Source organism: Sphingomonas sp., assembly GCF_019749955.1.
Lineage (GTDB): Bacteria > Pseudomonadota > Alphaproteobacteria > Sphingomonadales > Sphingomonadaceae > Sphingomonas.
The window spans coordinates 1-56601 of the sequence record NZ_JAIEPC010000031.1; the positions used below are offsets into that span (position 1 = coordinate 1).

At 64.6% G+C, this 56601-nt stretch carries 56 protein-coding genes, 2 tRNA genes and 1 pseudogene (1 of these 59 only partly in view); 12 read left to right on the plus strand and 47 right to left on the minus strand.

Annotated features, from left to right (window positions below; translation table 11 throughout):
- On the plus strand, positions 1-770 hold a 770-nt coding region (locus tag K2W81_RS08605), incomplete at its 5' end, for a class I SAM-dependent methyltransferase (protein ID WP_294103366.1).
- A gap of 6 nt (positions 771-776) precedes the next feature.
- Here K2W81_RS08605 and K2W81_RS08610 read toward each other — a convergent pair.
- From K2W81_RS08610 to K2W81_RS08670, 13 genes are all read right to left on the minus strand, one after another.
- Entirely contained in the window at positions 777-1358 is a 582-nt protein-coding gene (locus tag K2W81_RS08610) for a GNAT family N-acetyltransferase (RefSeq protein ID WP_294103368.1), read from the minus strand.
- Positions 1355-1804, minus strand: coding sequence for a GNAT family N-acetyltransferase (locus K2W81_RS08615; RefSeq protein WP_294103370.1), 450 nt, complete (start codon positions 1802-1804; stop codon positions 1355-1357). The genes K2W81_RS08610 and K2W81_RS08615 overlap by 4 nt, the downstream gene beginning before the upstream one ends.
- Positions 1805-1822: 18 nt before the next feature.
- A complete protein-coding gene (gene clpX / locus K2W81_RS08620; protein ID WP_294103372.1) occupies positions 1823-3088 on the minus strand; it encodes an ATP-dependent Clp protease ATP-binding subunit ClpX in 1266 nt (421 codons plus the stop codon).
- A 107-nt stretch (positions 3089-3195) separates the two neighbouring features.
- Positions 3196-3858 carry an ATP-dependent Clp endopeptidase proteolytic subunit ClpP gene (clpP, locus tag K2W81_RS08625; protein ID WP_294103374.1) on the minus strand — a complete coding sequence of 221 codons (663 nt, stop codon included), beginning with the start codon at positions 3856-3858 and terminating at the stop codon, positions 3196-3198.
- 50 nt (positions 3859-3908) lie between these two features.
- Positions 3909-4847 (minus strand): glycosyltransferase family 2 protein, encoded by a 939-nt coding sequence (locus K2W81_RS08630; protein ID WP_294103375.1) that lies wholly within the window; start codon positions 4845-4847, stop codon positions 3909-3911.
- A gap of 33 nt (positions 4848-4880) precedes the next feature.
- Positions 4881-6482: a trigger factor gene (gene tig / locus K2W81_RS08635; protein ID WP_294103376.1), complete on the minus strand. Its 1602-nt coding sequence runs from the start codon at positions 6480-6482 to the stop codon at positions 4881-4883.
- Between the two features lie 167 nt (positions 6483-6649).
- A tRNA-Leu gene (locus tag K2W81_RS08640) sits at positions 6650-6734 on the minus strand.
- A gap of 102 nt (positions 6735-6836) precedes the next feature.
- Entirely contained in the window at positions 6837-7421 is a 585-nt protein-coding gene (locus K2W81_RS08645; protein WP_294103379.1) for a hypothetical protein, read from the minus strand.
- A complete protein-coding gene (locus K2W81_RS08650; RefSeq protein ID WP_294103381.1) occupies positions 7422-8630 on the minus strand; it encodes a M48 family metallopeptidase in 1209 nt (402 codons plus the stop codon).
- Positions 8627-9352 carry a hypothetical protein gene (locus K2W81_RS08655; protein ID WP_294103383.1) on the minus strand — a complete coding sequence of 242 codons (726 nt, stop codon included), beginning with the start codon at positions 9350-9352 and terminating at the stop codon, positions 8627-8629. Before K2W81_RS08655 ends, K2W81_RS08650 begins: the two co-directional genes overlap by 4 nt.
- A 114-nt stretch (positions 9353-9466) precedes the next feature.
- Entirely contained in the window at positions 9467-12205 is a 2739-nt protein-coding gene (gene secA / locus K2W81_RS08660; protein WP_294103385.1) for a preprotein translocase subunit SecA, read from the minus strand.
- Between the two features lie 99 nt (positions 12206-12304).
- Entirely contained in the window at positions 12305-12559 is a 255-nt protein-coding gene (locus K2W81_RS08665) for a hypothetical protein (RefSeq protein ID WP_294103387.1), read from the minus strand.
- Between the two features lie 95 nt (positions 12560-12654).
- Entirely contained in the window at positions 12655-13167 is a 513-nt protein-coding gene (locus tag K2W81_RS08670; protein WP_294103390.1) for an energy transducer TonB, read from the minus strand.
- 56 nt (positions 13168-13223) lie between these two features.
- Between K2W81_RS08670 and argJ the strand changes: the two genes are divergently transcribed.
- Positions 13224-14450, plus strand: coding sequence for a bifunctional glutamate N-acetyltransferase/amino-acid acetyltransferase ArgJ (gene argJ, locus K2W81_RS08675; protein ID WP_294103392.1), 1227 nt, complete (start codon positions 13224-13226; stop codon positions 14448-14450).
- Here argJ and K2W81_RS08680 read toward each other — a convergent pair.
- On the minus strand, positions 14438-14962 hold the full coding sequence (locus K2W81_RS08680; protein WP_294103393.1) for an MGMT family protein: 525 nt from the start codon (positions 14960-14962) through the stop codon (positions 14438-14440). The genes argJ and K2W81_RS08680 overlap by 13 nt on opposite strands.
- An 85-nt stretch (positions 14963-15047) precedes the next feature.
- Between K2W81_RS08680 and K2W81_RS08685 the strand changes: the two are divergent.
- Positions 15048-15125 (plus strand): annotated as a pseudogene (locus tag K2W81_RS08685) (bifunctional ornithine acetyltransferase/N-acetylglutamate synthase); the annotation flags it as partial.
- Here the strand turns inward: K2W81_RS08685 and trxA are convergent.
- From trxA to K2W81_RS08730, 9 genes are all read right to left on the minus strand, one after another.
- Positions 15122-15469, minus strand: coding sequence for a thioredoxin (trxA, locus tag K2W81_RS08690; protein WP_294103394.1), 348 nt, complete (start codon positions 15467-15469; stop codon positions 15122-15124). The pseudogene K2W81_RS08685 and the gene trxA sit on opposite strands and share 4 nt — an antisense overlap.
- Positions 15470-15533: 64 nt before the next feature.
- Positions 15534-18968 carry a double-strand break repair helicase AddA gene (gene addA / locus K2W81_RS08695; RefSeq protein WP_294103396.1) on the minus strand — a complete coding sequence of 1145 codons (3435 nt, stop codon included), beginning with the start codon at positions 18966-18968 and terminating at the stop codon, positions 15534-15536.
- A complete protein-coding gene (gene addB / locus K2W81_RS08700) occupies positions 18955-21918 on the minus strand; it encodes a double-strand break repair protein AddB (protein WP_294103397.1) in 2964 nt (987 codons plus the stop codon). Before addB ends, addA begins: the two co-directional genes overlap by 14 nt.
- A gap of 6 nt (positions 21919-21924) precedes the next feature.
- Positions 21925-22686 (minus strand): nucleotidyltransferase family protein, encoded by a 762-nt coding sequence (locus tag K2W81_RS08705; RefSeq protein ID WP_294103399.1) that lies wholly within the window; start codon positions 22684-22686, stop codon positions 21925-21927.
- Positions 22683-23657: a phosphotransferase gene (locus K2W81_RS08710; RefSeq protein WP_294103401.1), complete on the minus strand. Its 975-nt coding sequence runs from the start codon at positions 23655-23657 to the stop codon at positions 22683-22685. The genes K2W81_RS08705 and K2W81_RS08710 overlap by 4 nt, the downstream gene beginning before the upstream one ends.
- Entirely contained in the window at positions 23642-24085 is a 444-nt protein-coding gene (gene tsaE / locus K2W81_RS08715; protein ID WP_294103404.1) for a tRNA (adenosine(37)-N6)-threonylcarbamoyltransferase complex ATPase subunit type 1 TsaE, read from the minus strand. The genes K2W81_RS08710 and tsaE overlap by 16 nt, the downstream gene beginning before the upstream one ends.
- Positions 24082-26454: a PAS domain-containing sensor histidine kinase gene (locus K2W81_RS08720; RefSeq protein WP_294103408.1), complete on the minus strand. Its 2373-nt coding sequence runs from the start codon at positions 26452-26454 to the stop codon at positions 24082-24084. The genes tsaE and K2W81_RS08720 overlap by 4 nt, the downstream gene beginning before the upstream one ends.
- Positions 26455-26608: 154 nt before the next feature.
- Positions 26609-28015, minus strand: a complete 1407-nt coding sequence (ahcY, locus tag K2W81_RS08725) for an adenosylhomocysteinase (RefSeq protein WP_294103410.1) — start codon at positions 28013-28015, stop codon at positions 26609-26611.
- A gap of 116 nt (positions 28016-28131) precedes the next feature.
- On the minus strand, positions 28132-28692 hold the full coding sequence (locus K2W81_RS08730) for a YqgE/AlgH family protein (protein ID WP_294103412.1): 561 nt from the start codon (positions 28690-28692) through the stop codon (positions 28132-28134).
- A gap of 24 nt (positions 28693-28716) precedes the next feature.
- On the opposite strand from K2W81_RS08730, the gene K2W81_RS08735 reads away from it, so the two are divergent.
- From K2W81_RS08735 to K2W81_RS08750, 4 genes are all read left to right on the plus strand, one after another.
- On the plus strand, positions 28717-29664 hold the full coding sequence (locus tag K2W81_RS08735; RefSeq protein ID WP_294103414.1) for a glycosyltransferase family A protein: 948 nt from the start codon (positions 28717-28719) through the stop codon (positions 29662-29664).
- 88 nt (positions 29665-29752) lie between these two features.
- Positions 29753-30235, plus strand: coding sequence for a peroxiredoxin (locus tag K2W81_RS08740; RefSeq protein ID WP_294103415.1), 483 nt, complete (start codon positions 29753-29755; stop codon positions 30233-30235).
- A gap of 66 nt (positions 30236-30301) precedes the next feature.
- Positions 30302-30610 carry a hypothetical protein gene (locus tag K2W81_RS08745; RefSeq protein ID WP_294103417.1) on the plus strand — a complete coding sequence of 103 codons (309 nt, stop codon included), beginning with the start codon at positions 30302-30304 and terminating at the stop codon, positions 30608-30610.
- A 104-nt stretch (positions 30611-30714) separates the two neighbouring features.
- Complete coding sequence (locus K2W81_RS08750; RefSeq protein WP_294103419.1) at positions 30715-32151, plus strand: AMP nucleosidase; 1437 nt, start codon at positions 30715-30717, stop codon at positions 32149-32151.
- 96 nt (positions 32152-32247) lie between these two features.
- Here the strand turns inward: K2W81_RS08750 and fabZ are convergent, their stop codons facing one another.
- From fabZ to rpsB, 11 genes are all read right to left on the minus strand, one after another.
- Positions 32248-32727, minus strand: a complete 480-nt coding sequence (gene fabZ / locus K2W81_RS08755; protein WP_294103421.1) for a 3-hydroxyacyl-ACP dehydratase FabZ — start codon at positions 32725-32727, stop codon at positions 32248-32250.
- A 4-nt stretch (positions 32728-32731) separates the two neighbouring features.
- Positions 32732-33364: an OmpH family outer membrane protein gene (locus tag K2W81_RS08760; RefSeq protein WP_294103423.1), complete on the minus strand. Its 633-nt coding sequence runs from the start codon at positions 33362-33364 to the stop codon at positions 32732-32734.
- Complete coding sequence (gene bamA, locus K2W81_RS08765) at positions 33364-36066, minus strand: outer membrane protein assembly factor BamA (RefSeq protein WP_294103466.1); 2703 nt, start codon at positions 36064-36066, stop codon at positions 33364-33366. Before bamA ends, K2W81_RS08760 begins: the two co-directional genes overlap by 1 nt.
- Positions 36067-36181: 115 nt before the next feature.
- Entirely contained in the window at positions 36182-37321 is a 1140-nt protein-coding gene (locus K2W81_RS08770; protein ID WP_294103424.1) for an RIP metalloprotease, read from the minus strand.
- Entirely contained in the window at positions 37318-38475 is a 1158-nt protein-coding gene (locus K2W81_RS08775) for a 1-deoxy-D-xylulose-5-phosphate reductoisomerase (RefSeq protein WP_294103426.1), read from the minus strand. Before K2W81_RS08775 ends, K2W81_RS08770 begins: the two co-directional genes overlap by 4 nt.
- The gene (locus K2W81_RS08780) at positions 38472-39272 is read right to left on the minus strand and encodes a phosphatidate cytidylyltransferase (protein WP_294103428.1); all 801 of its coding nucleotides are present in this window, start codon (positions 39270-39272) and stop codon (positions 38472-38474) included. Before K2W81_RS08780 ends, K2W81_RS08775 begins: the two co-directional genes overlap by 4 nt.
- Entirely contained in the window at positions 39269-39961 is a 693-nt protein-coding gene (locus tag K2W81_RS08785; RefSeq protein ID WP_294103467.1) for an isoprenyl transferase, read from the minus strand. Before K2W81_RS08785 ends, K2W81_RS08780 begins: the two co-directional genes overlap by 4 nt.
- 62 nt (positions 39962-40023) lie before the next feature.
- Positions 40024-40581 carry a ribosome recycling factor gene (gene frr, locus K2W81_RS08790; RefSeq protein WP_294103430.1) on the minus strand — a complete coding sequence of 186 codons (558 nt, stop codon included), beginning with the start codon at positions 40579-40581 and terminating at the stop codon, positions 40024-40026.
- Between the two features lies 1 nt (position 40582).
- Complete coding sequence (pyrH, locus tag K2W81_RS08795) at positions 40583-41311, minus strand: UMP kinase (protein ID WP_294103432.1); 729 nt, start codon at positions 41309-41311, stop codon at positions 40583-40585.
- A gap of 136 nt (positions 41312-41447) precedes the next feature.
- A complete protein-coding gene (gene tsf, locus K2W81_RS08800) occupies positions 41448-42383 on the minus strand; it encodes a translation elongation factor Ts (RefSeq protein WP_294103434.1) in 936 nt (311 codons plus the stop codon).
- 89 nt (positions 42384-42472) lie between these two features.
- Positions 42473-43312 (minus strand): 30S ribosomal protein S2, encoded by an 840-nt coding sequence (rpsB, locus tag K2W81_RS08805; protein ID WP_294103436.1) that lies wholly within the window; start codon positions 43310-43312, stop codon positions 42473-42475.
- A 253-nt stretch (positions 43313-43565) separates the two neighbouring features.
- Here rpsB and K2W81_RS08810 point away from each other — a divergent pair, with 253 nt between their 5' ends.
- A complete protein-coding gene (locus tag K2W81_RS08810) occupies positions 43566-43787 on the plus strand; it encodes a hypothetical protein (RefSeq protein ID WP_294103438.1) in 222 nt (73 codons plus the stop codon).
- 50 nt (positions 43788-43837) lie between these two features.
- Here the strand turns inward: K2W81_RS08810 and K2W81_RS08815 are convergent, their stop codons facing one another.
- A complete protein-coding gene (locus K2W81_RS08815) occupies positions 43838-44566 on the minus strand; it encodes a phosphatidylserine decarboxylase (RefSeq protein ID WP_294103440.1) in 729 nt (242 codons plus the stop codon).
- 171 nt (positions 44567-44737) lie between these two features.
- Between K2W81_RS08815 and K2W81_RS08820 the strand changes: the two genes are divergently transcribed.
- Positions 44738-45958, plus strand: coding sequence for an NADP-dependent isocitrate dehydrogenase (locus tag K2W81_RS08820; protein ID WP_294103442.1), 1221 nt, complete (start codon positions 44738-44740; stop codon positions 45956-45958).
- Between the two features lie 20 nt (positions 45959-45978).
- Here the strand turns inward: K2W81_RS08820 and K2W81_RS08825 are convergent, their stop codons facing one another.
- A complete protein-coding gene (locus tag K2W81_RS08825) occupies positions 45979-46206 on the minus strand; it encodes a hypothetical protein (RefSeq protein WP_294103444.1) in 228 nt (75 codons plus the stop codon).
- A gap of 59 nt (positions 46207-46265) precedes the next feature.
- Positions 46266-47222, minus strand: coding sequence for an NYN domain-containing protein (locus tag K2W81_RS08830; RefSeq protein WP_294103446.1), 957 nt, complete (start codon positions 47220-47222; stop codon positions 46266-46268).
- 142 nt (positions 47223-47364) lie between these two features.
- Between K2W81_RS08830 and K2W81_RS08835 the strand changes: the two genes are divergently transcribed.
- Positions 47365-49134: a cation:proton antiporter gene (locus tag K2W81_RS08835; RefSeq protein WP_294103448.1), complete on the plus strand. Its 1770-nt coding sequence runs from the start codon at positions 47365-47367 to the stop codon at positions 49132-49134.
- Here the strand turns inward: K2W81_RS08835 and K2W81_RS08840 are convergent.
- From K2W81_RS08840 to K2W81_RS08850, 3 genes are all read right to left on the minus strand, one after another.
- Positions 49131-49826, minus strand: coding sequence for a class I SAM-dependent methyltransferase (locus K2W81_RS08840; RefSeq protein WP_294103450.1), 696 nt, complete (start codon positions 49824-49826; stop codon positions 49131-49133). The two genes, K2W81_RS08835 and K2W81_RS08840, sit on opposite strands and share 4 nt — an antisense overlap.
- 48 nt (positions 49827-49874) lie before the next feature.
- Positions 49875-49949: transfer RNA gene (locus K2W81_RS08845), tRNA-Gln, on the minus strand.
- 64 nt (positions 49950-50013) lie between these two features.
- Entirely contained in the window at positions 50014-51135 is a 1122-nt protein-coding gene (locus tag K2W81_RS08850) for a branched-chain amino acid aminotransferase (RefSeq protein WP_294103469.1), read from the minus strand.
- Positions 51136-51202: 67 nt separating this feature from the next.
- Between K2W81_RS08850 and K2W81_RS08855 the strand changes: the two genes are divergently transcribed.
- Positions 51203-51682, plus strand: a complete 480-nt coding sequence (locus K2W81_RS08855) for a helix-turn-helix domain-containing protein (protein ID WP_294103452.1) — start codon at positions 51203-51205, stop codon at positions 51680-51682.
- A 156-nt stretch (positions 51683-51838) separates the two neighbouring features.
- On the opposite strand, the gene K2W81_RS08860 is transcribed toward K2W81_RS08855, so the two are convergent.
- From K2W81_RS08860 to K2W81_RS08890, 7 genes are all read right to left on the minus strand, one after another.
- Complete coding sequence (locus tag K2W81_RS08860) at positions 51839-52630, minus strand: pyrroline-5-carboxylate reductase dimerization domain-containing protein (RefSeq protein ID WP_294103471.1); 792 nt, start codon at positions 52628-52630, stop codon at positions 51839-51841.
- A gap of 13 nt (positions 52631-52643) precedes the next feature.
- Positions 52644-53147 carry a YbjN domain-containing protein gene (locus K2W81_RS08865; protein WP_294103454.1) on the minus strand — a complete coding sequence of 168 codons (504 nt, stop codon included), beginning with the start codon at positions 53145-53147 and terminating at the stop codon, positions 52644-52646.
- A gap of 106 nt (positions 53148-53253) precedes the next feature.
- Positions 53254-53505, minus strand: coding sequence for an accessory factor UbiK family protein (locus tag K2W81_RS08870; RefSeq protein ID WP_294103456.1), 252 nt, complete (start codon positions 53503-53505; stop codon positions 53254-53256).
- Between the two features lie 19 nt (positions 53506-53524).
- On the minus strand, positions 53525-54079 hold the full coding sequence (locus tag K2W81_RS08875) for a TspO/MBR family protein (protein WP_294103458.1): 555 nt from the start codon (positions 54077-54079) through the stop codon (positions 53525-53527).
- A 91-nt stretch (positions 54080-54170) separates the two neighbouring features.
- Positions 54171-54914, minus strand: a complete 744-nt coding sequence (locus K2W81_RS08880) for a TlyA family RNA methyltransferase (RefSeq protein WP_294103460.1) — start codon at positions 54912-54914, stop codon at positions 54171-54173.
- A gap of 53 nt (positions 54915-54967) precedes the next feature.
- Positions 54968-55426 (minus strand): transcriptional repressor, encoded by a 459-nt coding sequence (locus K2W81_RS08885; RefSeq protein WP_294103462.1) that lies wholly within the window; start codon positions 55424-55426, stop codon positions 54968-54970.
- Positions 55427-55479: 53 nt separating this feature from the next.
- On the minus strand, positions 55480-55869 hold the full coding sequence (locus tag K2W81_RS08890) for a MerC domain-containing protein (RefSeq protein WP_294103473.1): 390 nt from the start codon (positions 55867-55869) through the stop codon (positions 55480-55482).
- A 203-nt stretch (positions 55870-56072) separates the two neighbouring features.
- On the opposite strand from K2W81_RS08890, the gene K2W81_RS08895 reads away from it, so the two are divergent.
- On the plus strand, positions 56073-56601 hold the 5' portion of the coding sequence (locus tag K2W81_RS08895) for a COX15/CtaA family protein (RefSeq protein ID WP_294103475.1). 470 nt of this gene lie beyond the right edge of the window; only the first 529 of its 999 coding nucleotides appear in the window; the start codon lies at positions 56073-56075; its stop codon lies off the right edge, out of view.

A 56601-nucleotide genomic window follows, 5' to 3' on the forward strand; every position in this document is an offset into this window, starting at 1 on the left:
GTCCCAGCTATCAAGGTGCCGCCAATCCCATGTCGTCCAGCGTTTCGCCCTCGCTATCGTCGCGCGTGCGCCGTGCTTTTGCCGGACGCTCGGCAGATCAGATCGTAGCGGCCGCCTATAAGACGTTGGCGCAGAAGCTTCGCCGTATGGCCCCAGCCGCGCGCGCGGCAGCGCGCGCGGATGCGATGTTCGATCGTCAATGGGGCATCGACACCAGTCGCGAAGTGACCATGAGCGCGCTCGATTATCCAGCATGGCTGCGTCAATCGAGCCATCATTACCAAGCCAGCGGGACGCATCTGCTCGACCAAGCGATCGCGTGCGCAGGGATTGATCCGAGCGCGTTCAGCTTCGTCGATCTGGGGTGCGGCAAAGGCCGGGTCGTCCTGCTTGCAGCGGCGCGCGGCTTTGTCGCAACGATCGGCGTTGAATATTCGCCGCTGCTCAACCAGATCGCGCGCGCCAACGCCGAAACCTTCGTCGCGCGCGGTGGCGCGACCCAGACCCCGCACTTCTGGCAGGGCAATGCCGCCGATTACGTGCCGCCAGACGGCAACCTCTTCGTCTATCTCTACAACAGCTTCGGTCCCGATATCTTGAGCGGGTGCCTCGATCGGCTTGAAGCCGCCAAGCTTCAATCGCCGTCGCGGCGGATCGTCCTCGTCTATGTCAATGCGCAGCACGGCGATATGGTCGCCGCGCGCGCGGCGTGGCGCGAAGGCGGGAGCGGTGATGACATGCGCAGCTTCGAGTGCGTCAGCGCGGGCTGACTCGCGTCAGCCGTTGAGCATCGACCAGAACACCGGGCCATCGCGCCCGACGCGCCATTCCTCGATCACGCGAAAGCCGAGGCCCTGATAGAAACCGATGTTCCGCTCGGTCGCGGTTTCGAGGTAGAAGGGCAAGCCGCTGCCACCCATCCGGTCGATCCCGGCCTGCACCGCCGCCTTGCCCAGTCCCTTGCCCTGATGCGCCGGATCGCACCCCGCGATGTGGAGATACCAGAAGGGGTGCTTGGGGAAATGCGCGTCGATTGCATTGGCGACCGCAAACGCGCGCCCCAGCGCGAAGCCGAAGGTCGCGAACATGGGCAGCGCGGATCGTAGCATCGTCGACGGCGGCGTTTCGGCATGACCCGGCGATCGCCATAGCGTCGCTGCCTCGCCACCGGCGGTCATCAACCGCACCCCATGCGCCGCGTCTTCGTCGTAGAGCAGTCTGAACAGCGACGGCAGTTTGCGCGCGCGCGTCGCCGGGTTCGGGATGATCCACGACATGGCAGGATCATCGGCAAAGGCCCGCGACAGCATCGCCGCAACCGTGCGCCGATCCGTGACCGTGGCAAGCCGCGCGGTCATGCGGACAACGCAGGCATGGCAAAAGTCAAAATGCCATGGCCGTTGCGCGGATGTATGCCCGGGCCGACCAAGTTCATACCGCTGCGCCGGTAAAAGCTGGCTGCGTGCACATTATCAACATGCGTCCAGAGCCCAAACCCTCCCGGCATCGCCGCGTGCGCATGCGCGAGCAAGGCCGCACCGACGCCGCTGCTCTGACAGTCTGGGTCGACGAATATCTGTTCGAGTTGGTGCGCCTCGGGGTTGATCGCCACAAACCCGGCGACGTGGCCGTCGACCTCGGCAACGGTCACCACCCAACCGCCCGCAATCTCATCGGCGATTCTCGGGCGCAGCACCGCATAGGTCGGGGGGGATGCCAGAACGATACCGGTCGATAGCCAACCGTCGAGCCAGATACGGGCGACCGCGTCCAGATCAGCGGGGGCGGCAAGTCGCAGAAGCACTGCCAACCCCCTATCGGCTCAGGCCGCGTCGCCGGCCTTTTCCTTCTTGGCATAGACGCGCACCGGGTCTTTGCGACCGTCGGCGACGTCCTTGTCGATCACGACTTCGTCAACGCCGTCCATGCTCGGCAGGTCGAACATCGTGTCGAGCAGGATCGATTCGAGGATCGAACGAAGCCCGCGCGCGCCCGTCTTGCGATCGATCGCCTTCTTGGCGACCGTCACCATTGCGTCTTCGGTAAAGCTCAGCCCGACGCTCTCCATGTCGAACAGCTTTTGATACTGCTTGACGAGCGCGTTCTTCGGCTCGGTCAAAATCTTCACCAGCGCCGGCACGTCGAGGTCTTCGAGCGTCGCGATCACGGGCAGGCGACCGACGAATTCGGGGATCAGCCCGAACTTGAGCAAATCCTCGGGCTCGACCGACTTGAGCGTCTCGCCGGTGCGGCGCTCTTCGGGCGACGCGACATGCGCGCCAAAGCCGATCGACTTGCCCTGCAACCGGTCGCCGATGATCTTTTCAAGGCCACTGAACGCGCCGCCGCAGATGAACAGGATGTTGGTGGTGTCGACCTGCAAAAATTCCTGCTGCGGGTGCTTGCGGCCACCCTGCGGCGGGACGCTCGCGGTGGTGCCTTCCATCAGCTTCAGGAGCGCCTGCTGCACGCCTTCACCCGACACATCGCGCGTGATCGAGGGATTTTCGGCTTTCCGCGAAATCTTGTCGATTTCGTCGATGTAGACAATGCCGCGCTGCGCCCGCTCGACGTTATAGTCGGAGGCCTGCAGCAGCTTGAGGATGATATTCTCGACATCCTCGCCGACATAGCCGGCTTCGGTGAGCGTCGTTGCATCGGCCATCGTGAACGGCACGTCGAGGATGCGCGCGAGCGTCTGCGCCAGCAGCGTCTTGCCGCAACCCGTCGGGCCGACGAGCAGGATGTTCGACTTGGCAAGCTCGACATCGGCACCCTTGGCACCGTGGTTCAGCCGCTTGTAGTGATTGTGGACGGCCACCGACAGCACGCGCTTGGCGCGCTTCTGGCCAATGACATAATCGTCGAGCACGTCGCAGATTTCCTGCGGCGTTGGCACGCCGCCGTCCTTCTTGCTGACCAGCGCCGACTTGGTTTCCTCGCGGATGATGTCGTTGCACAGTTCGACGCATTCATCGCAGATGAACACCGTCGGCCCGGCGATGAGTTTCCTCACCTCGTGCTGCGATTTGCCGCAGAAAGAGCAATATAGCGTGCTCTTCGAATCGCCGCCGCTGAGCTTCGTCATTCAAAACCGTCCTTCGCGCTGAAACGAGCGCGCTCGTGGAGCGGACTAGTGTAGCCCGCTCTCCTTCCATCCGACAATCACGAAAATTGTGTGAAGGCGCCGACCGCTCAGGCCGCCGCCGACCCCGAATCTTCCGCCGGCATTGGCCGTTTGTCGAATACTTCGTCGATCAGGCCGAACGCCTTGGCTTCATCGGCCGACAGGAACTTGTCACGTTCCATCGCATTTTCAATCACATCGAGCGGCTGCCCGGTGTATTTGGCGTAAAGTTCGTTCATCCGGTGCCGGATGCGCAGAATTTCTTTCGCCTGAATCTCAATGTCGGTCGCCTGGCCCTGCGCGCCGCCCGAAGGCTGGTGGACCATGATCCGCGCGTTCGTCAGCGCGACTCGCATGCCGGGTTCGCCTGCGCAGAGCAGGAAGCTGCCCATCGACGCGGCCTGACCGATGCACACCGTGCCAACCTTCGGCCGGATGTATTCCATCGTATCATGGATCGCCATGCCCGCCGTCACGACGCCGCCCGGCGAGTTAATGTACATGAAAATGTCCTTCTTCGGATTTTCCGATTCGAGGAACAGCAACTGCGCGACGATCACAGATGCCATGTGATCCTCGACCTGACCGGTCACGAAGATGATGCGTTCGCGCAGCAGCCGGGAATAAATGTCGAAGCTGCGCTCGCCGCGGTTCGATTGCTCGACCACCATCGGGATCAGCCCGCTGCGAATGGGAGCCGCAAAGTCGCCGGTTTCAAACGGATTATGCATGTGATGTTCCTCGCTCTGAAATACGTACATCGCGCTTGCCCGAGCCGAGTTCAAGCCCCACGCGACGAGTCTCCCGGCGCGGGCAGCGCAAGATAGGCGAGCCGCCGCACTTCCTGCCGCCCGCGCACCACCGTATCGAGGATCAGCCCGGTGAAGAAACTGAGCGCGGCAAGAATCATCAGGCCAGTGACGAGCACCGCTGTCGGCAAGCGCGGTACGAGCCCGGTCTGCATGAAGGTCGCGGCAAGATCGACCGACAGCAGCAGCCCCGCCGCCGCGAGCAGCGCGCCGATGACGCCGAAGAACAGCAGCGGCCGTTCGATGCGATAGAGCCGAATGATCGTGCGCAAAATGCGCATCCCGTCGCGATAAGTGTTGAGCTTTGACGTCGAGCCTTCGGGCCGCGCGAAATAGGCCGTCTCGACTTCCCCAACCGGCATCCGCAGTTCGAGCGCGTGGACGCTCATCTCGGTCTCGATCTCGAACCCCGCCGACAACACCGGAAAGCTCTTCACAAAGCGGCGTGAAAAGACGCGATAGCCCGAGAAAATGTCGGTGAAGCTGCGCCCGAACAGTCGGGCGAGGAACCCGGTCATCAGCCGGTTGCCGAGCACATGCCCGCGTCGATAGGCCTCTGCCGCTTCGTGGACGCGCGCGCCGACGACCATGTCGAGTTGCTCGTCGATCAGCCGCGCGACCATCGCGGGGGCTGCGGACGCGTCATAGGTCGCGTCGCCATCAGCCATCACATAGATGTCGGCGTCGACGTCGGCGAACATGCGGCGCACGACATTGCCCTTGCCCTGCATCCGCTCGGACCGAACGATCGCGCCCGCGCCCCGCGCGACCTCGACGGTGCGGTCGCGCGAGTTGTTGTCGTAGACATAGATCGCCGCCCCGGGCAGCGCATCGCGAAAGCCAGCAATCGTCTGCGCGATCGCCGCTTCCTCATTATAGCACGGCAGGATGACAGCGATGCGGGGAGTCATAGGCTAGGCTTTAGACCCCTCGCGCGCCGAACCTCAAGCTTCGTCGGCAGCCTTCTTCTTGCGCGCCGCCGGCTTCTTGGCAGGTGCTTCCTCGGCGGGCGCCACTTCCACCGCTGCAACCTCGCCCTCATCGGCGGGCTTTGCCTTTTTCGCCGCGGCCTTTTTGGGATTTGGTGCCTCAGAAGCGGCCTCGGTCACTTCCTCGGCGGCAGGCTCAGCCGACTTCTTGGCGGCCTTCTTCTTGGGCTTGTGATCATGGTCATGATCATGGTCGTGATCATGGACATGCGTGCCGGTCGCAAAGCCGTCTTCGCTTTCGATGGCGGCTTCCAGCTCTTCGCGCGTCACGTCGCGATCGCTGATCTCGGCGCGTTCGAACAGCCAGTCGACGACCTTGTCCTCATAGAGCGGCGCGCGCAGCTGGGCGGCTGCCATCGGCTCCTGCTGGATGTACTGGATGAAGCGCTGGCGCTCTTCGGGGCTATACTGCTGCGCCGCTTGCGCGATCAGCCGGTTCATTTCCTGGCTCGTCACTTCGACGCCATTGGCCTGGCCGATTTCGGACAGCAACAGGCCAAGCCGCACACGGCGCTCGGCGATTTTGCGATAATCGTCGCGCTCGGATTCCATTTCGGCGAGCGCGGCGGCCGGATCGGCTTCGTGCGTCGCTTCATGTTCGAGCTGCTGCCAGATCTGGCTGAACTCGGCTTCGACCATCGACGGCGGCACCGCGAAGTCATGCCCCGCCGCAAGCTGATCGAGCAGCTTGCGCTTCATGTGCGTGCGCGTAAGCCCGTTGTGCTCCTGCTCGATCTGCCCCTTGAGCAGGCCGCGCAGTTGCTCAAGGCTCTCGAGCCCAAGCGAGGTTGCGAGTTCATCGTCGACCGTCGCTTCCTTGGCGAGGCGCACGTCCTTGATCGTCAGATCAAAGGTCGCGGCCTTTCCGGCCAGCGACTTTTCGGCATAATCTTCCGGGAAGGTGACGGCGATCTGCCGTTCCTCGCCCTTGACCGCGCCGATGACCTGATCCTCGAAGCCGGGGATCAAGCGGCCCGAACCGATTTCGACCGACATGTCTTCGCCGGTGCCACCGTCGAACGCGACGCCGTCGACCTTGCCGACAAAATCCATAACCACGAGATCGCCCGTTGCGGCCGCATGGCCTTCCGGTGCATCGTCATAGCGCTTCTGCTGCTCGGCAAAGCGCATCAGCTGGGCGTCGACGGCTTCGTCCGCGACCGGCACCGTCAGCCGCTCGAGCTTCAGCCCTTCGATCTGCGGGGTCGGGACATCGGGCAGCACTTCGAGTTCGACGGTCAGCTCGGCATCCTGGCCCAGCTCATAATCGGGCGCGAGGGCGATCGACGGCTGCATCGCGGGGCGCAAGCCATGCTCAGCGATCAGCGACTGGATGCCGTCCTGCACCGACGTGTTGAGCGCTTCCTGCATCATCGCCGGACCGTGCATCTTGCGCACCAGATTGGCGGGCACCTTGCCGGGACGGAAGCCGGGCATGCGAATCTGCGGCGCGACGCGCTTCAGTTCGGCATCGACGCGCGCTTCGATATCCTTGGCGGTGATGGTCAGGGTGTAGGCGCGCTTCAGGCCTTCGTTCAACGTCTCGACAGTCTGCATGTTCTCTTCTTCAATCTCGCTAAAGTCGGGCGTCCCTGCGCGTTGCTCGGGAAGCCGTCAAGTCGTGGCCATCGCCCGGACGCCGACGAGGCTGCCCGACCCCTTCGCTTTCCTTCGGGAGTCGTCAAGCCGTGGGCGTCCCCCGGACGCCCACGAGTCTTGACGACTGGTGCGGGCGAAGGGACTCGAACCCCCACATCTTGCGATGGCAGGACCTAAACCTGCTGCGTCTACCAGTTCCGCCACGCCCGCCCGAATGTCGTTGGGAAACCGCCGGTCGGCCCGCCCGTATAACAGCGAAACCGCGCGGGGCAAGCGATGCGACGGCAACGCTCGACGCCGCGCTCCGGCCAATCAGATTCGCGCGCTCTCCACTAGCGCGGCAAAATCGGCGCGGTTGCGGTCGAAGTAAAAGATCGCCGGCGCTTCATAGGTCATCAGATAGAGCTTGCCGTTGTTGATCGCGCCATAGGCCTCGCCCTTGCGCTTCACATTTTCGTTGATCAGCTCGAAGCTGTAGCGAAAATGAAAACCCTGCTTGCCCGCGAATGTGGCTGGCTCGACCGAATCGATGCTGAACTGCGACGTGCGCAGGGCAACACGATAGGTTCCCTCGAACAACTGGGCGATATCGGGCGGGAGCATCGACTTGCTGAAGCGCGGGAGCGGCGCCTCGCGCTTCTGCCGATCCTTGATGAGCGTTGTATTGTCGGGGATGCCGCCGAAGAACGTCACATCGTTGAGTGCAAGGCCATCGAGCGTCCAGCTTTCGGCGACCTTGCCACGCGCGAAGCCGATACGGTTCCAGTCGCGCCCCGGCGTCACCGTGACGGCCTTCCCCGCGACCACAGTCACGCTCTTGGCGATCAGCTTATAGGCGAGTGCAGGCCCAGCCAGCGATAGCGCGGCCACACCGATGATGATTCCCAGCTTACGCATTCATTGTCCCCCCATGATTTCGTCGGCCATTGCCGCAAGCATCTGTCGGTCGCTGGCGTCGGGCCGCAGTGCCAGATATTGGCGCAGCGCAGCCTTTCCTTCGGCAGTTTGCCCCCGGCGCAGCTCGGCCAGCCCGATGCCGCGATAGGCTTCGGCGGGCGCGGCGCCGGTGGCCACCGCCTGCTGATAGAAGCCGATCGCCGCGCCCATATCTTCCGTCCGACCACGCGTGCGATAAAGCTCACCCCGCGCATAAAGCAGATTTGCCGACCAATTTCCCTGAGCAAGATTGCCCAGCAAAAATTCGGTCGATCCGAAGTCGTTGCGCTTGATCTCGTCGTCGATCAGCATCGGCCAGAAATTGGTGAAGACGGTGCGATAGCGATCGCCCGCGGTTTCACCAGTGCCGCGATGGGGCGCCGCCAGCCGGGTCAGCGCCGCCAACCGATCGGCGGTCGGCGGGTGTGTGGCCCAGATGCTGCGATCCTTGTCCTTGCGGCTCTTGGTCTTGCGCGCGGCTGCGGTGGCATCGGCCTCGTCGCGAATCTGCTGCCAAATCTGCGCGGCGCGCGCCGGGTCATAACCGGCCCGGGTGAGCAGCGGTACCGATTCGGCATCGGCCTGCGCTTCCATATCGCGGGTATATTCAAAATATCCGCCGAGCGCCGCGAGCGTCCCGATCACCCCGATCGTCATCCCCAGCCACACGGCCAGTGTCGCCTTGCCACGGGCTTCGCGAAAGCCGAGCAACAGATGGCGATAGCGGTAATGCGCATATTCATGCCCGATCACCGCGGCCAGCTCGGCCTCATCCTGCAATCGCATCAGCAAGCCGGTGTTGATGATCATGACGCCATTGGCCGACATCGACGCATTGAAGTCGGCCACGCGCAGAACGTAAATCCGAATATCGGCGCATTCGACGTCGCCGACGAGGCGACACAGTACGCCGCGCACATAGGCGTTGATGGCAGGATCGCGCACCACGAACGATGATCGCTTGAGCTCCCGCTCATTCTCTTCCGCGATCAGCCACAAGCCGCGCTCGTCGCGGTCCTGCGGCTGATAGCCCGGGCCAATTGCCGTAATTGGCTTGCCGCGCAATTCAGCCGTCGGCGATTCGGCGACCGACTGGGCGACGGCGGGAACTGCCACGCTCTGGATCGCCATTGCGACGAGCCCGAGCAGCGCGCCGAGTCGTCTAGTCACTGCGCATCTGCCGCGAGCGCCGCACTCCCCGGGAATTTCGTCAGGATTTGCCGTACGCGCTTGGTCGCGCCGTCATCCTCGCGCGGATCGCCGCCCGACTCAGGATCGACATTGATCCAGACGACGTCGCCCGTCGCAAGATCGACCAGCGCGGCATAAGACACATGGATACCCGGGGCGATATAGACTCCGAGCAGAGCCGCCCCAAGCAATTGCGCAGCCTTTCGACCGGCGCTGCCATAGGAATCGTGCGTGTACAGGAAAAGCGCATAGTTGGCGCCCGTGATATCCTTGAGCTGGGCGGCGCCCGGCCCGAGCGTCCAGTCAAAGCTGCCCTTCTTGCTCGGCAATTGGCCACCGATAATCCCGTGCGTCGCAATCGCGTCGGTCACCGCGCGGAACAGCGCTTGATAATCGGTGACGATCGGATTGGCATCTTCCATCGCGCCGTCGATGAAGACGACGTCATGTCCCAACGCCTTTTGCTGTGCGGTCAACTGGGTAGCCAGCTTGGCACGCGCGGCGGCGGTCCATTCCGCATTGGGTTCTTCCACGCCGCCCGTCGTCATCTTGCCGACCAGGACGTCTGGGCGGAAGACCGCGATCTTAACCGGCTGGTCCTTCGGGAACGCGAACTCTTTGGCGACACGGACTTTGGCGTCGGCTGCGCTGCCCACGACCAGCGCCGCAGCAGCCAACGCAACCCACATCTTCGTAACCATCGTAACGCCCCCCGGACCAAATCTTCAAACACGATTGTTACCCAATGCCAACGACCTAGGCAAGTCGGCTTCCCGTGCCGGCCGGCGCGGTCAGCAGTACGCCACCGTCCCCGGTCAAAGCATCCCGTGGCAGTGCTTATACTTCTTGCCCGACCCGCACGGGCATGGCGCGTTGCGGCTCACCTGCCCTTCCCACGCCGCCGGATCGGCGCTCAGCCCATCGGCGGAAGCGGCCAGCGCGAGTGGCGCCGGGGCGAGCCGCGTCGTCACCAGTCCGAGCGATGCCGCGTCGAAATCGCGTGTATCATCCTCGCCGCTGAACGGGTCGAAATGCGTCGTCAGGAAATCGGGGAGTTCAGGCAGGTCGGTCGGCTGCTGGAACTGGAACTGCGCATGGCCGATCGTGCGCGTCACATCCTCGCGGATCAGCCCGAGCATGCGTTCGAACAGCTGGAAGGCTTCCTGCTTATACTCATTGAGCGGCGTCTTCTGCGCATAAGCGCGCAGATGGACGACCTGGCGCAGCGCGTCGAGCGTCGCCAGATGCTCCTTCCAGTGGTGGTCGAGATTCTGGAGCAGGATCGACTTTTCGACCTGCGTCCAGGTATCGGGTTCGAGCCCCGCAGACTTTTCGGCAACATGCGTATCGGCAAGCTCGCGCACGCGATTTTCAACGATTTCGGGATCGATCGCGTCTTCCTTGAGCCAATCGGTGACCGGCGGCTCGATACCGAGCAGGGTCTGGGCACGCTCGGCGAGCAGTTCGACATTCCATTGCTCGGGATAGCTGCCGACCGGGCACGCCTCGCCGACGATGGTGTTGACCGTTTCGGCGCGCATGTCGCTGACGACGTCGCTCACCGCGTCGGCATCCATGATGTCGTTGCGCTGTTCGTAGATGACCTTGCGCTGGTCATTCATGACGTCATCATATTCGACGACCTGCTTGCGGATGTCGTAGTTGCGCGCCTCGACCTTTTTCTGCGCGGTCTCGATCGCCTTCGACAGCCATTTCGATCCGATCGCTTCGCCGTCAGCGATGTTCGAGCGCATCATCCGCGCGAACATCGTGTCGGGGCCGAAAATGCGCAGCAGATCGTCGTCGAGACAGAGATAGAAGCGCGACAGGCCGGGATCGCCCTGACGCCCAGAACGGCCGCGCAACTGGTTATCGATGCGACGGCTTTCGTGGCGCTCGGTGCCGAGCACGAACAGGCCGCCGGCTGCCAGCACGGCCTGCTTTTCGGCCGCGACTTCGACCTTGATCGCTTCGATCGCGGCATCGCGTTCTGCGCCTTCGGGCATTTCAGAGAGTTCGTCGTTGACGCGGAACTCGACGTTGCCGCCGAGCTGAATGTCGGTGCCGCGCCCGGCCATGTTGGTGGCGATCGTCACGGCCGATTTGCGGCCCGCCTGGGCCACGATATGCGCCTCGCGCTCATGCTGGCGGGCATTGAGCACTTCGTGCGCGACGCCTTCCTTGACGAGGAATTCGCTCAGCAGCTCGGACTTTTCGATCGAGACGGTGCCGACCAGCACGGGCTGGCCGCGTTCGGCGTGGTGCTTGATCTTCTTGGCAATCGCCGCGAATTTATCCTGCGTGTTCTTGTAGAATTCGTCTTCCTCATCGACGCGCTGGACGCCGACATTGGTCGGAATCGTGACCACGTTCATCTTGTAGATGTCGAAAAATTCGGCCGCTTCGGTCGCCGCCGTGCCGGTCATGCCCGACAGCTTGGGATACATGCGGAAATAATTCTGGAAAGTGATCGAGGCCATCGTCTGGTTCTCGGGCTCGATATCGACGCCTTCCTTGGCTTCAACCGCCTGGTGTAGCCCTTCGGACCAGCGCCGCCCGTCCATCATGCGACCGGTGAATTCATCGATGATGATCACTTTGCCGTCCTTGACGATGTAATCAGTGTCGCGCTTGAACATGACATTGGCGCGCAGGGCCTGGTTCAGGTGATGAACGACCTGCGTGTTCTCGAAATCATAGAGGTTCGCGCCTTCGAGCAGCCCCGCATCCTCAAGCATCCGCTCGGCCTTTTCGGTGCCGTCTTCGGTCAGGATGATCGAACGCTGCTTTTCGTCAAACTCATAATCCTTGGGGACGAGCTGCTTCACGATGGCGTCGACGCGCAGATACAGGTCGGTCTTGTCGTCGGTCGGCCCCGAGATGATCAGCGGCGTGCGCGCTTCGTCGATCAGGATCGAATCGACTTCGTCGACAATCGCGAAGTTGAACCTGCGCTGGACCATGCTTTCACGATCGTACTTCATGTTATCGCGCAGATAATCGAAGCCAAATTCGTTGTTGGTGCCGTAGGTGATGTCTGAGTGGTATGCCGTGCGGCGCTCCTGCTCGTTCAGGTTCGGGATGATCGTCCCGACCGTCATGCCAAGGAAACGATAGACCTGCCCCATCCACTCGGCATCGCGCGCGGCGAGATAGTCGTTGACGGTCACGACATGAACGCCGGTGCCGGGCAGCGCATTGAGATAGGTCGCGAGTGTGGCGACGAGCGTCTTGCCTTCGCCGGTGCGCATTTCAGCGATTTCGCCGCGGTGGAGCACGATACCGCCGACAAGCTGAACGTCATAATGCCGCTGGCCGAGCACGCGCCGCGCGGCTTCGCGCACGGTGGCGAAAGCTTCGGGGAGGAGCGCGTCGAGCGTCTCGCCCTCAGCCAGCTGCGCGCGGAACTTGGCGGTCTGCGCGGCGAGATCGTCGTCGCTCAGCAGTTGAATTTCGGGCTCGAGCGCATTGATCTTGTTGACGATCGGGCGGAGCGATTTGACGTAACGGTCGTTCGACGAGCCGAACAAAGTGCGGGCGATGGTGCCAAGCATGAGGTGATCCTGAAATATGAATATGCGCGTCGCGCTTTGGCGCGGTGCGGGAAAAAGACGGGAGAGTTGGGCGGCGAAAGCCCGCCCGACGCGGAAACGCTATTCGCGGCGGCGGCGCGCGAAAATCGGTTCGACAGCGGCGAGGATGATCGCCGTGGCGCGGGGCGCGGTCGCGGTCTGCAGGCGCGTTGGCAGTGCCTGGACGGGGCGCAGGTGCTGGATGGGCGCTACCCGCGCGACCGCCACATCGCCGACGATCCGCGCCGCCAATGCTTGCGGCGCGACGGGTCGTACAGCGCCGCCCACGCCCGAAAGCGCAGAGAGCAACGCCGAAAGAAGCAGCAACAGGTTCATGACACGCCGATGACTAACACGCGTGCGACATAAGCATTGCCAACGCGAACGTCCAACCGAAATCCCATTTGTCAGCGCTCAAGCCTCGCGCAGGCTCACTCATCACCCGCCGCAGCGCCTTGGGCGAGCTTCCAGCGCATCGTTGAGCGCCATGACTTGGCGACCGGCTTGCCCGCCGCATCGCGCCCCGCCCGGAAGCGACCGTTGATGATGGCCTGCGTGCACGTTGCCGAATCGAGCAGATCAGAGCCGCTCCCCTCGATCACATGGCACTGCGTGATCCGGCCGAGCGCATCGATGTCGAGTGCGAAGACGACGCGCCCCTCGAGCCCGAGCGTGCGTGCTTGGGGTGGATAGGAATCGGCGGGGAACCAGTCGGCGATATTGCCGATCGGCTCGGGATCCGTGCCCGACGGTGCGGGCGCTGGCGGCGGCGCTGGTGCAGCGGTCGCTGTTGCAGGCTTTGGCGCGGGGGTCACTGGCGATTTAACGGCCGGTTTCGTGCGGGTCTTGCGCGGGGGTTCGGCATTTGCGGGATAGGATATTGCGAGCGCGGCCAGCCCCAGCGCGGCCGCGCTCAACATCGTCTTGCGTTCGACTGCTGCCACTCTAACAACCCCGTTCATTGCCACCCATTGATCCCTCTAACCCAGAGCCAACCCGCATGTCATCCTCCCCGTCCCCGCTGGCGCGTCCCTTCCCTGCACTGCCGCCCGTCTCAGGGGTCACGCTGCATGTCGCGCGGGCGCAGTACAAGACTTGGGATCGCTGCGACCTGACCTTTGTCGCGCTCGATGCCGGGACCAGTGTCGCAGGGGTGCTGACCCAGAGCCGCTGCCCTTCGCCTGAAGTCGACTGGTGCCGGAAAGCATTGGTACTGGGCGAAGCGCGCGCGCTGGTGGTCAACGCTGGCAATGCCAATGCCTTTACCGGGCATCGCGGGATCGCGGCGGTCGAGGCAATTGCCGGACGCGTGGCGCAGCATCTCGGTTGCCAGCTCTCTGACGTGTTTGTGGCGTCCACCGGGGTGATCGGCGTGCCGCTGCCGATCGACAAGGCCGAAGCTGGGCTCGACGCCGCCTTTGCCGCGCCGTCGTGCGATTGGGCCGAAGCAACGGCGGCGATCGGCACGACCGACACTTTTCCCAAGGCGGCGATGACGCAGGCCGTCGTCGATGGCCGCACGGTGGCGCTGGTGGGCATCATCAAGGGGTCCGGCATGGTCGCGCCCGACATGGCGACGATGCTCGGCTTCATCTTCACCGATGCGGCGATCGCGCCGGGCTATTTGCAGGCGGCGCTGTCGGCTGCCAATCGCACGAGCTTCTCATGCATCACCGTCGACAGCGACACCTCGACCAGCGACACGGTGCTGGCGTTTGCCACGGGCAAAGCCGGTAATGCAGCGCTCGCGAGCGACGATGATGCGGGCGCTGATGCCTTCCGCGCCGCGCTCAATGAGCTCTGCTTGAAGCTCGCGCATCTGGTGGTGCGCGACGGCGAAGGCGCGACCAAGTTCATCTGCATCGACGTGACCGGCGCCGAATCGGACCGCTCGGCGCATCGGATCGGGCTGTCGATCGCCAATTCGCCGCTGGTGAAGACCGCGATTGCGGGGCAGGACGCCAATTGGGGCCGCGTGGTGATGGCCGTGGGCAAGGCGGGCGAACCGGCAGACCGCGATAAGCTGGCGATTCGCTTCGGGGAGACCCAAGTCGCCGCGAACGGCCTCGCCGTTATCGGCTATGACGAAGCGCCGGTCGCCGCACATCTCAAGGGTGACGAGATCGAGATCGGCGTCGACCTAGGCCTCGGGTCAGGCCGAGCGACCCTTTGGACGTGCGACCTGACGCATGGCTATATCAGCATCAATGCCGATTACCGGAGCTGATCCGCCGCACCGTCTTCCGGCTCATCCGCCAGCGATTTTGGCGTACGCTGGGCATAATCGAACACCGCCAGCTGCTTGCGCAGCGGTGATGCGCGGACGCCATCGGCGGCGAGCAATTCTGCCTGCCGCGCCATGCCACCTGGATATTTCGGGTTGAGCAGACCACCTTTTTTGAGCACCCGCCACCACGGAGTCAGCGCGTCGGGCGGTACGCCCATGTCGCGCCGTTCCTCGGCAGCCCGCGCGCACATGTTGAGGAAGATCGCGGTCGAGACTGGACAGGCGACCGCCACCCGATGCCGCTGCGCAATCGCGCGCCGCAGATCGTTGAGCGTGGCCACCTCGCCGCAGGCTATGCGACGGACGAAATCGTCTACCTCCATCGGCGACGATACCACCATCGCGCCACCATCCGCCTCGCGGTAGCCCGGGGCGCCGGGCGGGATCATCTGGACAATATGCGGGACGCGCCCACCGTTCAGATGATCAAGCGCCGATTTGCGATTTGCCATAACGCCTCCCTGACTGACGGCCGCATTTATGCAACCGCCAGTCGATCAGGAGAATAAGGCTTGTTTGCGCTCGTTTCGTTCCGCCGGCTCAGGCCGCGCGACCCTTTGGACGTGCGACCTGACGCATGGCTATATCAGCATCAACGCCGATTACCGGAGTTAAGCCCGGTCAGCGATGGCCTTCGATCCAAGATTGCCCTCGATCCATGCCTTGATCTGGCTCTTCGGTGCCGCGCGGCTGAAGCGCGCAACTTCCTCGCCGCCGCGGAACAGCACGAGGTTGGGGATCGTGCGGATGCCGTACTTGGTCGCCGCGTCAGGCGCGTCGTCGAGATTGGCCTTGGTGATCGTCAGCTGATCGGCGAGCTCGTCCGAAATTTCTTCTAGGCTCGGGCCGATCACTTTGCACGGGCCGCACCATTCGGCCCAGAAATCGACGAGGACGGGCTTGTCGGCCTTGAGCACGTCGGCGTCGAAGCTGGTGTCGGTGATCGCGATGGTTGCCATTTCATATACTCCTGTTCGGGTGTGACACCCGTTACGCTCAATCTAGGAGCATGGTTACAGGCGCTCAAGCGTCCGGTTGCAAGCTTTGCTCAGGCGCACCCAAGCCGGGCTTGTGCACCGCCAGCAGCGCGTCGGGCAGCGCGAACAATATCGGTCCGGCGGTGTAAAGCAACGCGGCGCCCACCGCGCGATCGGGGAAGATAACGCGCAGTGCCGCGACATAGGCCGCCATCTGGCGCAAGTGATAGTCGGGCACATCGTCAAGCGTCGCGGGTGCGCGGCGACCCGTCTTGAAATCGATCACCCGCACGCGGTCGGGCAATACAAGCAGCCGATCGACCGTCCCCGATACGACCACACCTTCTTCGATCACGGCGGCGATCGGCGCTTCGGCGAGTGCATCGGCACCAAACAGATCGGCAAAGCGCGGATCGTCGAGCACACGCAGCACATCGCCAATGATTCCTGAGCGCGTCGACGCGTCGGCAACGCCACTTGCGTTTGCCAGCCAGCGATCCGCGGCAACGGCCCGCGCGGTGGGCTCAATCGCAGGCAGCCGCTCCAGCAAGGCATGGATCAGCCTGCCGCGCTCGGCGGCGGCCCTCAGCGCTGGCGTCGGCGGCGGATCGCTCACCGCATCGTCGCCCAGCGCTGAGGGCGCGAGCGGACGTGGCGGACGTGCCTCGACGGGAGCAGGCGCGCGCGCCCAGTCGGGCACGGGTTCGGGCGGAAGCGGATCACTGCGCGCAGCCTTTGACGGTGCGATCGGCTTGGACAGCGTCGTGCCGTGAAACTCGCGCTCCCCCTCACCGGCCACGCCAAGCGCGGTAAAGGCCTTGTCGGCAGCGGCATACCAGCTTGCGGCGGGCGGCACGCCTTGCGCGCGCGGGCCGAGCGCACCAGCGATCACCAGCCGCTCTTCGGCGCGCGTCGCGGCGACGTAGAACAATCGCCAATGTTCCTGCAATTCGCGCGCGGCTGCCTGTTCGAGCACTTCATCAAGCGGCCCGCCGCGTTCAGCGGCCTTGGGTCGGAAGATGGGCAGCGGATCGTCCTGCTCCTCGGGGGTCCAGCGTAGCAGCGAACGCGGCGCGCTGCCCGGATCGACGCAGGCATCGGCGAGCAGCACCAGCGGCGCCTGCAACCCCTTGGCACCGTGGACGGTCATCACCCGCACGGCATCGAGCGGCGCGGAAGGGTCGCGCACGATCTCGACTTCGCCGCGATCGAACCAGTCGAGGAAGGCCTGGAGCGACGGCGTCGCACGGCTTTCGAATTCGAGCGCGGCGCTCAGCAACTCCTCTATCGGGTCGCGCGCTTCGGCGCCAAGGCGGCGGATCAGCTTGCGGCGGCCGTCGAGCGGCCCCGACAGCAGATGTTCGAGCAGCTGATAGGGCGTCGCCAGATCGGCGCGCCCGAGCAGGTCAAACAGCGGCGCTAGTCTTTCAGCGTCGACATGCGCGCGCAAATGACGCCACAGGCTGGTGGCGCGCGGCACCGATGCCGCCAGTAATTCATCCTGTGTCCAGCCGAGCAGCGGCGACACCAGCAGACTCGCGAGCGAGAGATCATCGTCGGGCTGGAGCGCGAAGCGGATCGCCGCGAGCAGATCGCGCACCGCCAAGGGCGCGTTGAGCCGCAGCCGGTCAACCCCCGCCACTGGCACGCCTTCGGCATAGAGCCGCGCGACGATCAACGCCGCGAGCTCGCCGCGCCGCTTGACGAGGATCATCACATCCTCGGGCCGCAGCGCCCTCCCCTGCGACTCAAGCATCAGCGGATCGGCGGGGTCGAGCCACGCCTTGATCTGGCGCGCAATCTTGGTCGCGAGCGCGCGGGTGGCGTCGCCGATCCATTCTTCCTCATCGGCGTCGCTTGCGCCTGCGGTCACCGGCGGCCAGAGCGTCACTGATCCCGGGCCCGGGACTTCGCTGGCGTGGGCCGACAGGTCTTCGACACCAAGCCCCGGCGCGTCGATGCGAGTAACGGCTGCATCGACGAATTCGAGCACCGGCCGCGTCGAGCGGAAGCTGTGGGTGAGCGACAGGCGATTGAAGCGCGTGCCCTGGTCGGCTTCCTCGTCGCGGCCCTGCTTGGCCTTGGTCCCGAAATATTGCTCGGCGGCGGCGAAGAAAATCGGGTCGGTGCCCTGAAAGCCGAAGATCGCCTGTTTATAGTCGCCGACGACGAACAGCGTGCGCGCCGTGTCTCCCCGCGTCCCCTCGCCCGCGAAAAATTCATTCGCAAGTGCCCGGACGATCCGCCACTGGCGCGGGTTGGTGTCCTGCGCTTCGTCGACCAGGACATGCTCGGTCGCGAGATCGAGCTTGTAGCGCACCCAATCGCCCATCCCCGGCTGTTCGAGCAAGGCGACGGTCGCGCGGATCAGATCGTCGAAATCGGCGACGCCAAGGCGGCGCTTGGCCTGCGCATAGGCATCGGCATAGGCGCGCCCTGCCTCCAACCCGCGCGCGAGAAGGTCGGCATAGGCGGCGCGCTGGACGAGCCCGAGCAGCTCGGTGCAGCGTGTGGCAACCTCGATCGCGATGTCGGCGTAGTCGGGGTCAGCCGCTAGCAGTTTGGGGGAGTATTTGCGTGGCTCGCCCGCTTGGGTGAAGCCGATCCCTGCGAGATCGCCGAGCATCGTCGCGCGCATCGCGGGGGTCGCTTCGATCCAGCATTCGGCGATGTCGGCGTGGTTGCCGCCGGTCGCAGTGCCCCAGGCGCGGTTGGCCGCTGCGAGGCGGTGCACAGCGTCGACATCGAATTCATCATCGCTGCAAGCCTCAACCAGCAGGTCGTCGATATCGCCCATCGGCAAATCGAGCTGGCGGCGGACAAAAGGTGCAATCCCGCTCGGCAATGCCGCCAGCGCACCGGGTGCGCGCGCGCAAGCGTGGAGGAAATCCTCGGCACCGCCTTCGCCCAACCGCAGGCTGAGCGCGCCAATCGCGTCGATGATGCTGAGCCGCCCGTCGCGCTCGGCCTCGACCAGCAAGTCGGCGAGCGTCTCGCGCATCAGCACCGCTTCCTCGCGCCCCTCAATTGGGCGGAAGCCGGGGACGAGGCCCGCTTCGATCGGGAAGCCCGCAAGCAGCCCCTGACAGAAGCCGTGGATCGTCGAAATGCGAATCCCGCCTCCGGGCGAATCGAGCAGCTTGGCGAACAAGGTGCGTGCCTGCGCGCGCAGTTCGGGCGTCGGCGACTCGCCGAGCGCGGCGAGATCATTGCCCAGCTGGTCGTCGCGCATGCGCACCCACGCCGCCAACCGCGCGGTGATCCGCCCGGCCATTTCAGCGGCGCCCGCCTTGGTGAAGGTCAGGCAGAGGATCGCCGACGGATCGGTCCCGCGCAGAAGCAAGCGGAATACGCGTGCGGCAAGGACCTGCGTCTTGCCCGTCCCCGCTGACGCGGACAACCAGACATGCTCGTCAGGCGTGCTCGCGCGCGCCTGCGCACCGAGGAGTTTAGGGAGCGCCTTATGCTCAGCCACGGCCATACCATTCGTCGAGCCGCATCAGCTGATCATAATCGGCATAGGGCGCATATTCGGGGTGGAGTTTGGCGGTGAAGGGCTCGTCGCCGGTCAGCCACTGGGCAGCGGCATCGGCGAACGTAGCGGCAGCGAGCGCGGTGAAATCGGCAGTCACGATCTTGTCGCGCTTGCCTTCGGGATCGACCGGGCTGGTGATTTTGCCGAACGCATCGCCGTGCTTGGCGAGCGACCAGTAATCGAAGGCACGCGCCGTGCCCATGATCCCGTCAAAGCCGCCGCGTTCGGCGATCAGCCCGAGGAGCCCGAGTTGCAGGCTATACCCCGCGCGCACCGCCGTCGGCGATGGCGCTTTGCCGGTCTTATAGTCGACGATGCCGATGCCCCCGTCAGCGAGCCGATCGATGCGGTCAGCCTTGCCCTTCAGCGTCACCCCGGCAAGGGCGATCTTGCCGCCGCGCTCGACGGCGATCACGCTCCGGCCCTTGTCGGCCATCGCGTCGATCTGATCGGCAATCCACGCAATCGCTTCGAGCAGGCGCGGCTGCCACAGCGCGCGCATCATCGGGTGGGTACGCTGGTCGGCCAGCAGCGCGCGGGCGCGGGGCAACAGCGTATCGGGTGCGAAACCGTCCGCCTTGCCCCAGGCTTCGAGAATCGCATGGACGGCCGTGCCGCGCCACGCCGCGCTCGGATCGGCGTCGACGGGATCGAGCGTCGCGAGCTTGAGCACCTGCCGCGCGTAGAAGGCGTAGGGGTCGGCCTTGAGCCGATCGACTTCGGTCACCGAAATCCGCGTCGGGCGCAGCTTGGCGGGCGGCGTCGGCGCGGGGCGATCGGCGGGATCGTGAACGCCCGGATCGTCGAGCGCCATTGCCCAATCCGCGAGTCGTTGGTCGCGCACCAGCCCGCCGGTCATCGCGTCAAGCCGGAGCCAGAAGCGCGAGGCAATGGCGGGGCTCTTCGCGTCGCGCCGCGCGCGCGTCAGCAGCACATCAGGGGCGCCGAGGGCGCTTGCCAGATCATGCGCCGCCAGCCCCACGCGCCGGTCGAGCCCCGGCAGGCCAAGCTCGGCGCGGATGCGCGGCGCGAGCCACGGATCGGGGGCAGGCTGGCCCGGCCAGACGCTTTCGTTGAGCCCGCCGAGGATCATGAAGTCGGCGGTCTGGAGTCGTGCTTCGATCAACCCGTAAATGGCGAGGCGCGGATGGCCGCCCTGCGGCGGTCGCACCGACACATCGTCCATCAAGGTGCGGAGCAGCGGCGCAAGCGCTTCGGGTGCGACGGTTGCCGGTCCTTCGGCAGCTTCGGTTTCGAGATCGGCGAGCAAATCGGCAGCCGCGCGCCCGGCTGGCCCCGACCACAGCGCATCGCCGCACAGCGCCTGTGCCGTCTCGCGTAAGCCATCCAGCAGCACGGCGAGCGGCTGGTCACCGCCATCGAACAGCGCTGCAATTGGCTCAAGCAGCGCGCGCGCCGCTGGCCACCACTCAGCAGCCGCGCGACGCACGGCGCGGGTCCGGTCGTCGCCCTCGGCGAGGTGACGGTCGATCCCGTCCAGCCCCGGCGCGGGGCGCGGGCCGCGCAGCGCGAGGTCAAGCGCGCGCACCCCTTCGAGCCATGATAGCCGGGCGTCGCCGCTCATCACCAGCGGATGCTTGAGCAGCGCCAGCAATGCCAGCGGGGCGAAGCGTTGCGCGGCGGCTTCGGCGAGCGCGGTGAGCAAGGTCCCCGGCGGCAGGATCGACAAAGACTGCCCGGCGCTGTCGTCAATCGCGATGCCCCAGCGCGCCAGCAGCGCCGCCACCCGCCGTGCCAGCGCGCGATCAGGGGTGACGAGCGCGGCTGTCCGTTCGGGCGTCTCGAGCGCCTCACGCAGCGCCAGCGCGATCGCCTGCGCTTCTTCCGCCGGGGTGGCGAGTTCGACCGCGCGCACGCCCGACAGCCGTCGCGCCTCGGCGGATAACGTCGTCCATTTGTCGGTGAACTCCGCCGGCGCGAGCGCATTGGCCACCGCGCGACCCCGGATCGCACCGGCATCATGACCGCCGCCGTCGCGCCACAGCGACACTTCCTCCCGCGCCACACCCATGCGGTCGAGCAGCAGCTTGAGCTGATATTGCGGATGCGTCTCGATCGGGCGCGGGCGGCGCCCGCTGTCATCGGCGGGGAGCGGACCAAGCGCGTCCCATTCCTCGGCGTCCATCGCCGTTGCGAGATCGGCGAACACGACCAGTCCCTCGGGCAATTCGCTCACCACGCGCAGCAGTCGCGCGAGCGCGGGCGCCGCCGAGCCGATCCCCGCTGCACAGATGAAGCCCGACGGCGGTTTGTCCCGCCGGCGCTGCGCGAGCCTGCCAAGCAACAGGCCGCGCCGCGTCGCCAGATCAATCGCGCCGCGCCGTGCGAGCGCCTTGGGCCAATCGTCGAGGATGATCCCGAACAGCTCGAGCGCGCGCTGCCAATGGTCCTGCAAATCGGCCGCGACATCGATCGCGGCGAGCCGGGTCGGCGCGACTTCCTCGACTAGTAATTGGTCGAGCGTGCGCGCGAGTTCGCCCGCCAGCCGCACAGATTCGGCAGCATCGATCGGCTGGCCGCTGCGCGCGCGGGCGTCGCTCACCAGCCGGGCGAGGATCATCCGGCGCGCGAGCGGATCGATCGCAGGCGGTACAGGCTCCGCATCATCGGCGGGGTCGAGCGCCGCGCCGATGCCCTCCCCCAGTTCCGCATCGCCGATCGCCACGAGGCGCGGCAGCAACAGTCCGCCGCCGCTAGCGCGGACAAAAGCCTCGGTCAGCGTGCGGACGGCGCGGTGATTCGGCAGCAGCACCAGCCCGCGCGCCAGCCCCATCGGATCGCCACCGAAGCGCCGGATCAGCCCGACGGCAAGCGCATCGGCAAACGCCCGGTGCGCGGGGATTGTGAATAGCTGGGGTCGCCCCCGCCCCGTCACCCGCGCTCAACCATCAGCGAGGATCGCTTCAGTCCGGGCAATGGCGGCGGGCGTGCCGACATCGAACCACAAGCCGCTATGGACAATCCCGTAAGCCCGTCCGGCCGCAATCGCCCGGTCCCAAAATATGTTGGTCGAGAACGGCCCCTCGGGCCAGTCCCGGATTAGCCTTGGCGACAGGATCTGCACCCCAGTCCACACAAAGGGTGCAGGCCGCCCCGGCTTGCGCCGCCCGGTAATGCGCCCAACCGGATCAAGGTGAAAATCACCGCGCCCGCCGTGACAATGCGCCCAGGCGAGCGGTACCATCAGCAGCAGCGCATCCATCCGATCATCGTCCCACGCCGCTGCCAGCGCGCGGATCGAATCGATCGGGCCGTCGATCCACAGATTGTCGCTGTTGACCGTCAGAAAGGGCTTGTCGCCGATCAGATCGCGCGCCTGCACCAGCCCGCCGCCCGTCTCCATCAACCGGTTGCGCTCGTCGGAAATGACGAGTTCGATGCCGTCGTTCCGCCGCTGAAGATGCGCTTCGAGCGCGTCGGCGAGGTAATGGACGTTCACCACCGCCCGCTTGACGCCTGCTGCCGCGAGCCGATCGAAGACATGATCGATCAGCGGTTTACCCGCGACTTCGACGAGCGGCTTGGGCCGCGTTGCCGTAAGCGGGCGCATCCTTTTGCCGAGGCCTGCGGCCATCACCATCGCGGTTTCCGGCACGGCGACGACGGGGTTTGGCCGCAGCGCAAGGCTTTTGCGCGCGGTCATGCGCCGATCAGCATCGGGTCGCCGCGCTTCGAGGCGGGAATGGTCGCGTCGAACCACGCCTTGACCGGCGCCAGCGCGGGATGCGCGAGATCGCGTTCGAGATAGCCCCACACGCGCGGGCAAAGGCTGGGGTAGCGGTCCTTGTGGTCGCGCTGCCACAGCCGCGTGAACACGCCAATGATCCGCGTGTTCCGCTGCGCGCCGAGCACATGATAGGCCGTCATGAAGTCATCGCCCACGCCGGTCGCCCGCGCATAATGATCGAGCATCGCTGCTTCGATCGCGGGTTCGACATCGCGGCGCGCGTCCTGCAGCAACGACACGAGATCATAGGCCGGGTGGCCGGTCATCGCATCCTGGAAATCGAGCAATCCAATCCGCCCGTCGCCGAGCAGCATCAGATTTTCGGCGTGATAGTCGCGCAATGCCAACACGGGCGTGTTCGGCTCGGCAAGCGGCAGCACGGCGTCCCACGCTTCGGCATAGCTCGTCAGGTCGGGCGTGATGCCAACGGCGGCGCAATACCACTCCGGCAGCAACAGCGTGCGCTCGGCCAAGGCAGCGCGGTCATAGGGATCGACCTGCGGCGGCGCGACACGGTGGAGGGCGACCAGCACGTCGACCGCCGCACGGTACAGACCGGGCGCGCGCGCGGGATCCGCATCGACCGCTTCGCGCAGGCGATCATCGCCAAAATCCTCGATCAGCGCGAGTCCCTGCGCGGTATCGACAGCGAACACTTCGGGCGCGGCAAAGCCATGGCCGTGCAGCCAGCGCGCGATGTTCAGGAACGGCCCGGGATCCTCGGGCGGCGGCGCATCCATCAGGATCGCCCGCCGCGATCCGTCAACCACCCGGAAATAGCGGCGGAACGACGCATCGCCGGTGACGGGGGCCAAATTCGCCCCGCCCCAGCCATGTGCGTCGAGAAATGCCTGCGCACCGGCAGGTTCGGTCAGCGTTGCGCCCATCGCGCTCTCCAAGCCTCGGGCACCTGTGCTGTCAAGCGCCGTCCCGACCCATCCACGTTGATCGTCAACGAAAGTGCGTCGGGCCAATAGCCGGGCCCCGCCCGCTCGGGCCATTCGACGATCAGCAGCGAGTCCTGCGCTGCTTCGTCCAGCCCAAGCTCGGCCATCTCATCGGGCGAGTCGATCCGGTACAGGTCGATATGCAGCACCGGCAGCCGCACTTCCGGCGGATCATAGGGCTGGACGATCGCAAAGCTCGGGCTCGGCGCTTCGCCCGCCAGCCCCAGCGCGGCGAGCAGCCCGCGCGCGATGCTGGTTTTCCCGACACCCAGCGGCCCCGCCAAGGTAATGACGTCACCCGGTGCAACCAGCCCTGCCAGCCACGTGCCGAATGCCGCCGATGCGCCCGGATCGGGCAGCGCGATCATGCGGGCATCGCAGCGCCGGTGCGCGGCAGCGTGACCGTGATCACCGTCCCCTGCCCGCGCTCTGACATCAGCGTGACGGTGCCGCCATGCGCCTCGACGAATTGCTTCGCGAGCGGCAAGCCAAGCCCCAGCGCACGGTCGCCGCTGCGCGTCGCCGGGGCCGCGGCAAAGCGATCGAACGCCTGTTTGACCGCCTTCGCCGTCATTCCTCGGCCATTATCCGACACCACGATCCGCGCCGCATCAGGCGTGCCGTCGCCATGGAGCAGGATGCGCCCGCGCTCCGGCGTTCCGGCAATCGCGTGGCGCAGCAGATTCTCGATCACTTGCGTCAGCCGCGCCGCCTCGCCCGTCACCACGCCCAGCGATGCGTCGATCTCGATCGCGAAATCGAGCTTTTGCGCATCGACGAGCGCCGCAACCTTCGCCACCGCTGCGCGCGCAACCGCGTCGAGATCGACCTCGCCGACATCGCTGGTGCCGCCCCGCGCGCTGCTCTGCGTCAAGTCGAGCACGTCGTCGACCAGCGTGCCGAGCCGCTCGACCGATTGCAGGATCGCCGCGACATACTCGCTCGCAACCGGCGGCAGCGCGCCCGCGAAGCCGCCCTGCAGCATTTCGGCAAAGCCGCTGATCGACGTGAGCGGGGTGCGCAGTTCGTAACTCATATTGGCAACGAAAGCCGTCTTGACCCGGTCGGCGGCTTCGAGCGCTTCGTTGCGATCGCGCAGGGCCTGCTCCATCCGGCGGCTGTCGGACACATCGAGCATCGTGAACAGCGCATTGCCGTCGGGCAGCGGCACTGCGGCGAAATCAAAATGCCGCCCATCGGCGAAGGCGAGACTGCCGCCGCGCTGCTGCCGGTCGAGCGTTGCTGAGCGCACCATCTCGCTGATCAGCACCGCCTTGCCCGGCGCCGCAAGCTGGGCGGCGGCAGCCTGCGCGAGCACATCGACGCGGGGATGCCCGGCGAGGAATTGCTCGTCGAGGCCGAGCGTCTGGCGGAAGCGGTTATTCCAAAGCTGGAGCCTCCCATCGGCCGCGAACACGCCAAGCGCTTCGAACAAGGTATCGAAGGTCGCCGTCCGTACCCGCAGCAAGGTGTCACGCGCGCTGGCGAGCTGGACCTGCTCGGTGCGATCCTCAAAGATCAGCAGCAGCCCGCCATCGGGCAGCGGTTGCGCAACGACTCGCAAATGATCGCCGCCGGGGAGATGCCATTGCTCCTCGATCTGGTGGTCGGCAGCTAGGAACCAGTCGCGACGTTCAGCTTTCCAGCCCGGGAAATCGCGGACCTCGGGCAGCCGTCCCGCCTCGCGCATGCGTTCGAGTACGCGGTCGAATTCGGGGCGATCAGCGAGCCACTCGGTCTTCATCGCGAACAACCGCTGGAACGGCTGGTTGCAAAAGGTCAGCGCGCGGTCGCTGCCGAACTGGGCAACGCCCGCCGAGAGACGGTCGAGCATCTCACGCTGCGCCTCGCCAAAGCGCTTGGTCGCCGCGCGGGCCTGTTCGAGATCTTCGATGTCGATCGCAAAACCGGCCACGCCGCCGCTCGGCAACGGGACGTCAACGATCCGCAGCATCCGCCGCGCACCGCCGATTGTGGCCGGCATTGCCTGTGATTCGGGCCGCCCCTGCTCGCGCGCGCGGATCGCGGTCGCCAGCGGGCCGCCCATGCCCGAACCCTCGACCAGCTCAAGCCCGCGCGCGAGCACGTCGTCGGCGTCTTTGCCTTCGACGGCACTCACATAGGCGGTATTGACCATCCCGAGCCGCAGGTCGGGCGTGCGATACCACATTGGCATCGGCGCGGCCTCGATCAGCCCGGTCAGCGCGTCGAACGCGGCGTCGACTTGCGTGGCTTGATCCTGCAGCCGGGCAATTTCGGTGGCGCTGTCGGTGGTATCGAACACCCACAGAATGACGCCGCCGCCAAGGTCGAGATCGCGCGCGGCGCGCTGGCCGTCAATCATCAGTGATCGCGATCCGCCGATCGGCCGCACCACGCGGGTAAAGGGCAGCGCGACTCGCTGTACTGCCGCGACATCCTCGCTCAGCGCGGCAAGGTCAGCGGGCGCGAGCCCTGCATCGGCCGTCGACAAATCGCTCAGGAACCGTACCGGCCCGGTCAGTCCGAGCAAATCGGCGAGCCGCTGCGGCACGTCGATCCGGCCATCGGCATGCACGATTGCGGCGAGCGCTGGCGCCGAGCCTAACAGTGCATTGAGGCGCGCGGCGGTAGCCTGTGCCGCCTGATGCGCGCCGCGCAACCCAAGGCCCGTGTAGAGCGCCCACACCGCGCCCGCGATCAGCAAGGCAAATGCCGCACCGACCAAGAGGGCGGCCAAGGGAGTAAGGGTGATCATCGCGCCGCGCGGGACGCCAACTTCGCGGTCATAGCCCGCTGTAGAACAGCAGTTACGCGACTGGGAAGCGCCACGCGCGCCTTAATCGCAAAAGAGCCCCCGCCGCAGCGCGGCAGGGGCTCGATTGAACCGACCGAGGCCGAAGCCGACGGGATTAGTAGCGGTAGTGATCGGGCTTGAACGGCCCTTCGACCGGCACACCGATGTAATCGGCCTGCTTCTTGGTCAGCTGGGTCATCTTCACGCCCAGCTTTTCGAGGTGGAGTGCGGCCACCTTCTCGTCGAGATGCTTCGGCAGGACGTACACGTCGTTGTTGTACTGCTCGGGGTTGGTGAACAGCTCGATCTGCGCCAGCGTCTGGTTGGTGAAGCTCGCCGACATCACGAACGACGGGTGGCCGGTCGCGTTGCCGAGGTTCACCAGACGGCCCTTCGACAGGATGATGATCTGCTTGCCATCGGGGAATTCGACCAGGTCGACCTGCGGCTTCACTTCGGTCCACTTGTAGTTGGACAGTGCCGAAATCTGGATTTCGCTGTCGAAGTGGCCGATGTTGCAGACGATCGCCATGTTCTTCATCGCCGCCATGTGATCGGCAGTGATGACGTCGGCATTGCCGGTCGCGGTGACGAAGATGTCCGAACGCTGGACGGCTTCTTCCATCGTCACGACTTCAAAGCCTTCCATCGCCGCCTGCAACGCGCAGATCGGATCGATTTCAGTCACGAGCACGCGCGCGCCGCCATTGCGGAGCGACTGGGCCGAGCCCTTGCCGACGTCGCCGAAGCCGGCAACGGTCGCGACCTTGCCCGCGAGCATCACGTCGGTGCCGCGACGGATCGCGTCGACCAGCGATTCCTTGCAGCCATACAAGTTGTCGAACTTCGACTTGGTGACACTATCGTTGACGTTGATCGCCGGGAAGGGCAGCTCGCCCTTCTTGGCAATCGCATAGAGGCGGTGAACGCCGGTCGTGGTTTCTTCCGACACGCCCTTGATGTTCTTGACGCTCTCGGTGAGGTAGCCGGGCTTCTTGGCGATGAATTCCTTCACCGCGCGCTGCATTTCGACTTCTTCCTCATTCTCGGGCTCGGCAAACGAGTGCCCGGCTTCGAGCTTGGCGCCCCACAGCGCGAACATCGTCGCGTCGCCGCCATCGTCGAGGATCATGTTGCACGTCTCATCCCCCCAATTGAAGATGTCGCCGACATAATCCCAATATTCCGCCAGGCTCTCGCCCTTGATCGCGAACACCGGCACACCCGTCGCCGCGATTGCAGCTGCGGCATGGTCCTGCGTCGAATAGATATTGCAGGTCGCCCAACGGACCTGCGCACCAAGCGCGGTCAGCGTTTCGATCAGCACGGCGGTCTGGATCGTCATGTGGAGCGACCCGGTGATGCGTGCGCCCGTCAGCGGCTTCGACGCGCCGAATTCCTCGCGCAGTGCCATCAGGCCGGGCATTTCGGTTTCGGCGATGTTGATTTCCTTGCGGCCGAAATCGGCAAGGCTGATGTCGGCAACGACATAATCGGTCGGGCGGTCAAGGACGGTGGCCACGCAAATTCTCCTGGTCTGGATCTTTATGGCAAGCACGAACGCCGCCAGCCTGAGCGCCCATAGCGACGCGCCAGCTCCAAATCAAATATAAAGATGTCTTTATATGTTTCCCGGATTCAGGCCCGGCCGGCCTGTGAGGAAAGCAGTCGCGGGTCGACCCCGGCAGCGGCCATCCCCGCCGCCCAGCGCTCCGGCGCGGGGATGTCGAAGATCAGCCTGGGGTCGGCTTCGACGGTCAGCCACCCGTGCCGCGTCATTTCGGCATCAAGCTGCCCCTCGCCCCACCCGGCATAGCCGAGCGCAACCAGCCATTGGCGCGGCCCCTTCCCGTCTGCAATCGCGCGCAGCACGTCGAGCGTGCCCGATAACGCCCAGCGCCCCGCGACATCGATCGTATCCTGCCCTTCCCAATCGCGCGAATGCACGACGAAGCCGCGTCCGGGCTCGACCGGCCCACCCATGCTGACCGGGCGGTCGGGGCACCCTCCGGAATCGATCTTCAACTGGCCGAGCAGATCGTGAAAACCCAATCCCTTGATCTCGGTACCGATTCCGATCCCCAGCGCGCCCTGTTCGTCGTGCGCGCACAGCGCGATCACCGCGCGGTCGAACCGCGGATCACTCATGCCGGGCATGGCGAGCAGAAATTGGCCGGTCAGATAGCAAGGATCGTTCATAACTCGGTCTTATAGCGTGGGCGCATGCGCACGGAACCGCCGATCGTCTCGATTATCGTCCCCGCCTATGGGCTTGCCCATCTCGTCGGGCAGACGATCGAATCGATCCTTGCGCAGACCTATCCGCATTGGGAAGCGATCATCGTCGACGACGGCGCGCCCGACGATGTTGAAAGCGCCGTGCAGCCCTATTTGTCGGACACACGCTTCAAACTGCTGAAGACCGACAATGCCGGGCTGTCGACCGCGCGAAACCGCGCAATCGCGGTCGCGAGCGGTAGTTTGATCGCGCTGCTCGACGGCGATGACCTTTACGAGCCGCGCTATCTTGAACTGATGACCAAGGCGATCCTTGCCGATCCGGGCCTGGGCTTCGTGACCTGCGACGCGACCTATTTCGGGGCGTCGCGAGTCGGACAGCGCTTTTCGGCGCATGTGCCGCAGATCGATCCGATTTCACTCGAACGCGTGCTGCGGCGCGATTTCAATGTGTTCATCACCAGCCTGATTCGGCGCGAAGCGCTGGTCGAGGCTGGCGGGTTCGACCCTGCGCTCAAATCGGCCGAAGATTTCGATCTGTGGATCAAGATCATCGAGCGCGGCTGGCGCGCGGCCTATGTCAACGCGCCGCTGTCACGCTATCGCCGCCGCGCCGATTCGATGTCGGCCAATGCCGCAAGGCTGCTTGGCGCGGTGATCAGCGTCTATGCCAATGCCGAAGAGCGGTTGGCCGGTCGTCCCGAAGCCGGAGTCGCGCGCGAAATGCGCGAGTCAGTCGCGCGCGAGCTCGCCGTGATCGAGGGCGAAGCGCTGGTGCTCGGCGGCGAGGCGCGCGCGGGACTCAAACGCCTGCGGGAGGGCGAGCCGTGGCGCCGCTCGCTCAAATGGTATGTTGCAATGCCACTGCTGGCTGTCCCCGGCCTTGCCCGCCCCGTGCTTGCCGCGCGCGCGCGCCTCAACCGCGAATTCTGACGCTTCATACACTTTGCTGAAGTGCCCGCTTTGCGTCGCGCGTCGGCTCGGCTAGAGCGCGGCGCATCACCGCAACTGGAGAACAGGCATGACGATCAAGGTTGGCGACAAGCTCCCCGAAATGACTCTCATCAAGGCGACCGATCACGGCCCCGACGCCGTCGACAGCACCAGCTTTTTTGCCGGCCGCAAGGTCGCGCTGTTCTCGGTCCCCGGCGCCTTCACCCCGACCTGCTCGGCCAAGCACCTGCCCGGCTATATCGACAAGCTCGACGAACTGAAGGCCAAGGGCGTCGACGAAGTCGCCTGCACCGCCGTCAACGATGCCTTCGTGCTCGGCGCGTGGAGCAAGAGCAACAGCGCCGACGGCAAGGTCACGATGCTCGCCGATGGCAATGGCGACTTTGCCAAGGCCGTCGATCTGACGATGGACGGATCGAAGTTCGGCCTGGGCCTGCGCGGCCAGCGCTATTCGATGCTGGTCGAAGACGGCGTGGTCACGCAGCTCAACGTCGAAGCACCCGGTGAGTTCAAGGTGAGCACCGCCGAACATCTGCTCGAACAGCTTTAAGGCCGGGAACGTTGGCGGGGGCACAGCGTTAATCGATCTGCCACCCGCACGCGAAGGGACACGAAGATGACCATCGAAACCGACTATACCGCCGCGACCGACTTCACCAAAAAGAAGATCGGCGAGGCCGAAGACGCTGCCAAGGACTTTGCGACCAAGGCCGTCGCCGAGGAAAGGACCCTCGTCGCCCGCGCGCAGGCAGCGATCGAGCAGGCCGTTGAAACCACGGTTGAAGCGGTGAGGGAAAACCCGGTTGCCGCCGCCGCGATCGTTGGTGGTGTCGCCGCCGTCGCGGCCGGTGCCGCCTATGGCATCAGCAAGCTCACCAGCACGGGTGGCGAAGCCGACGCCAAGGGCGGCAAGATCAGCAAGTAAGTCCGGCCCGGCGAGGGGGGCCATCGCTGCCCCCCTCGCCCAGTCCTTGCGCTTGCACGCGCGGCTGTCTTGCCAGCGTCGCATCGCTGGCCTAGCCGAAGGGCATGACGAACGCTTCCCAGATCGTGGCCGAGCTCGACCGGCTGTACACCGCATCGGTAGAGCGGCTGCGCGCCGCGCTGACCGCCTATCTCGCTGATGGGACCGTACCCGATCCGACAGCACGCCGCGACGGCTCCTTCGCTTATCCCGAAATCCGGCTGAACTATAAGGGCGGCGGTGATCGTCCAGCGCCAATGCGGTCGTTCGGGCGACTCGTGCAGCCGGGCCGCTATGCGATCAGCGTCACCAAGCCCGCCACCTTCGCCGGCTATTTGACCGAGCAGCTGACGCTGTTGCTCGAAGATTATGATGTCGAGGTCGAGGCCGTCGCCGGGCGGCAGGAAATCCCCTTCCCTTATGTGCTCGATCCGGGCCACGCGGTCAGCCTCGACGAAGTGTCGGCGCTTGAGCTGGCACGGCATTTTCCGGCAACCGAACTGGCGCATATCGGTGACGAGATTGCCGATGGTTTGTGGAAATCGCCCGATGCGGTGCGACCGCTCGCGCTGTTCGACGGGCTGCGCACCGATTTCAGCCTTGCCCGGCTGCGCCACTATACCGGGACCCCGCCCGAGCATGTGCAGCGCTTCGTGCTGTTCACCAACTATCACCGCTATGTCGATGAATTCGTGCGCTGGGCGTGCGAGCAACTCGGCCCCGAATCGCGCTATACGGCCGTGTCGGGCGCGGGCGGCATCGTCATTGAGGAGGGCGATGATCCCGACAAGCTGGTCAGCGACAGCGCGTGGCGGCGGCATCAGATGCCAGCCTATCACCTGATCGCGCCTGATCGCACCGGCATCACGCTTGTCAACATCGGCGTCGGGCCGTCGAACGCCAAGACGATCTGCGATCACCTCGCGGTCGTGCGGCCCGAAGCCTGGCTGATGATCGGCCATTGCGGCGGTCTGCGCCCGAGCCAGCGCATCGGCGATTATGTGCTGGCGCATGCCTATTTGCGCGACGATCATGTGCTCGACGCAGTGCTGCCGCCCGAAATTCCGATCCCCGCGATTGCCGAGGTCCAGCAGGCGCTCGCGCGCGCGGCCGAAACGGTCTCGGGCCAGTCGGGCGACGAACTCAAGCGGCGGCTGCGCACGGGCACGATCGTGACCACCGACGACCGCAATTGGGAATTGAGCTATTCGAAGTCGGCGCTGCGCTTCTCACAGTCGCGTGCGGTTGGCATCGACATGGAATCGGCGACGATTGCAGCACAAGGCTATCGCTTCCGTGTGCCGTACGGGACGCTGCTCTGCGTTTCCGACAAGCCGCTGCACGGCGAACTCAAACTGCCGGGCCAGGCCAATCGCTTCTACGAACGCGCGATTGCCGAGCATATGAAGATCGGCATCGAAGCGTGCGAACAATTGCGCCGCGAAGGCGCGAAACTGCATTCGCGCAAGCTGCGGGCGTTCAACGAACCGCCGTTCCGGTAAGGCCACGCAGGCAAAAGATATCGCACACAAAGGCACGAAGCCGCGAAGAAGGATAACGCTGCTTTTCGTGGCTTCGCGTCTTTGTGTGAGAAAAATCTAGGCCTTCGGCGGGTCCGCGATCATAGCGGTGAAATTCGCCTCGGCCGCCAACGCACCGTCGACCAACGCGCGGCCCGCGAATTTGCAAACGCTCGAGCGCTTCTGGACGAATTCGACTTCGAGCTTGAGCAAGCACCCCGGCTCGACAGGTTTGCGGAACTTCGCCCCCTCGATCGCCATGAAATAGACGAGCTTACCCGACCCTGCGAGCCCAAGTGATTCGACCGCGAGCACACCGGCGGCCTGCGCCAGCGCCTCGACGATCAGCACGCCCGGCATGATCGGGCGCCCCGGAAAATGCCCCTGGAAAAAACCCTCGTTGATCGTCACCGCTTTGATGGCGACGATCGACCGGTCGAGGACAAGCGCCTCGACCCGGTCGACCAGCAGCATTGGGTAGCGATGCGGCAGCGCCGCCATCACGCGCGCGGTATCGAGCGCGTAGGGTGTCGGCGCCGCCGTCGTGTCGTCGCTCACCGGATCAGCGGCTCTGCGGCTGCGGCTTGGCAGGCGTTGTCGCAGGCGGCGGCGTCGTCGGCTTGGCAGCAGGCTGCTCGGGGGGCGCGATCTGAACGACGGTCATAGTCGCATTGAGCTGCTGCAGCGCGACCGCAGTAATGTCGTTTGCGGGCTCAAAAGCCAGCAGTCCGTTACGCGGCACCACCGTATCACCCTTGCGGTCCTTGCGGATACGCTCGGAGATCGGGATCAGCTTCTCGACAATCTGCTGCTGCACATATTGCGAAACCGAATTCAGCTCGCGCTGAAGGTCTTCGACTTGTGCCTGTGCTTCCTGCAGCGTCTGACGCGCGTCGCCCAGCGCCTTTTCGGTGGCGGGCGGCAGCGGCGTGTTCGGCTTGATCAGCGGCTTGGCAATCGCGACCTGATCGTTCCAGCCCTTCAGCGCTGCGTCGAAACTGGCCCGAACTGTCTTGATGCGCGCGCCATATTTCGCCTCGATCTGCGCCTGACCGCTCTTGGCGGCAACACTGTCGCGCGAAATCTGGTCGACATCGACGACGAGTGTCGATTGCGCAAATGCGGCCTGCGGCAACGCCAGCATGCTTGCTGCAAATGCCGCAGCGATTGCGGCCTTCGTAAATTTGGTCTTCATCAGAATTGAGTCCCTACGTTGAAAGTGATGAGTTTGGTGTCTTCGCCGAACTGCCTGAGCAGCGCCTGAGCCAGATCGATCCGCAGCGGCCCGAACGGTGAATTCCAGTTGACGCCGATACCGACCGAAAGCCTAGGGCTAGCCGAATTGCCAACGAACCTTTCGAGGAAGGGCTGGGTGCCGTCCACGGTCGAATTGATGGACGATCCTGTGCAATCGGCCAGATTGCTCGTTGTCGCAAACCCGGTGGGGCAAATTGTCTGAAGGCCGGCATTGGCGCCGCCATCGGAAACTACATACACAATCTGGTTGGTCGCCGGATCACGCAGCGGCAGCGGCAACACCCGGTTGACCACGCTGCCGTCGGCAAGCGTGACCGTGGTCGTCGGGAAAACCGCCGTCGGCAGCGGCCGGAGCACACCGAACAGCGCGCCGAAATCGATATAGATCGAAGGACGCAGACCGAGTTCGCGCGCGCCAGCGCCGAGTGGTAGTTCAAGCTCGAGCCGTCCGAGATAATAAGCCCGCCCGCCGAGCGCGTCATCGGCAAATTGATTCCTTGCATCGTTCAGCGTCTGAACGCCGTTCGCATCAGTTTGGTACATCAGCCGCTGCACGCGCGGCCCGACACCGCGAATGTTAAAGCCCCGGAACTGCGGCTCGCCGAGGTAGAAGCGGTCGTTGATGCGCACAGCGTCAATTCCCGGACCGCGGCTTCCTTCAAGCGGCTGGATATAACCACCCTCAAGTCCCGCTGAGAAGATGAAACCACTACCGACATTCCAGAATTTTTTGCCTTCGAATCGACCGCGAATATAGCGCACGTCGCCGCCCAGACCGGCAAGATCGCCGCTCACCACAAGCCGCTGACCAGCGGTCGGCCGAATGCGGCTGTTGAGGCTGTCATACAGCAGCGACACACCGAGCGCAGAGGTAAGCCGGTTGCCGATTTGGTCACACAAATAGCGTCCGGCCAGCAGTGGATCACAGGCGCCGTTGGTAAAAAATCTCGTCGGATCGAGCCCAACCTGATCATAGGTCAGCCCATAGCGTGCTGACACCGACCAATATTCAGTCAGCGGAATGCTCGTGCGGACCTGGAAGCCGGTCGACACCTGCGTATAGTTCGTCTGTCGGATCGTTCCGACGAAGTTGAAGTTGTTCAGGTCGCGGCGGAACAGATCGACGGCGAGGCCGATGTTCTTGTCAAACAAATAGGGCTCTGAAAAGCCGAGTTCGACCTGTTTTGAGAAGGTCGAAAATTGCGCACTCGCGCGAAGCTCCTGACCCAAGCCCCGGAAATTGCGCTGTCTGACAGAACCCTGGACGATGAATTGTTCGAGGCTCGAATAACCGATCGACAGGTTAAGCTCGCCGGTCGCCTTTTCCTCGACATTGGTTTCGAGCACGACACGGTCGGGGGCCGACCCGGGCTTTTGCTGAACTTCGAGCTTCTCCTGGAAGAAGCCGAGCGAGTTGATGCGATCCTGCGACCGTTTGACGAGGAAAGTGTTGAACGCGTCGCCTTCGGACACGCGGATTTCGCGGCGGATCACCTTGTCCTTGGTCAGCGTGTTGCCGTTGATATCGATCCGTTCGACATAGGTGCGCTGGGCTTGCGCGATGTGGAAATTGATCGACAGCAGCAGTTTTTCGGCGTCGCGGTCGAATTCCGGATTAACTTCGGCAAAGGCATAGCCGAATAGACCAGCGGTCTGATTGATCGCGTCAACCGAATCCTCGATCTTCTTCGCATTATACCATTCACCCTTCTTGGCGACGAGTGACGCGGCAAGCTTTTTGTTGTCGAAGTCGCGGATTTCGCTGTCGACGGTGATTTCGCCGAACCGGTAACGCTTTCCTTCCTCCACCACATAAGTGATGATGAAGTCCTTCTTGTCGGGCGTCAGCTCAGCAACTGCTGAGGTCACCTTGAAGTCGGCGTAGCCCTGCGTCAGATAGAATTGGCGCAATTTCTGCTGGTCAAAGGCCAGCCTGTCCTGATCATAGCTGGTGTTCGAACTGAGCGTGGTCAGCAGACTCGCCTGCTTGGTCGCCATTTGCGCGCGCACCTTGGCGTCGTTGAACACCTCATTGCCGATGATGTTGATCTGGCGGACCTTCGACTTCGGCCCCTCGCTGATTTCGAAAATGATATCAACGCGGTTCTGGTCGAGCGACACCATCTTGGGCGCGACCGAAGCGGCAAAGCGGCCCTGACGGCGGTAAAGCTCGATGATCCGCGCAACATCCTGCCGGACGGCGGTGCGCGTGAAAATCTGGCGCGGTGCGAGCTTGATTTCCTTGGTGATCTTGTCGGCCTTCAGCCGCTTATTGCCTTCGAGCAGCACGCGGTTGATGATCGGATTTTCGCGCACCCGCACCACGATATCGCCAGTTACCGCACCGTCGATCGTCACATCGGCGAACAACTCGCTCGCGAGCAGATCCTTGATTGCCTGATCGAGCGTCTCATTGGTGAAATTCGCACTAACCCGTAGCTTGGTGTACGAAAGCACCGTCTCGGGCTCGATACGCTGCGAGCCCTCGACCCGCAGCGTGCGGATGACCTTAACGGGGGCAGGCGCGGGCGCGGCGGCTGGCGCTGCCTGCGCGACCGGATCGACGGCGGGCGGCGATGTCGGCGCCGCTGTCTGAGCAACGGCAGCCATCGGCAATCCCGCCAGGATCGTGCTCGCCATCAACCACGCAACCGCGCGGGTGCCGGAGTTCGTCACAGAGGTTGCTTTCACTACTGCTCCCCAAAAGGAAAAAATCGTCAGCCCCGCCCGGCTGCCACGCCCTGCCCGAAGCGCGTCAGCCGATCAACCCGGCCAGCTTGCTCCAGAGCCCAAATGAGCCAAGATCGTTGAACGTCACCATCAGCATCAGCGCGAGCACAGCCGCCAGACCGCCGCGAAATGCCCATTCCATCACTTGCGAGTCGACCGGACGCCGCCGCACCGCTTCGATCGCGTAGAACAGCAAGTGCCCGCCGTCGAGGACGGGCACCGGCAGCAGATTGATCACCGCCAGATTGAGCGACACGAGCGCGATGAAGAAAATGAACGACGACATCCCGAGCGAAAATTGCTCGCCCGACACTTTCGCGATCTGCAAGGGGCCGCCAAGCTCGCTCACGGGCCGCTTGCCGACCACAATCTGGCCGACGACTTCGCCCATCATGCCCAAAATGTCGCCAATCTTGCGCAGCGCGACGACGGGCGCCGCGATCGGGCTCACTGGCTCGAAACGCGCCGCGCTGGCGTCGGTTGCGATGCCGAGACGACCTAGCTTCACAATGTTGCCGAAGCGATCTTTGTCGACCCGGACCGCGATCGTCGCCGTCGTCGACTTTGGCTGGCCGCCGCGCTCATAATCGATCGTGACACGTTCACCGGCGCGGATCTGGACAAAGCGGACCATGTCCTGAAACGTCTCGACCTGACGTCCGCCGAGCGCCGTGATGCGATCACCGGGAACCAGCCCCGCGACCTGCGCGGCACTGCCCGGTTCGACCTGACCGACAATGGCCGAGGTCCGCAAATCGCCAAACGCGACCGCGAAACCCGCCAGAATGACAAGCGCGATGGCGAAATTGGTGACCGGGCCAGCCGCAACGATAATCGCCCGCTGCCACAGCGGCTTGGCCTGAAATGTTCGCGCGCGCTCTTCGCCGGGGAGTGCCAGCCAATTGGGGTCGCTGCGGCTCGACGGGTCCATGTCGCCCGCGAACTTAACAAAGCCGCCTAGCGGCAACAGACTGAATTTCCAGCGCGTGCCGCGCTTGTCGGTGATGCCGAACAGCTCGCGCCCGAAGCCGATCGAGAATTCTTCGGCTTTGACCCCGAACAACCGGCCCGCAAGATAGTGCCCGAGCTCGTGCAGGAACACGAGCGGCCCGATGACGAGCGCAAACGCCAGCAGAGTCTGCAAAAAGCCAGGCGACTGGATCAAACCACGCAATCCTTCACACGCTCGCCCGCCAGACGCCGCGCTTCGGCATCTACCGAGAGCACCGCGTCGAGCGTTTCCGGCGGCGCCGGGTCATAGCCCGCCAGCGTATCGGCGACGATTGCGGCAATTTCAAGAAAGCCGATCCGCCCTTCGAGAAACGCCGCAACCGCAATTTCGTTCGCGGCATTGAGGATCGCCGGGCGCGCGCCGCCCGCATCAAGCGCCTCGCGGGCGAGGCGCAAAGCCGGGAAGCGATCGAGATCGGGGGCTTCGAAATCGAGCCGACCAATCGCCACCAAATCGAGCGGTGCCATTGGCGTCGCCATGCGCTCGGGCCAGGCCAGACAATAGGCGATCGGCACACGCATATCGCTCGGGCCGAGCTGCGCCAGGATCGAGCCGTCGACATATTCGACCATCGAATGGATGATCGATTGCGGATGGCAGATGACTTCAATCTGATCATTCTCGACGGGGAACAGCCGCGCGGCCTCGATCAGTTCGAGCCCCTTGTTCATCAGCGTTGCCGAATCGACCGAAATCTTCGCGCCCATCGACCAATTGGGATGCGCGACCGCCTGCGCGGGGGTCATGGCCCGCATTTCCTCGCGCGTCTTGGTCCGGAACGGGCCGCCGCTGGCGGTCAGGATGATCCGTCGCACGCCTTCGGGGCGCGCGAAGTCGAAGCATTGGTAGATGGCATTGTGCTCCGAATCGGCGGGGAGCAAGGTCGCGCCGGTTTTGGCGGCAGCGGCCAGGATCACATCGCCGGCCGAGACCAGCGGCTCCTTATTGGCCAGTACTACCGTGCCGCCCTGCGCGATTGAGGCCATCACCGGCTCAAGCCCGGCACAGCCGACAATCGCCGCCATCGTCCAGTCGGCGCCCATCGCCGCCGTTTCGCAAACGGCTTGCGCGCCCGCCGCAACTTCGATCCCCGTTCCCGCAAGCGCGCTCTTGAGATCGGCATAGCAGCCGACATCGGCCACGACCGCGCGCTTGGCGTTGGTGCGGATCGCCGCTGCGGCCAGCTTCGCCACATCGCAATTGGCGGTCAGCGCCAGCACGTCATATTTTTCGGGCTCGCGCTCGATCAGATCGAGCGTCGACCCACCGATCGATCCGGTTGCCCCCAGGATCGTTACCGTCTTCATATCATCCATCCCCGAATTTGCGGCAGCATCACCAGCAGCGCCGCGAGCGGCGCAACCGGTATCAGCCCGTCGAGCCGATCAAGCAGACCGCCGTGCCCCGGCAGCAATGTTCCGCTATCCTTCACGCCTGCCCGCCGCTTCAACCAACTTTCGAACAAATCCCCACCCTGCGACGCAATTGCCAGCGCCGGTGTTGCAAGCGTGAGCCGCCACGGCAAGCCATAACCCACATGAAGCGCCACGCCCAATGCTCCGGCCGCCGCAACGCCGCCGATCAACCCCGCCCAGGTCTTGTTGGGGCTGATTGCAGGCGCGAGCCGCGGACCGCCGAGCCAGCGCCCCGCAAAAAAGGCGCCCATGTCGCACGCCCAGACCAGCGCCAGTGTCCAGAATCCGAACAACAGCCCGCGCGGTTGATCGCGAATGATCAGCAAGGCCAGCACGGGCAGCCCGGCATAAAGCAGCCCGGCCGCGCGCACGGGCTGACGCGACACGCCATAGATGAACAGGCTCGCCCCCAGCACAAAGCCGAGCGCGCGAAAGCCAGCGCCTGCCGCCCAGGGCGACATGATCGCGAGCGGCACGACCATCGCAAACAGCATCAAGCGCAGGTCAGGTTCGCGCGCGCGCATCAGCATCGCCCATTCGCGCAACACGCCAAGCGCGACAGCCGAGCACAGGATCCAGAAAACTACCCCGCCGAGCCACAGCCCGCCGAGCGCCACCGCGATCATCGCGGCGCCCACCACCGCGCGGGTGGCAAGTTCGGCCTGCCGGGCGCGGGCGGCGTCGCTCACAGCCCGCCGAAGCGCCGCTGCCGCTCCCCGAACTGTGCCACGGCTTTGCTAAAGGCAGCCTCGTCGAAGTCGGGCCAGAGCGTGTCGACGAACAACAACTCGGCATAAGCCGCTTGCCAGAGCAGAAAATTCGACAAGCGACACTCGCCCGAGGTGCGGATCAGCAGGTCGAGCGGCGGAAGGTCGCGCGTGTCGAGCAAGGCTTCGATCGCATCGGCGTCGATCGCCGCGACTTCCATCGCGCCCGCTTGCACGCGCTCGGCCAGGGTGCGCGCCGCCGCCACCAATTCGGCCTGCGACCCGTAGTTGAGCGCAATCACCAATAGCGGTCCATCGTTTTGCGATGTCCGCGCTAGCGCGTCGTCGACCAGCGCCACGACATCGGCCGAAAAGCGGCGGTAATCGCCGATCACCCGCAGCCGCACATTGTCGCGCACCATTTCGTCGAGATCGGCGCGGATGAAATGTTTCAGCAACCCCATCAGGTCGCCAATTTCCTCGGCCGGGCGGCGCCAGTTTTCCGACGAAAAAGCGTAAAGCGTCAGCGCTTCGATGCCCATCGTACGGGCATGGCGGGTGATCCGGCGCACGGCCTCGACGCCCGCCTTGTGCCCGGCAAGGCGCGGCAGGAAGCGCTTCTTGGCCCAGCGGCCATTGCCATCCATGATGATCGCGACATGACGCGGCAGCGTCCCTCCGCCGCCCGTGGCCGTGGCGCTGCTCGCGCCGGGCGCCGGGGCCGAAGCCGCGCTCACTTGCCGAGGATTTCCTTTTCCTTGGCGGTCGCCGCCGCATCGATTTCGGCAATCGTGCTGTCGGTCAGCTTCTGGACTTCGGTTTCGTGGCGCTTGCGCTCGTCTTCCGAATAGACGCCTTTCTTCTCGTCGGTTTTCAGGCTTTCCATGCCGTCGCGGCGCACGTTGCGCGCGGCGATCCGGGCTTTTTCCGCATATTGCCCAGCCAGCTTGGCGAGTTCCTTGCGGCGTTCCTCGGTCAGATCGGGGATCGGGATGCGCAACGTCTGGCCGTCGACGATCGGGTTAAGGCCAAGCCCCGCCGAGCGGATCGCCTTGTCGGCAGGCCCGACGCCCGACTTGTCCCAGACCTGCACCGACAACAGCCGCGATTCGGGCGCCGACACGGTCGCGACCTGGTTAAGCGGCATGTGCGAACCGTACACCTCGACCATCACCGGGTCGAGCAGCGACACGCTCGCGCGCCCCGTGCGCAAGCCGCCCAGATCGCCCTTCAGCGCTTCGACCGCGCCGTGCATGCGGCGTTCGAGATCGGCCTTGTCATAAGCGGCCATGTCAGTTCTCCGGCTCGTTGTGGACGATCGTCGCTTGCCCGTCACCGCGCAGGACCGAGGCGAGATTGCCTTCCTCGCGGATGTTGAAGACGACGATCGGGATATTATTCTCGCGGCACAGCGCAACGGCGGCCGCGTCCATGACCTTCAGATTGTCGGAGAGCACGCGGCTAAAGCTCAGCGCTTCGTAACGGTGCGCGCCTTCGACCTTTTTCGGATCGGCATCATAGACGCCATCAACGCTGGTGCCCTTGAACAGCGCGTCGCAGCCCATTTCGGCGGCGCGCAGCGCAGCGGCGGTGTCGGTAGTGAAAAAGGGATTGCCCGTGCCCGCCGCGAAAATGACGATCCGGCCCTTTTCCATGTGCCGGATCGCGCGGCGGCGGATATAGGGTTCGCACACGCTGGCCATCGGGATTGCCGACTGCACGCGCGTTTCGATGTTGATCTTTTCGAGCGCATTCTGCACCGCAATCGCGTTCATCACGGTCGCGAGCATGCCCATATAGTCGGCGCTGGTCCGGTCGAAGCCCTTGGCCGCGCCCGCGATGCCGCGAAAGATATTGCCGCCGCCGACGACGAGGCACAGCTCATGCCCGGCGGCCTTTGCCGCAGCGACTTCGCCCGCAACGCGGTCGACGGTGGCGGGGTCGATCCCGAACTGGCCCGATCCCATCAGGACTTCGCCCGACAGCTTGAGCAGAATGCGCTTGAAATGCGGGATGGTCATGGGTCCGTCTTGGGGTCCAACTTGCAAGGCTTGGGCGGTCAAAGTGGCGCGGACCTTATGCGCGGGGGCACGCGAAGGGAAGGGCGGATAAACCGCCCCTCCCCCATTTCGTCGTTACCGCGCCGCCGCGCAGGCTTTAGGCAGTCGGCTGTGGCACGCCTGAGGCGGCAGCGACTTCGGCGGCGAAATCGCTGACTTCCTTCTCAATGCCTTCGCCGAGCTGGAAGCGGACATAGTCCTTCAGCACGATCGACTTGCCCGCGTCCTTCGCCGCCTTGGCGACGACGTCGGCGATCGGGGTCTTGCCGTCCATCACGAACAGCTGGCTGAGCAGCGCATTTTCCTTCGCGAACTTCTTGATCGCGCCGTCGACCATCTTTTCGATGATATCGGCGGGCTTGCCACTTTCGGCTGCCTTTTCGGTCGCAATCGCGCGCTCACGCTTGATCACGTCCTGATCGAGGCCGCTTTCGTCGAGCGCGAGCGGGAAGGCTGCCGCAATGTGCATCGCAATCTGCTTGCCGAGACCCGCGAGCAGATCATGGTCAGCATCGCTTTCGAGCGCGACGAGCACGCCGATCTTGCCGAGGCCCGGCGCCGCCGCGTTGTGGACATAGGGCACCACGGCGCCCGCCGACACTTCGAGCCGACGCGCACGGCGGATCGCCTGATTTTCGCCGATCGTCGCGATATTGGTGGTCAGCACTTCCTCAACGGTCTTGCCGCCGAGATGCGCTGCCTTGATCGTGTCGAGCGAGTCGCCGAGTTCGAGCGCGACCGAGGTCACGTCGCGAACGAACGTCTGGAACTGTTCGTTCTTGGCGACGAAATCGGTTTCCGAATTGACTTCGACCGCAGCACCCTTGGTGCCCGACACTTCGACGCCGACGAGGCCTTCAGCGGCGGTGCGGCTCGACTTCTTGGCGGCAGCAGCGAGGCCCTTGGCGCGCAGCCAATCCATCGCGGCGTCCATGTCGCCATTCGCTTCGGTGAGTGCCTTTTTGCAATCCATCATGCCCGCGCCGCTCTTTTCGCGCAGATCCTTGACGGCAGCGGCTGTGATATCGGCCATGGTATCAGTTCCTTTTTGTACGTCGGATATGGTTGCGGGCGAGGGAAGGCCTGCGCCCTACCCCGCCCATATGTCAGTTCTGCGACGGCTTACGCGTCGAGCTGTTGCTCGCCTTCGAACGCCGTTTCAGCATCGGTCGCGGCAGCCGCATGTTCGGGGTCAGCGGCTGGCGTCGGTACGTCGAGCGCGACTTCGGCGATCGGCTCTTCCATCGCGCCAATGTCGTTGCCAAAGCTCGCCTGACGGTCCTGGCCCCCGCGCGTTGCGGCAATCGCGATCGCTTCGCAGTAGAGGCGAATCGCGCGGCTCGCGTCATCGTTCGCCGGTACCGGGAAAGCGATACCGTCGGGCGAGACATTCGAATCGAGGATCGCGACGACCGGAATGCCGAGGGTGTTGGCTTCCTTGATCGCCAGCTCTTCCTTGTTCGCGTCAATGACGAACATCACATCAGGAATGCCACCCATGTCGCGGATGCCGCCGAGCGAGAGCTCGAGCTTGTCCTTCTCGCGCGTGAGCTGGAGTACTTCCTTCTTGGTGAGGCCCGTGGTGTCGCCTGCGAGCTGCTCCTCAAGCGTCTTCAGCCGCTTGATCGAGCCCGAGATCGTCTTCCAGTTGGTGAGCATGCCGCCCAGCCAGCGGTGATTGACGAAATGCTGGCCCGAACGGCGCGCCGCATCAGCGACGGGCTCCTGCGCCTGGCGCTTGGTGCCGACGAACAGCACCTTGCCGCCCGAGGCGGTCGAGGCGGCGACGAATTCGAGCGCGCGCGCGAACAGCGGCACGGTCTGCGACAGATCGAGGATGTGAACACCGTTGCGATCGCCGAAAATATACGGCTTCATCTTCGGGTTCCAGCGGTGGGTCTGGTGACCGAAATGCGCGCCGGTCTCAAGCAATTGCTGCATCGTGACGACAGGTGCCGCCATAAGTAGTTCCTTTCCGGTTGGTCCTCTGGGAAGCAGTAATCGACGTGGCCAAAGCCCCGACGACACCGGGATGTGCGCTTCCCATGCGGGATTGAGCGGCGGCGCTTAGCCTAGCCGTCCACACGAATCAAGGCTTGACATTGGTACAAAGATGGAACATTAAGGGTTCATCGTTGAAACACGGAACTGATTCGTGGGCGGCCGGTTACCGGCTGTCCGGGTGTGCGTTCCGCTGCGTGGAGTTTGGGCTATGATGGCATTGATCGGACTGATCCTTTTCACGGCGGCGCTGGGTGCGGTTGCCGGTGTGCTTGCACGCACGCTTTGGCCCGCGCTGCCGCGCATGGCCGCCCTGCTCTCGGGCACAGCGGATGCGACGGCGGCAGTGATTGCCCCGGTCGAGCGCCGCACAGTCCGGCGAGCTGTGTTGCCGCCGCGCGGTCAGGGCCAAAGCGCATGGCCGATCGCCGCCTGACCCAATAGCGCCGAGCACATCGTCGATAGAGAGGTCGATGGCGAGCGACGTTACTGCGCGATGCCGAGCGGGGTAACCCCGCCAACCCGGCCGATCACCGTCTCGCCCGCGACCGTGCGCTGACCAATCACCACTTGGCACGCGACATCGTCGGGCAAATAGACATCGACCCGACTGCCGAAGCGAATCAGCCCCACGCGCTGGCCGCTGGCGACGATATCGCCGGCCTTGACGAAAGCGACGATCCGGCGCGACACCAGCCCGGCAATCTGGGTGAAGCCGATCCTGCGGCCATCACGCCCTTCGACCAGGATATGCTGGCGTTCATTCTCGTCGCTGGCCTTGTCGAATTCGGCGTTGAGGAATTTGCCCGAAATATAGACGACCTGACGGATTGTGCCCGCGATCGGCGTGCGATTGATGTGAACGTCGAACACACTCATGTAAATCGAGACTCGGACGAACGCGCCCGTCCCGAGCCCCGTTTCACCCGCGAGCTCACGCGGCACCGGCATGCGTTCGATCATCGTCACCAGCCCATCGGCAGGCGCGACGATCAGGCCCGGGCCTTGTGGCGTCACGCGCACCGGATCACGGAAGAAGGCCGCGACCCAGATCGTCAGCCCGATCAGTGGCCAGGTGAGGAAACCCCAAAGGAAGAACGACAGGAACGCCGCTGTACCGGCGATCAGCACATATTTGCGCCCCTCGGGATGGATGTCCGGAAGACGCCAACTCGCGCTTGTCGCCCCTGTCGGCGGCTGGTCGTGTGGTGCCATAGGGGGAGCCTAACCACGCCATCACCGATATTCAACGCCCTTGCGGACCCGGCCGGACGCTTCGGGCGATGATAGGCGCTCATTCGGACACGGCGAGCGGTTGATCCCTGCCCGCCTTCATCCTAGACGCAGGGTCGTAATCCCCTCCCCACTGGACAAAGCGAGCAGTTGATGGCGAAGATCAAGGTGAAGACGCCGGTCGTGGAAATCGACGGCGATGAGATGACGCGGATCATCTGGCTCTGGATTCGCGAGCGCCTGATTCTGCCCTATCTCGACATCGACCTCGATTACTACGACCTCGGCATCGAGCACCGCGATGCCACCGACGACCGCGTGACCGTCGAATCGGCGCGTGCGATCCAGAAATATGGCGTTGGCGTGAAATGCGCGACGATCACGCCGGACGAAGCGCGGGTCGAGGAATTCGGCCTCAAGAAAATGTGGAAATCGCCCAACGGGACGATCCGCAACATCCTGGGCGGCGTGGTGTTTCGCGAGCCGATCGTGATTTCGAACGTGCCGCGCCTTATCCCCGGCTGGACCAAGCCGATCGTCGTCGGCCGCCATGCGTTCGGCGACCAATATCGCGCGACCGATTTCCGCGTCCCCGGCCCCGGCAAGCTGCGGCTCGTGTTCGAAGGAGACGACGGCACAGTCATCGACGAGGAAGTGTTCCAATATCCGTCCGCCGGCGTCGCGCTCGCGATGTACAATCTCGACGATTCGATCCGCGATTTCGCGCGCGCGTCGATGCATTATGGCCTCAACCTCGGCTGGCCGGTGTACCTGTCGACCAAGAACACGATCCTCAAAGCCTATGACGGCCGCTTCAAGGACATTTTCGCTGAAGTTTTCGAGGCCGAATTCAAGGACAAGTTCAAGGAAGCTGGCATCGTCTATGAGCATCGTCTGATCGACGACATGGTCGCCAGCGCGCTCAAATGGCACGGCGAATTCGTCTGGGCGTGCAAGAATTATGACGGCGACGTCCAGTCCGACCAGGTCGCACAAGGGTTCGGCTCGCTCGGTTTGATGACCTCGGTGCTGCTCACCCCCGACGGCAAGACCGTCGAAGCCGAAGCCGCGCACGGCACCGTCACCCGCCACTTCCGCCAGCACGAACAGGGCAAGGCGACGTCGACCAATCCGATCGCGTCGATTTTCGCCTGGACCGGTGGGCTCAAATATCGCGGCAAGTTTGACGATACGCCCGAAGTGACGGCCTTTGCCGAAACGCTCGAACGCGTGTGCATCGAAACGGTCGAAAATGGTCACATGACCAAGGATCTCGCGCTGCTGATCGGCCCTGATCAAGCGTGGATGACGACCGAGCAATTCTTCGAGCAGGTTCGGGTCAATCTCGAGACGGCGATGGCCACGGGCGGCTGAACCACCGCGATTGAGGCTGCTCAGCCCGCCGCGTCGTTGCTCTGCGGCGCGGGCTCGGGCTGTGACAGGCTGAGCCATGCGCTGATGACCCGCTCGGCCGCCGCGTCGAGCACGATCCCGGCTGCATTCGCGCGCTCGATCAGACCGTCACGAAAGGCTTCGCCAATTTGCTTGGCGGTCGGCGGGGTCGCGCTGTCGAGCGGGGCGCCGCCGAATTGGGCTCCGCGAACCACGAAACTGACGGCCATGCGCGGGACCGTTATCCCGTCTTCGGCGAGCATGTCGCGCGACCAGCGCGTCGATTCGGTCAGGTTGAAGCTGAATTCGGCGGCGTAGCGCGCGAGAATCGTGAACAGCGGCTGCCAGCCTCCTGCCGCAAGCGCGGCAGATCGAGCAGCCGGACCAGCGTCATGACGGGCTCGGGGATGCTGCCGTCGCCGACGGCCGTTTCGCTGGTAGGCGGCGCGGCATGGCGGACCTCGTCCCACAGCAAATGCTGAGACAGGCGGACGTTGGGCAGGTTCAACAGCCTGACCGCGCGCGTAAAGCTGCCCGCACCAAACCAATCGCTGTCGCGCGCGCCGCCTACCACCCGAAGCGCCTCCTGCGACAAGGTCGAAAGATTGAGCGGCTCAGTGCTTTCGTCATAGCGATTGCGGATGAAGGCGGCGAAGGCATCATGCGTGGCGTCGGGCGGCGCAACGGACTCGGTCAGTTGTTCGGGCTCCGGCCACAGGATCGACTCAATGCCTTCAAAACCGATGATCCGATCGGCGAGCGACGTATAGGCGGGCGACGCATAACCCGGCGAGATGATCGTAATGCGGCGGTCCTGCGCGCGAAGCCGGTGCAGCAACGGCGCGAAATCGGAATCGCCCGAGCCGATCACGAATTCCTCATACCCACAAGGACTCGCGAGCAAATCGAGCGCGTCGATGACGATGCGGATGTCGGCGGCGTTTTTGCCGGTGTAGGTCATCGGCGGGCAATCGATGACTTCGAAGCCCGCGCGCACCAGATCGGGGCGAAATCGCGAGAAATACAAGCGCTCGCCGGCCTCGGGTAGTTGCACCCACCCCGACGGATTGAGGTAACAGCGCGCCACCAGCCAACGCCGTCGATCGAGCGCCAGGTGCGATTCCGCCAATTGCGCCATCCATCGAAACGGGTCCGAGGCGAAGCGGCGCGCGGTTTCGCGATCGAGCTGCCACAGCGTCAGGAACAGATTGTCGAAGTCGATCAGGATCACGCTCTTGGTGGTCACGCGGGGTCCGATCCCTGATGAATGTATATGGTGATGATCTTACCGGAGCGGCGCGGCCACGACAACGTCACCGGAATGCCGGATCGACCGAATGAAGCCAGCGGTTGGCTGACAATTGCTATCTCGTGCGTTAGGCAGATTTATGGCGCTGGGACTGGATAACACGGGATTTTCCGACGCGCTCGTCATTTTGGGCGCGGCCGGGATCGTTATTCCCGCTTTTGCGCGGTTGAAGGTGAGTCCGGTGATCGGCTTCATCCTGGTCGGCGCGCTGGTCGGGCCGTTCGGGCTGGGGCGACTTGAGGCCGATTATCCGTGGCTCCATAATGTCACGATATCCGACCGCGCAGGCATCGAACCCTTCGCTGAATTCGGCATCGTGCTGCTGCTATTCTCGATCGGGCTTGAGCTGTCGTTCAAGCGACTATGGTCGATGCGCGCCGATGTCTTCGGGGTGGGCGCCGCCGAAATGCTGGGGTCAGGGCTCGTGATCGGTCTCGCGCTGCATCTGATCGGCCAGCCCTGGCCGGGTGCGATCGCGCTTGGGCTCGCGCTCGCGCTGTCATCGACGGCGCTGGTCGTGCCGATCGTCGGCGCCCATAGCGTCGTCGGGCGTGCGGCCTTTGCGATGCTGTTGTTTGAGGATTTGGCGCTGGTGCCGCTGCTGTTCGCGCTCGCTGCGCTTGCCCCTGGTCAGGCAAGCAATGGCTGGGCGTTGATGAGCTTGCTGGCCGGCGGGTTGCTGACGGTGGCGGCAATGTTCGTTGGCGGGCGGGTGCTGCTGCCGCGTCTGTTCGCGCAGGCCGCGCGCACCAAAAGCCCCGAGCTGTTTCTCGCCGCCGCGCTGCTCGTCGTGATCGTCGCCAGCCTTGCGACGAGCGCGGTCGGGCTATCGCCGATTGTCGGCGCGCTGCTCGCCGGGCTGCTGATTGCCGAAACCGATTATCGCAGCGAGGTCGAAGTCATCACCGCGCCGTTCAGGGGACTCGCGCTCGGCGTATTCCTGATCACGGTCGGCATGGGGCTCGATCTGCCGCAGATTCTGGAGAATTGGGGCGCGCTGCTGCTCGCGGTCGCAGGGGTGGTGACGATCAAGGCACTGGTGACCTTTGGCCTGCTGCGGCTGCGCGGGCAGCGCACGCCGGTCGCCGCCGAAACCGGCGTGCTGATGGCGAGTCCTTCGGAAACCACGCTGATCGTGCTGGGGGTGGCGCTGCAAGCTGGCCTGATCCAGCCGAGCACGGCGGGCTTCTGGCAGACGGTGACGGCGATCGGCCTGACAATCACCCCGCTACTCGCCCTGCTTGGGCAATTGTCGGCCAAGCTGATCGAGCGCGGCGAAGGCGGCGACGCCCCCGAAGCGCTGATCCCGACCGAAGGGCCCGGCACCGTCATCATCGGCTTTGGCCGCGTCGGACATATGGTCGCCGAGATGCTGCAAGCGCATGGCAAGCGTTTCGTTGCGGTCGAGGCCGATATCGATGCGGTCACGGCGGCGCGGAAAGAAGGCTTTCCGGTGATCTACGGCGATGTCGCGCGCGCCGAACTGGTCGACCGGCTTAATCTTGGCAAGGCCGATGCGCTGATTCTGACGATGGATGATCCGGTGCTGACGGTGCGGCTGACGCGGCGGGTGCGCGGCTGGGTGCCCGACCTGACAATTGTCGCGCGTGCCCGCGATGTCGACCATGCCGCCGAGCTGTACGCTGCGGGCGTAACCGATGCGGTACCCGAAACGCTCGAAAGCTCGCTGCAATTGGCCGAGGCGGTGCTCGCCGATCTGGGCGTGGCGATCGGGCCGGTGATCGCGTCGATCCACCAGAAGCGCGACGAACTGCGGCAGGAAATCAAGCTGGCAGCGGGTATCGAGCGGACGCCCCGCCTGACGCGGACAAGCGCGCGGCGGCCTTAGGGCTTTTGCCAGACCATCATCATCGCATAGGGCGCCCGGTTGTATTTCTCGGCGAGGTCCGCAGGGCCGATCATCGGTGGCTCGTCGAAGGTGCTCAGGGTCAACCCTTTGGCTAGCAGCGCCTGCATGTAGAAACTCATCGGACGGTGCCAGTTCTTGATACGAATACCGCTCCACTGCGTCCACACGCTCCGCACGGACAAGTAATCGTCGATCACATAACCCCGGCGCCCGTCGGCAAGCGTGCTCCATCCGGCCTCCAGCCCGGCGGTCGCAAAGCCATTGAGGTTCGCGATCAGCAGTGTCCCGCCCGGCGCGAGCACCCGGACCATCTCGGCCAGCGCGCCGCTGGCATCCGGAATGTCGATCAGCGAGAGGTAGCTGACGACAAGATCGAATTCGCCATCGGCAAAGTCGAGCGCTTCGCCTCGGCCGATGTGATAATCTCCCGCCGGATCACGACGGCGCGCTTCGGCAATCAGCGTTTCGGTTGGGTCGATCCCGACCGCGTCGATCCCCTCCGCGCGGAGCATCCGGCAGAAGCGCCCTTCCCCGCACCCGACATCAAGCGCACGGGCGTGGCCCCGCGCGGCGGCAAGCATCGGCGCGTCGAGGACATATCGGCGCGTCTTGTCGCCCAGCGCCCCCTGCGAGGCGATCCACGCTGCCGCTGACTCGTCCCATCCGTCCATGATGTCACGCGATCCTTGGGTCGAAGCCGGGCGACCAGAGAAAGGAGTTGGCTGGGGCGCCAGGATTCGAACCTGGGAATGGCGGCACCAAAAGCCGCTGCCTTACCGCTTGGCGACGCCCCAACGCGAGCGGGTGCCCTTAAGCGAGGCCGTGCCGCATGAAAAGCCCCCTCTTGGGGCAGGTCGCTCAATCGAGCCGGACGTGCCAGCCATAGGGGTCGGGCGCGTGGCCGAGTTGGAGGTCGACCAGCGCCGACCGCAGCGCGCCCGTCACTTGCCCCGGCCCGCCGCTGCCGATCGTGAAGCGATCATCGCCGAGCGTCATCGATCCGATCGAGGTGACCACTGCCGCTGTGCCGCAGGCAAACGCCTCGACCAGCCGACCGCTCCTGGCATCGGCCTGCGCCTGGTCAATCGCATAGGGCGCCTCGCGCACCACCAGCCCGCGGTCGCGCGCGAGCGTGATCAGCGAATCGCGGGTAATGCCGGGCAGGATCGTCCCGCCGAGTGGTGGCGTCAGCAGCGAACCATCGTCGAACACGAAGAAGACGTTCATGCCGCCCAGTTCCTCGATCCAGCGGCGCTCGGTCGCGTCAAGGAACAGCACTTGATCATGCCCGCGCCGCGTCGCTTCTGCCTGCGCGATCAGGCTCGCGGCGTAATTGCCGCCGCATTTGGCGGCGCCGGTGCCGCCGGGCGCGGCGCGCGTGTAATCGGTCGAGACCCACAGCGACACCGCTGGTGCCTCGCCCTTGAAATAGGCGCCGACCGACGAAGCGATCACCGCGAAGATATATTCGGATGAAGGCTTCACCCCCAGAAACACTTCGCTCGCGATCATGAAGGGGCGCAGATAGAGCGCGCCGCCGGGGACGCTGGGGATCCAGTCACGCTCGGCGAGGACGAGCGCCTTCACCGCATCGACGAACATCGCCTCAGGCAGCGGCACCATCGCCATGCGTTCGGCGGAGGCGCGGAAACGCGCGGCATTGGCATCGGGCCGGAACAGCGCGGCGGCGCCGTCGTCGAGGCGATAGGCCTTCATGCCTTCGAAGATTTCCTGCGCATAATGCAGCACGGCGGTCGACGGATCGAACGACAGATTCTGGCGAGGGCCAAGCGTTGCGTCGTGCCACCCTGCGCCCTCGCTATAGCGGATCGTGACCATGCGATCGGTAAAAACGCGCCCGAAGCCGGGATTTTCGAGGCGCGCCAGCCGCACGTCATCCGGCGTCAGCGCGGGATGGGTGACCACCGCAAAGTCAGTCGCGCCGGGCGCACGGCCAGAGGAAGCGGGCGTGTCGAGCATGTTGGTCACCAGCGAGATTTTGTTCCGAAGGCTTGACCCCTTAGGCGAACCGGCCAATCTCGGCAACATGACCGCCCCCGCCGCCTCTGCCCTGTTTCTGCGCGAAGCCGAGGTGCGACGCGGGATCGAATTGCTCGCCTTTGGCCATGCCGCGCTGCTGCGCGCGGGCGACGAATTGCTGGCCGAACAGGGACTCGGGCGCGCCCATGCGAGGGCGCTTTATTTCATCGCGCGCCAGCCCGATTTGACGGTGACGCAATTGCTGGGGTTTCTGGGCGTCACCAAACAGTCGCTCGGGCGGGTACTGGGCGAACTCAGCGACCGCGCGCTGGTCGAGACGCACCCTGGTTTGCGCGACCGGCGTCAGCGGCTGCTGCGGCTGACGGCGGCGGGTCAGGCGCTGGAGGGCGAGCTGTTCGAGCGAATGCGCAGCAAGCTTGCGGGCGCTTACGCGAGCGCGGGCCAAGGCGCGGTGGGCGGTTTTTGGGCCGTGCTCGACGGGTTGATGGCGGCGGAGCAAAAGCGGTTGATGGCGACGCTCGATTAGCGCGGTCGAAACCTGCGTTGAGCAAATTGCTCCCGTTCGCCCTGAGCTCGTCGAAGGGCTGTTCTTCTTGTCCGAGCGCTTCGCAAAAGAAGGACGGTGCTTCGACAAGCTCAGCACGAACGGATCACGTGTCATCCTACCCTTAGCAGCGTCAGCCTATCGCGCCGCGGCTGCCATCTCCGCATTGCGCGCGGTGGAGGCTTCGAGCGTTGCGGTGAGCAAGCGCACCAGCGCGGCGTTATTGTCGAGCACATCCAGCCCCTTGCGCGTCGATCCGCCGGGGCTGGCGACACGGTCGGCGAGCATAGCGGGCGGCGCATCGGCAGCAGCCGCCAGCAGTGCCGATCCCTCAACGGTCGCGAGCGCCAGCCGCGCCGCCTGATCGGCGGGGATGCCGAGCGCGGCACCTGCCGACGTCATGGCGTCGATATAACGGTAGAGGAAACCCGGGCCGCTGCCGGCCAGCGCTGTGACGGCGTCGAATAAGTCAGGCGCGACCCATTCGACGAGGCCGAGCGGCGCCATAAGGCTTGAGACCGCGTCGCGAACTGTCGGATCGGTGGTTTCCGAATGCAGCGCCACCACGCCCTTGCCAATGCCGACCGGCAGATTAGGCATCGCCCGGACGATCGCGCCCGCCGAAAAGCGCCGTGCAATCGCGGGTTCCTCAACGCCTGCCAGAATCGAAACCAGCAGCGGCACCCCGGCGATGCGCGCGCCATGCGCCGCCGCGACCTCATTGATCTGCTGCGGCTTCATCGCCAGCAGTACCGCATCGGGCAGCGGTCCCTCGGGCAGGCTCCGGGCCTGCGTCACCCCATCGGGCAAGGCGCGATCGGTACGGTTGACGACAGCAACGTCGCTGGCCGCCAGCGTCCCGCTCGCCAGCCACTGGCGCAGCATCGCGCCCGCCATATTGCCGCAGCCGACCAGCCAGAGGCGGCGGATCACGCCCCGCCCATCACGCTTCGCCCTGAGTCTCGGTCAAGGCCGCTGCAAGTGCTTCCTTGGGGCTTTTGCCGCCCCACAGCACGAACTGGAACACGGGATAGAAGCGCTCGCACTCGTCGATCGCCGATTCGATGATCAGTTCGGCCGCCGCCAGCGACATCGTGCCGCCATCGCTGCCGTCGATCATCGCGGCGTGGCGATAAAGCAGGATGCCGCTCGAAGACCACAGCTCAAAATGGCCGACCCAGAGTTGCTCATTGATCAGCCCGATCGCTTCGTAGATCGCAACACGGCGTTCGTCAGTCACGCGAATGTCGGGGAAGGCCAGAAACTGGAGAACGCTGTCTTCCTCGCGCCATAACGCGCGCAGCTCATATTCGGTCCAGCTGCCCTTGACCTGCGCCACGACCTCATCGTCCTGACGGTCATAGCTCCAGCCGTGGGCGGCATAATAGCTTTCGAGCATGTCGATCGGCGCGGCGTCGTCGCGGTCGTCGTCCACTTCACTCAGCATTGGTCAACGGTTCCTTAACATCGCTCCGTAGCAGGCGTGGCAAGGCGTCCCGCGTGCCGCAAGAGCATTCGCGGGAGCAGCAGCCAGAATCCTGTGGAAAAGGCCCTCAGTTGCCGCCCTTTGCGGCTTCGAGCGCGTCGAGCCGCGCGCGCAGTGCCTCGGCTTCGTCGCGCGCCGCCGCAGCCATTGCCTTGACCGCATCGAATTCGTCGCGGCTGACGAAGTCGAGCCCGCCGATCCATTCCTTGGCATGCGCCTTGGCGCTGGCTTCGGCTTCGCGGCCCATGCCCGCCAGCGTGCCCGCCGCGCCGTTCAGCAGCTTGGAAAGATCGTCGAACAGGCGGTTTTCGGTTTGCATGATGGTTGTTCCTGAAATGTCACTCGATAATCTGGGTGCTCGACGCGCCGGGCGCAAGCGTCTCTGCCTGCGGGTTGAGCACGCCGATCTGCCACGTCAGATAGCCCGCGAAGATGATCCACGCCAGATAGGGGAGCATCAGCGCCGCTGCCGCGATCCGGATGCGCCCGAACAGCAAGGTGGTGACGAAAGCCGTCAGGAACATCGCCGCGATCACGATCAGCGCGCCGGTCACCATGTGCAGCCCGAAAAAAACGGGTGTCCAGGCAAGATTAACGGCGAGTTGGACGAAGAACATGATGATCGCGGGCACGCGCCAGCGCGAGCCGCGCGCATGAATGACCATCGCCAGCGCGATGCCAAGCAGCACATAAAGGATGCTCCAAGCGACCGGGAACGCCCAATCGGGCGGCGTCAGCTCCGACTTGACCAAGGCAGCATACCAGCGATTGACCGAGCCGACGGGCACGCTGCGGGCCGACAGGAATCCCAGCAGCAGCACGAACGGCACCGTCACCACTGTCCAGCGCAGAAAGGCCAGCCGCAATTGTCCTTTGGACGCTATTTCCCGCACGAAACCTCCATTTCGGATCAATCAGCCGCGTTTCGTCGGCACCCCACCCTGCTTATGGCACGAACCCGACGCGCTACCACTCGATAATCGGCTATTGTTGCACGGGTGCAACCGCCGCGATGAGAAATTCGACATTGCCTTCGGGGCCGGTGATCGGGCTCGGCGTGATACCGACGACGCCCCACTGCTGGCTGACCAGCCACGCCGCGACCGAAGCGCAGACGCGGTCGTGCACGGCGGGATCGCGTACCACCCCGCCGCGCCCGACCTCATCGCGCCCCGCTTCGAATTGCGGCTTGATCAGCGCCACCAACCGTGCGGCTGGCCGTGCGAAACCGAGCGGCACTGCCAACACCTTGGCCAGACTGATAAAGCTAGCGTCACACACGATCAGGTCGACGCTTTCGGGAATATGCGCCGCCGTCAACACCCGCGCGCTGGTCTGTTCGTGGACGATCACGCGGCCGTCCTCACGCAGCTTCCACGCGAGCTGGTTGGTCCCGCTGTCGACCGCATAAACACGCGCCGCGCCACGGTTGAGGAGCACATCAGTGAAGCCGCCGGTCGATGATCCGACGTCGATCGCCACCGCACCCGTCACATCCCAGCCAAAATGGTCGAGCCCATGCGCGAGCTTGACGCCACCGCGTGAGACCCAGGGATGATCGCGCCCACGCACATCGATGTCGGCATCCTCGGCGACGGTCTGGCCCGGCTTGTCGATTCGGCGAGTGGCGACAAAAACCAGCCCCGCCATCACCAGCGCCTGTGCCCGCGCACGGCTTTCGGCGAGGCCGCGCTCGACAATCAGCTGATCGATCCTGACCTTGGCCATCCCCTCTCCTGCCCGCCTAAGGCGATTTGCGGCGCGAGCAGGCGTGAATCAGCTCAGGCGCAATCGGCGCATTTGCCGCGCACTTCGATGACCGGGCGTTCGGGTGCAAAGCCCGCCGCGACGGCCGCTGAGCGCACGCCGCGCGACAATTTGTCGTCGTCGATGTGGACCGTCTGCCCGCAATGATCGCACACCAGGAAAATGCAGTCGTGCAGGCAATCGGGGTGCGCATTGGCGATATAGGCATTCGCGCTTTCGACGCGGCGGGCGAGATTGGCGGTCACGAACAGGTCGAGAATGCGGTAAACGCTGTTGGCGGCGACGCGCCGCCCCTCGATCTTCGAGACCGCATCGGCAATGTCATAGGCTGACGCAGGCTTGTCGAAGCTCGACAAGGCCTGGAAAATGCTCGCGCGCATCGCTGTCCATTGCTCGCCCGACCGCTCGAGCGTTGCCTGCGCGGCACTCGCGAGATCGGCACCGTGATGTTCGTGATGGAGATGATCGGCCATGGCTGCCAAGTTAGGCGCGGCTGCCTCCGGCGGCAAGCCGTGCGCCGCGACGATCAGTGGGTCGCGCGGTGATTGAGATCGTGGCCGAGCGCGAGCAGGCCGACGCCAATCAAAGTCCAGACCGTCTCCGACCCGCCATCATGCGGCAAGCTGATCGCGCCCGCCATCACGCCCAGCCCGAACGACCCGATTGCAAGCGGCATGACATAGCCGTGCAGAAACACGCCGCGCCCCAGCGCCACGGCGCCGAGCAGGATCGCAAATGACAGACCGACTTCGTGGATCAGCGGATTGAGCAGCAGCCCGCCCGCCGATGCCGCGAGCGCCACCAGCACGGCGCTGGCAAAACAATGCACCGCGCACAGCCCCGACAGGCCGATCGCCCATCGATCAATCCCGAAACGGGGAATCGGCAGGATTGAATGAGGGGCGGCATAATCCATGATGCGCCCCATGTGGCATGCCGACGATCAAGTTACAACATATCATCGCGCGGTTTGCAACAATTTTGACGACGTGCGTGCGCTGCGCAACACTGCCCCCAAGACCATAGCCTCTAGGACAGGTGACGCGTCGGCACCCCGGCGCTATGAGGCCGATCATGTTGATGCAAACCGCCGAAACGCTGCGCACCCGCCCCCGTGCCATGACGATCTGGCTATTCATCGTCGCGGCGATGATTGTCGCAATGGTGGTGATCGGCGGCATCACGCGGCTGACCGAATCGGGGCTGTCGATCACGCAGTGGAAACCGATCAGTGGCACCCTGCCCCCGCTCACCGACGCCGCGTGGCAGGCCGAGTTCGATAACTACAAGAAAATCCCCGAATATACCCAGATCAATCGCGGCATGACGCTCGACGGGTTCAAGGCGATTTTCTTCTGGGAATATGCGCACCGGCTGTTCGGGCGGGTGATCGGCATGGCGTTCGCGCTGCCGCTGCTGTGGTTCGCAATCCGTCGCCAGGTGCCGAAGGGCTATGGCTGGCGGCTGACCGCGATCCTCGCGCTTGGCGGGCTGCAAGGCGCGATCGGTTGGTGGATGGTGGCGTCGGGGCTGTCGGTGCGGACCGACGTCAGCCATGTGCGGCTGGCAGTCCATCTTATGACCGCGCTGGTCCTGCTGGCCGGGATTGTGTGGACTGCGCTTGATCTGCGCCAGCTTGACCGGCGGG

Coding starts and splice junctions, on each gene's coding strand:
- K2W81_RS08610 (WP_294103368.1), bottom strand. CDS start 1,358: ATGACCGCGCGGCTTGCCACGGTCACGGATCGGCGCACGGTTGCGGCG.
- clpX (WP_294103372.1), bottom strand. CDS start 3,088: ATGACGAAGCTCAGCGGCGGCGATTCGAAGAGCACGCTATATTGCTCT.
- clpP (WP_294103374.1), bottom strand. CDS start 3,858: ATGCATAATCCGTTTGAAACCGGCGACTTTGCGGCTCCCATTCGCAGC.
- K2W81_RS08630 (WP_294103375.1), bottom strand. CDS start 4,847: ATGACTCCCCGCATCGCTGTCATCCTGCCGTGCTATAATGAGGAAGCG.
- tig (WP_294103376.1), bottom strand. CDS start 6,482: ATGCAGACTGTCGAGACGTTGAACGAAGGCCTGAAGCGCGCCTACACC.
- K2W81_RS08645 (WP_294103379.1), bottom strand. CDS start 7,421: ATGCGTAAGCTGGGAATCATCATCGGTGTGGCCGCGCTATCGCTGGCT.
- K2W81_RS08655 (WP_294103383.1), bottom strand. CDS start 9,352: ATGGTTACGAAGATGTGGGTTGCGTTGGCTGCTGCGGCGCTGGTCGTG.
- secA (WP_294103385.1), bottom strand. CDS start 12,205: ATGCTTGGCACCATCGCCCGCACTTTGTTCGGCTCGTCGAACGACCGT.
- K2W81_RS08665 (WP_294103387.1), bottom strand. CDS start 12,559: ATGAACCTGTTGCTGCTTCTTTCGGCGTTGCTCTCTGCGCTTTCGGGC.
- argJ (WP_294103392.1), top strand. CDS start 13,224: ATGTCATCCTCCCCGTCCCCGCTGGCGCGTCCCTTCCCTGCACTGCCG.
- K2W81_RS08680 (WP_294103393.1), bottom strand. CDS start 14,962: ATGGCAAATCGCAAATCGGCGCTTGATCATCTGAACGGTGGGCGCGTC.
- trxA (WP_294103394.1), bottom strand. CDS start 15,469: ATGGCAACCATCGCGATCACCGACACCAGCTTCGACGCCGACGTGCTC.
- addA (WP_294103396.1), bottom strand. CDS start 18,968: ATGGCCGTGGCTGAGCATAAGGCGCTCCCTAAACTCCTCGGTGCGCAG.
- K2W81_RS08705 (WP_294103399.1), bottom strand. CDS start 22,686: ATGACCGCGCGCAAAAGCCTTGCGCTGCGGCCAAACCCCGTCGTCGCC.
- K2W81_RS08710 (WP_294103401.1), bottom strand. CDS start 23,657: ATGGGCGCAACGCTGACCGAACCTGCCGGTGCGCAGGCATTTCTCGAC.
- tsaE (WP_294103404.1), bottom strand. CDS start 24,085: ATGATCGCGCTGCCCGATCCGGGCGCATCGGCGGCATTCGGCACGTGG.
- K2W81_RS08720 (WP_294103408.1), bottom strand. CDS start 26,454: ATGATCACCCTTACTCCCTTGGCCGCCCTCTTGGTCGGTGCGGCATTT.
- K2W81_RS08730 (WP_294103412.1), bottom strand. CDS start 28,692: ATGAACGATCCTTGCTATCTGACCGGCCAATTTCTGCTCGCCATGCCC.
- K2W81_RS08735 (WP_294103414.1), top strand. CDS start 28,717: ATGCGCACGGAACCGCCGATCGTCTCGATTATCGTCCCCGCCTATGGG.
- K2W81_RS08740 (WP_294103415.1), top strand. CDS start 29,753: ATGACGATCAAGGTTGGCGACAAGCTCCCCGAAATGACTCTCATCAAG.
- K2W81_RS08745 (WP_294103417.1), top strand. CDS start 30,302: ATGACCATCGAAACCGACTATACCGCCGCGACCGACTTCACCAAAAAG.
- K2W81_RS08750 (WP_294103419.1), top strand. CDS start 30,715: ATGACGAACGCTTCCCAGATCGTGGCCGAGCTCGACCGGCTGTACACC.
- K2W81_RS08760 (WP_294103423.1), bottom strand. CDS start 33,364: ATGAAGACCAAATTTACGAAGGCCGCAATCGCTGCGGCATTTGCAGCA.
- bamA (WP_294103466.1), bottom strand. CDS start 36,066: ATGGCGAGCACGATCCTGGCGGGATTGCCGATGGCTGCCGTTGCTCAG.
- K2W81_RS08775 (WP_294103426.1), bottom strand. CDS start 38,475: ATGAAGACGGTAACGATCCTGGGGGCAACCGGATCGATCGGTGGGTCG.
- frr (WP_294103430.1), bottom strand. CDS start 40,581: ATGGCCGCTTATGACAAGGCCGATCTCGAACGCCGCATGCACGGCGCG.
- pyrH (WP_294103432.1), bottom strand. CDS start 41,311: ATGACCATCCCGCATTTCAAGCGCATTCTGCTCAAGCTGTCGGGCGAA.
- tsf (WP_294103434.1), bottom strand. CDS start 42,383: ATGGCCGATATCACAGCCGCTGCCGTCAAGGATCTGCGCGAAAAGAGC.
- rpsB (WP_294103436.1), bottom strand. CDS start 43,312: ATGGCGGCACCTGTCGTCACGATGCAGCAATTGCTTGAGACCGGCGCG.
- K2W81_RS08810 (WP_294103438.1), top strand. CDS start 43,566: ATGGCATTGATCGGACTGATCCTTTTCACGGCGGCGCTGGGTGCGGTT.
- K2W81_RS08815 (WP_294103440.1), bottom strand. CDS start 44,566: ATGGCACCACACGACCAGCCGCCGACAGGGGCGACAAGCGCGAGTTGG.
- K2W81_RS08820 (WP_294103442.1), top strand. CDS start 44,738: ATGGCGAAGATCAAGGTGAAGACGCCGGTCGTGGAAATCGACGGCGAT.
- K2W81_RS08825 (WP_294103444.1), bottom strand. CDS start 46,206: ATGGCCGTCAGTTTCGTGGTTCGCGGAGCCCAATTCGGCGGCGCCCCG.
- K2W81_RS08835 (WP_294103448.1), top strand. CDS start 47,365: ATGGCGCTGGGACTGGATAACACGGGATTTTCCGACGCGCTCGTCATT.
- K2W81_RS08840 (WP_294103450.1), bottom strand. CDS start 49,826: ATGGACGGATGGGACGAGTCAGCGGCAGCGTGGATCGCCTCGCAGGGG.
- K2W81_RS08850 (WP_294103469.1), bottom strand. CDS start 51,135: ATGCTCGACACGCCCGCTTCCTCTGGCCGTGCGCCCGGCGCGACTGAC.
- K2W81_RS08855 (WP_294103452.1), top strand. CDS start 51,203: ATGACCGCCCCCGCCGCCTCTGCCCTGTTTCTGCGCGAAGCCGAGGTG.
- K2W81_RS08865 (WP_294103454.1), bottom strand. CDS start 53,147: ATGCTGAGTGAAGTGGACGACGACCGCGACGACGCCGCGCCGATCGAC.
- K2W81_RS08870 (WP_294103456.1), bottom strand. CDS start 53,505: ATGCAAACCGAAAACCGCCTGTTCGACGATCTTTCCAAGCTGCTGAAC.
- K2W81_RS08880 (WP_294103460.1), bottom strand. CDS start 54,914: ATGGCCAAGGTCAGGATCGATCAGCTGATTGTCGAGCGCGGCCTCGCC.
- K2W81_RS08885 (WP_294103462.1), bottom strand. CDS start 55,426: ATGGCCGATCATCTCCATCACGAACATCACGGTGCCGATCTCGCGAGT.
- K2W81_RS08890 (WP_294103473.1), bottom strand. CDS start 55,869: ATGGATTATGCCGCCCCTCATTCAATCCTGCCGATTCCCCGTTTCGGG.